Annotated in this window: 55 protein-coding genes, 3 riboswitches and 1 other annotated feature (1 of these 59 running past the window's edge); of the genes, 35 read left to right on the top strand and 20 right to left on the bottom strand. The window is 37.2% G+C overall.

The features are described 5' to 3' along the window. From FG383_RS09465 to FG383_RS09430, 8 genes are all read left to right on the top strand, one after another. Window positions 1-1,326 carry the 3' portion of an MFS transporter gene (locus FG383_RS09465; RefSeq protein WP_142607169.1) on the top strand. Its footprint begins 18 nt before the window's first position, so 1,326 of the gene's 1,344 nt are visible here — the last part of the coding sequence; the start codon falls outside the window, past its left edge; it ends in the stop codon at window positions 1,324-1,326. An 83-nt stretch (window positions 1,327-1,409) separates the two neighbouring features. Beyond that, complete coding sequence (locus FG383_RS09460) at window positions 1,410-2,393, top strand: ornithine cyclodeaminase family protein (RefSeq protein ID WP_142607168.1); 984 nt, start codon at window positions 1,410-1,412, stop codon at window positions 2,391-2,393. A 159-nt stretch (window positions 2,394-2,552) separates the two neighbouring features. After that, window positions 2,553-3,530 (top strand): ring-cleaving dioxygenase, encoded by a 978-nt coding sequence (locus FG383_RS09455; protein WP_142607167.1) that lies wholly within the window; start codon window positions 2,553-2,555, stop codon window positions 3,528-3,530. Window positions 3,531-3,728: 198 nt separating this feature from the next. Then, window positions 3,729-5,462, top strand: coding sequence for a methyl-accepting chemotaxis protein (locus FG383_RS09450; RefSeq protein ID WP_142607166.1), 1,734 nt, complete (start codon window positions 3,729-3,731; stop codon window positions 5,460-5,462). Between the two features lie 139 nt (window positions 5,463-5,601). After that, window positions 5,602-6,618, top strand: coding sequence for an LLM class flavin-dependent oxidoreductase (locus FG383_RS09445; RefSeq protein ID WP_185907895.1), 1,017 nt, complete (start codon window positions 5,602-5,604; stop codon window positions 6,616-6,618). A gap of 122 nt (window positions 6,619-6,740) precedes the next feature. Beyond that, window positions 6,741-7,703, top strand: a complete 963-nt coding sequence (locus tag FG383_RS09440) for an ABC transporter ATP-binding protein (protein WP_142607165.1) — start codon at window positions 6,741-6,743, stop codon at window positions 7,701-7,703. Next, window positions 7,704-8,348 (top strand): ABC transporter permease, encoded by a 645-nt coding sequence (locus FG383_RS09435; RefSeq protein ID WP_142607164.1) that lies wholly within the window; start codon window positions 7,704-7,706, stop codon window positions 8,346-8,348. 6 nt (window positions 8,349-8,354) lie between these two features. Further along, the gene (locus FG383_RS09430; RefSeq protein ID WP_142607163.1) at window positions 8,355-9,248 is read left to right on the top strand and encodes a glycine betaine ABC transporter substrate-binding protein; all 894 of its coding nucleotides are present in this window, start codon (window positions 8,355-8,357) and stop codon (window positions 9,246-9,248) included. Between the two features lie 39 nt (window positions 9,249-9,287). On the opposite strand, the gene FG383_RS09425 is transcribed toward FG383_RS09430, so the two are convergent. After that, on the bottom strand, window positions 9,288-9,770 hold the full coding sequence (locus FG383_RS09425) for a QueT transporter family protein (RefSeq protein ID WP_142607162.1): 483 nt from the start codon (window positions 9,768-9,770) through the stop codon (window positions 9,288-9,290). Window positions 9,771-9,777: 7 nt separating this feature from the next. Beyond that, window positions 9,778-9,822: riboswitch (PreQ1 riboswitch) on the bottom strand. A 176-nt stretch (window positions 9,823-9,998) separates the two neighbouring features. On the opposite strand from FG383_RS09425, the gene FG383_RS09420 reads away from it, so the two are divergent. Next, on the top strand, window positions 9,999-11,204 hold the full coding sequence (locus tag FG383_RS09420; protein ID WP_142607161.1) for an MBL fold metallo-hydrolase: 1,206 nt from the start codon (window positions 9,999-10,001) through the stop codon (window positions 11,202-11,204). Next, window positions 11,191-11,439, top strand: coding sequence for a DUF3006 domain-containing protein (locus FG383_RS09415; protein ID WP_142607160.1), 249 nt, complete (start codon window positions 11,191-11,193; stop codon window positions 11,437-11,439). Before FG383_RS09420 ends, FG383_RS09415 begins: the two co-directional genes overlap by 14 nt. A 65-nt stretch (window positions 11,440-11,504) precedes the next feature. Here the strand turns inward: FG383_RS09415 and FG383_RS09410 are convergent, their stop codons facing one another. Then, the gene (locus FG383_RS09410; RefSeq protein ID WP_142607159.1) at window positions 11,505-12,629 is read right to left on the bottom strand and encodes a polysaccharide deacetylase family protein; all 1,125 of its coding nucleotides are present in this window, start codon (window positions 12,627-12,629) and stop codon (window positions 11,505-11,507) included. Between the two features lie 167 nt (window positions 12,630-12,796). Between FG383_RS09410 and FG383_RS09405 the strand changes: the two genes are divergently transcribed. Then, on the top strand, window positions 12,797-13,414 hold the full coding sequence (locus tag FG383_RS09405) for an NUDIX hydrolase (protein WP_142607158.1): 618 nt from the start codon (window positions 12,797-12,799) through the stop codon (window positions 13,412-13,414). A 180-nt stretch (window positions 13,415-13,594) separates the two neighbouring features. Here FG383_RS09405 and FG383_RS09400 read toward each other — a convergent pair whose 3' ends face one another. The 3 genes from FG383_RS09400 to ypfJ all read right to left on the bottom strand — a co-directional run bounded on the left by FG383_RS09400 (window position 13,595) and on the right by ypfJ (window position 16,162). Next, window positions 13,595-14,158 carry a 3D domain-containing protein gene (locus tag FG383_RS09400; RefSeq protein ID WP_142607157.1) on the bottom strand — a complete coding sequence of 188 codons (564 nt, stop codon included), beginning with the start codon at window positions 14,156-14,158 and terminating at the stop codon, window positions 13,595-13,597. A gap of 203 nt (window positions 14,159-14,361) precedes the next feature. After that, window positions 14,362-15,210 (bottom strand): diaminopimelate epimerase, encoded by an 849-nt coding sequence (dapF, locus tag FG383_RS09395; RefSeq protein WP_221887519.1) that lies wholly within the window; start codon window positions 15,208-15,210, stop codon window positions 14,362-14,364. A gap of 103 nt (window positions 15,211-15,313) precedes the next feature. Then, window positions 15,314-16,162 carry a KPN_02809 family neutral zinc metallopeptidase gene (gene ypfJ, locus FG383_RS09390; RefSeq protein WP_142607156.1) on the bottom strand — a complete coding sequence of 283 codons (849 nt, stop codon included), beginning with the start codon at window positions 16,160-16,162 and terminating at the stop codon, window positions 15,314-15,316. A gap of 119 nt (window positions 16,163-16,281) precedes the next feature. On the opposite strand from ypfJ, the gene FG383_RS09385 reads away from it, so the two are divergent. From FG383_RS09385 to FG383_RS21635, 6 genes are all read left to right on the top strand, one after another. Beyond that, window positions 16,282-17,313, top strand: coding sequence for a S66 family peptidase (locus tag FG383_RS09385; RefSeq protein ID WP_142607155.1), 1,032 nt, complete (start codon window positions 16,282-16,284; stop codon window positions 17,311-17,313). Window positions 17,314-17,316: 3 nt separating this feature from the next. Continuing rightward, window positions 17,317-18,414, top strand: a complete 1,098-nt coding sequence (locus FG383_RS09380) for an NAD(P)/FAD-dependent oxidoreductase (RefSeq protein ID WP_142607154.1) — start codon at window positions 17,317-17,319, stop codon at window positions 18,412-18,414. A 24-nt stretch (window positions 18,415-18,438) separates the two neighbouring features. Beyond that, complete coding sequence (locus FG383_RS09375; RefSeq protein ID WP_142607153.1) at window positions 18,439-18,735, top strand: hypothetical protein; 297 nt, start codon at window positions 18,439-18,441, stop codon at window positions 18,733-18,735. Between the two features lie 83 nt (window positions 18,736-18,818). Then, window positions 18,819-18,920: riboswitch (purine riboswitch) on the top strand. A 147-nt stretch (window positions 18,921-19,067) separates the two neighbouring features. Beyond that, on the top strand, window positions 19,068-19,655 hold the full coding sequence (locus tag FG383_RS09370) for a xanthine phosphoribosyltransferase (RefSeq protein WP_142607239.1): 588 nt from the start codon (window positions 19,068-19,070) through the stop codon (window positions 19,653-19,655). A gap of 634 nt (window positions 19,656-20,289) precedes the next feature. Then, window positions 20,290-21,567, top strand: coding sequence for an MDR family MFS transporter (locus tag FG383_RS09365; protein WP_142607152.1), 1,278 nt, complete (start codon window positions 20,290-20,292; stop codon window positions 21,565-21,567). A gap of 394 nt (window positions 21,568-21,961) precedes the next feature. After that, the gene (locus tag FG383_RS21635; RefSeq protein WP_142607151.1) at window positions 21,962-22,939 is read left to right on the top strand and encodes a GNAT family N-acetyltransferase; all 978 of its coding nucleotides are present in this window, start codon (window positions 21,962-21,964) and stop codon (window positions 22,937-22,939) included. A gap of 100 nt (window positions 22,940-23,039) precedes the next feature. Here the strand turns inward: FG383_RS21635 and FG383_RS09355 are convergent, their stop codons facing one another. Further along, window positions 23,040-24,404, bottom strand: a complete 1,365-nt coding sequence (locus tag FG383_RS09355; protein WP_142607150.1) for an aspartate kinase — start codon at window positions 24,402-24,404, stop codon at window positions 23,040-23,042. A 380-nt stretch (window positions 24,405-24,784) separates the two neighbouring features. Continuing rightward, window positions 24,785-25,016: a binding site (T-box leader), on the top strand. Between the two features lie 60 nt (window positions 25,017-25,076). On the opposite strand from FG383_RS09355, the gene FG383_RS09350 reads away from it, so the two are divergent. Together FG383_RS09350 and serA are read left to right on the top strand one after the other, a co-directional pair. Further along, window positions 25,077-26,237 (top strand): pyridoxal-phosphate-dependent aminotransferase family protein, encoded by a 1,161-nt coding sequence (locus FG383_RS09350; protein ID WP_142607149.1) that lies wholly within the window; start codon window positions 25,077-25,079, stop codon window positions 26,235-26,237. Further along, a complete protein-coding gene (serA, locus tag FG383_RS09345) occupies window positions 26,237-27,823 on the top strand; it encodes a phosphoglycerate dehydrogenase (RefSeq protein ID WP_142607148.1) in 1,587 nt (528 codons plus the stop codon). The genes FG383_RS09350 and serA overlap by 1 nt, the downstream gene beginning before the upstream one ends. 108 nt (window positions 27,824-27,931) lie before the next feature. Here the strand turns inward: serA and FG383_RS09340 are convergent, their stop codons facing one another. From FG383_RS09340 to FG383_RS09330, 3 genes are all read right to left on the bottom strand, one after another. Next, window positions 27,932-28,714, bottom strand: coding sequence for an HAD family hydrolase (locus FG383_RS09340; protein ID WP_142607238.1), 783 nt, complete (start codon window positions 28,712-28,714; stop codon window positions 27,932-27,934). A gap of 78 nt (window positions 28,715-28,792) precedes the next feature. Continuing rightward, a complete protein-coding gene (locus tag FG383_RS09335; RefSeq protein ID WP_142607147.1) occupies window positions 28,793-29,620 on the bottom strand; it encodes a DUF2935 domain-containing protein in 828 nt (275 codons plus the stop codon). Window positions 29,621-29,659: 39 nt separating this feature from the next. Continuing rightward, on the bottom strand, window positions 29,660-30,268 hold the full coding sequence (locus tag FG383_RS09330; RefSeq protein ID WP_142607146.1) for a DUF3298 and DUF4163 domain-containing protein: 609 nt from the start codon (window positions 30,266-30,268) through the stop codon (window positions 29,660-29,662). A gap of 54 nt (window positions 30,269-30,322) precedes the next feature. Here FG383_RS09330 and FG383_RS09325 point away from each other — a divergent pair, with 54 nt between their 5' ends. The 6 genes from FG383_RS09325 to FG383_RS09300 all read left to right on the top strand — a co-directional run bounded on the left by FG383_RS09325 (window position 30,323) and on the right by FG383_RS09300 (window position 35,217). Beyond that, on the top strand, window positions 30,323-31,048 hold the full coding sequence (locus FG383_RS09325) for an AAA family ATPase (RefSeq protein ID WP_142607145.1): 726 nt from the start codon (window positions 30,323-30,325) through the stop codon (window positions 31,046-31,048). Next, window positions 31,049-31,618, top strand: a complete 570-nt coding sequence (locus FG383_RS09320) for a VanZ family protein (RefSeq protein WP_142607144.1) — start codon at window positions 31,049-31,051, stop codon at window positions 31,616-31,618. Window positions 31,619-31,672: 54 nt separating this feature from the next. After that, window positions 31,673-31,834, top strand: a complete 162-nt coding sequence (locus tag FG383_RS09315; protein ID WP_142607143.1) for a Fur-regulated basic protein FbpA — start codon at window positions 31,673-31,675, stop codon at window positions 31,832-31,834. Window positions 31,835-31,948: 114 nt separating this feature from the next. After that, the gene (locus tag FG383_RS09310) at window positions 31,949-33,100 is read left to right on the top strand and encodes a DEAD/DEAH box helicase (RefSeq protein ID WP_142607142.1); all 1,152 of its coding nucleotides are present in this window, start codon (window positions 31,949-31,951) and stop codon (window positions 33,098-33,100) included. 2 nt (window positions 33,101-33,102) lie between these two features. Continuing rightward, window positions 33,103-34,332, top strand: coding sequence for an aminopeptidase (locus tag FG383_RS09305; protein WP_142607141.1), 1,230 nt, complete (start codon window positions 33,103-33,105; stop codon window positions 34,330-34,332). Between the two features lie 15 nt (window positions 34,333-34,347). After that, window positions 34,348-35,217 carry an SGNH/GDSL hydrolase family protein gene (locus tag FG383_RS09300; protein WP_142607140.1) on the top strand — a complete coding sequence of 290 codons (870 nt, stop codon included), beginning with the start codon at window positions 34,348-34,350 and terminating at the stop codon, window positions 35,215-35,217. A 202-nt stretch (window positions 35,218-35,419) separates the two neighbouring features. Here the strand turns inward: FG383_RS09300 and FG383_RS09295 are convergent, their stop codons facing one another. Together FG383_RS09295 and FG383_RS09290 are read right to left on the bottom strand one after the other, a co-directional pair. Next, window positions 35,420-35,761: a magnetosome magnetite crystal formation protein family gene (locus FG383_RS09295; RefSeq protein WP_142607139.1), complete on the bottom strand. Its 342-nt coding sequence runs from the start codon at window positions 35,759-35,761 to the stop codon at window positions 35,420-35,422. Between the two features lie 27 nt (window positions 35,762-35,788). Then, window positions 35,789-36,856, bottom strand: coding sequence for a M20 family metallopeptidase (locus tag FG383_RS09290; protein WP_142607138.1), 1,068 nt, complete (start codon window positions 36,854-36,856; stop codon window positions 35,789-35,791). A 596-nt stretch (window positions 36,857-37,452) separates the two neighbouring features. Continuing rightward, window positions 37,453-37,544, top strand: a riboswitch (TPP riboswitch). Window positions 37,545-37,608: 64 nt separating this feature from the next. On the opposite strand from FG383_RS09290, the gene thiT reads away from it, so the two are divergent. Together thiT and map are read left to right on the top strand one after the other, a co-directional pair. After that, a complete protein-coding gene (gene thiT, locus FG383_RS09285; RefSeq protein ID WP_142607137.1) occupies window positions 37,609-38,190 on the top strand; it encodes an energy-coupled thiamine transporter ThiT in 582 nt (193 codons plus the stop codon). 47 nt (window positions 38,191-38,237) lie between these two features. Then, on the top strand, window positions 38,238-38,987 hold the full coding sequence (gene map / locus FG383_RS09280) for a type I methionyl aminopeptidase (protein ID WP_142607136.1): 750 nt from the start codon (window positions 38,238-38,240) through the stop codon (window positions 38,985-38,987). Between the two features lie 24 nt (window positions 38,988-39,011). Here the strand turns inward: map and FG383_RS09275 are convergent, their stop codons facing one another. Beyond that, window positions 39,012-39,740, bottom strand: a complete 729-nt coding sequence (locus tag FG383_RS09275; protein ID WP_142607135.1) for a tryptophan-rich sensory protein — start codon at window positions 39,738-39,740, stop codon at window positions 39,012-39,014. A gap of 157 nt (window positions 39,741-39,897) precedes the next feature. On the opposite strand from FG383_RS09275, the gene FG383_RS09270 reads away from it, so the two are divergent. Together FG383_RS09270 and FG383_RS09265 are read left to right on the top strand one after the other, a co-directional pair. Further along, entirely contained in the window at window positions 39,898-41,700 is a 1,803-nt protein-coding gene (locus FG383_RS09270) for a M3 family oligoendopeptidase (protein WP_142607134.1), read from the top strand. Window positions 41,701-41,706: 6 nt separating this feature from the next. Further along, a complete protein-coding gene (locus FG383_RS09265) occupies window positions 41,707-42,252 on the top strand; it encodes a GNAT family N-acetyltransferase (protein ID WP_142607133.1) in 546 nt (181 codons plus the stop codon). 91 nt (window positions 42,253-42,343) lie between these two features. Here FG383_RS09265 and FG383_RS09260 read toward each other — a convergent pair whose 3' ends face one another. From FG383_RS09260 to FG383_RS09250, 4 genes are all read right to left on the bottom strand, one after another. Further along, window positions 42,344-42,913 carry a beta-class carbonic anhydrase gene (locus FG383_RS09260; RefSeq protein WP_142607132.1) on the bottom strand — a complete coding sequence of 190 codons (570 nt, stop codon included), beginning with the start codon at window positions 42,911-42,913 and terminating at the stop codon, window positions 42,344-42,346. Between the two features lie 77 nt (window positions 42,914-42,990). Then, window positions 42,991-43,998, bottom strand: coding sequence for a rod-share determining protein MreBH (gene mreBH, locus FG383_RS09255; protein WP_142607131.1), 1,008 nt, complete (start codon window positions 43,996-43,998; stop codon window positions 42,991-42,993). Between the two features lie 916 nt (window positions 43,999-44,914). After that, a complete protein-coding gene (locus tag FG383_RS21470) occupies window positions 44,915-45,049 on the bottom strand; it encodes a hypothetical protein (RefSeq protein WP_281285300.1) in 135 nt (44 codons plus the stop codon). 99 nt (window positions 45,050-45,148) lie between these two features. After that, complete coding sequence (locus tag FG383_RS09250) at window positions 45,149-46,381, bottom strand: aminopeptidase (protein ID WP_142607130.1); 1,233 nt, start codon at window positions 46,379-46,381, stop codon at window positions 45,149-45,151. Window positions 46,382-46,572: 191 nt separating this feature from the next. Here FG383_RS09250 and motA point away from each other — a divergent pair, with 191 nt between their 5' ends. The 4 genes from motA (at window position 46,573) to FG383_RS09230 (ending at window position 50,372) form a co-directional block, all read left to right on the top strand. Then, window positions 46,573-47,376, top strand: a complete 804-nt coding sequence (motA, locus tag FG383_RS09245) for a flagellar motor stator protein MotA (protein WP_142607129.1) — start codon at window positions 46,573-46,575, stop codon at window positions 47,374-47,376. Next, a complete protein-coding gene (motB, locus tag FG383_RS09240; protein WP_142607128.1) occupies window positions 47,360-48,127 on the top strand; it encodes a flagellar motor protein MotB in 768 nt (255 codons plus the stop codon). The genes motA and motB overlap by 17 nt, the downstream gene beginning before the upstream one ends. 239 nt (window positions 48,128-48,366) lie before the next feature. Then, window positions 48,367-49,467, top strand: coding sequence for a PfkB family carbohydrate kinase (locus FG383_RS09235; RefSeq protein WP_142607127.1), 1,101 nt, complete (start codon window positions 48,367-48,369; stop codon window positions 49,465-49,467). Continuing rightward, window positions 49,464-50,372, top strand: a complete 909-nt coding sequence (locus tag FG383_RS09230; RefSeq protein ID WP_142607126.1) for a pseudouridine-5'-phosphate glycosidase — start codon at window positions 49,464-49,466, stop codon at window positions 50,370-50,372. Before FG383_RS09235 ends, FG383_RS09230 begins: the two co-directional genes overlap by 4 nt. Before the next feature lie 58 nt (window positions 50,373-50,430). Here FG383_RS09230 and FG383_RS09225 read toward each other — a convergent pair whose 3' ends face one another. Then, complete coding sequence (locus FG383_RS09225; RefSeq protein ID WP_142607125.1) at window positions 50,431-50,652, bottom strand: DUF1128 domain-containing protein; 222 nt, start codon at window positions 50,650-50,652, stop codon at window positions 50,431-50,433. A gap of 65 nt (window positions 50,653-50,717) precedes the next feature. Continuing rightward, on the bottom strand, window positions 50,718-52,085 hold the full coding sequence (locus FG383_RS09220; protein ID WP_142607124.1) for an alanine/glycine:cation symporter family protein: 1,368 nt from the start codon (window positions 52,083-52,085) through the stop codon (window positions 50,718-50,720). A gap of 198 nt (window positions 52,086-52,283) precedes the next feature. Here FG383_RS09220 and FG383_RS09215 point away from each other — a divergent pair, with 198 nt between their 5' ends. Beyond that, window positions 52,284-52,658, top strand: a complete 375-nt coding sequence (locus FG383_RS09215) for a YtxH domain-containing protein (RefSeq protein ID WP_142607123.1) — start codon at window positions 52,284-52,286, stop codon at window positions 52,656-52,658. A 23-nt stretch (window positions 52,659-52,681) separates the two neighbouring features. Continuing rightward, window positions 52,682-53,647 (top strand): YihY/virulence factor BrkB family protein, encoded by a 966-nt coding sequence (locus FG383_RS09210; protein ID WP_246096941.1) that lies wholly within the window; start codon window positions 52,682-52,684, stop codon window positions 53,645-53,647. A gap of 13 nt (window positions 53,648-53,660) precedes the next feature. On the opposite strand, the gene FG383_RS09205 is transcribed toward FG383_RS09210, so the two are convergent. Continuing rightward, window positions 53,661-55,562 carry a heavy metal translocating P-type ATPase gene (locus FG383_RS09205; RefSeq protein WP_142607121.1) on the bottom strand — a complete coding sequence of 634 codons (1,902 nt, stop codon included), beginning with the start codon at window positions 55,560-55,562 and terminating at the stop codon, window positions 53,661-53,663. 145 nt (window positions 55,563-55,707) lie between these two features. Beyond that, entirely contained in the window at window positions 55,708-57,237 is a 1,530-nt protein-coding gene (locus tag FG383_RS09200) for a fumarate hydratase (protein WP_142607120.1), read from the bottom strand. Window positions 57,238-57,671: the final 434 nt, after the last annotated feature.

The raw sequence follows: 57,671 nt of genomic DNA, 5'->3' as shown, positions 1-57,671 counted from the left end.
AGGAAAGTGTGGATTGCTAGTTTAGTAGGAAGTTCGATTGAATGGTTTGATTATTTCTTGTATGGAACAGTAGCAGCTCTTGTATTTAACCAATTATTCTTTGTTACAGAAGATCCATCGGTTGGAACTATTCTTGCGTATGCATCATTTGCATTAGCTTTCTTTATACGTCCATTCGGAGGAGTTATTTTCAGTCATATTGGCGATAGAATTGGTCGTAAAAAGACACTTGTTATTACGTTAAGCTTAATGGGAGTTGCAACATTTGGAATGGGGTTACTTCCAACTTATCAAGCAATAGGTGTATGGGCTCCGATTCTTTTAATTACACTTCGTCTTGTTCAAGGCTTAGGTATTGGAGGAGAATGGGGAGGGGCTTTACTTTTAGCGGTTGAGTATGCGCCGAAAGAAAAACGTGGATTATATGGATCTATTCCTCAAATGGGTGTAACAATAGGGATGGTTCTAGGAACAGTTGCGTTATCAATCATGACATTGCTACCTGAAGGTTCATTTATGACTTGGGGTTGGCGTATTCCCTTTATTTTTAGCGCATTATTAGTTGTTTTTGGGTTATGGATTCGTAAAGGGATTGAAGAAACACCATCATTTAAAAAGGTTAAAGAATCAGGTGAAATTCCAAAACTTCCGATAGTAGATACATTAAAGTATCATTGGCGCGAAGTACTTATTGCCATCGGTGCGAAAGTAGTGGAAACCGCACCATTTTATATTTTTAGTACGTTTGTCGTATCATACGCAACAACAAATTTAGGTTTCTCGAGAACAGCAGTGTTAAACTCGGTTATGATAGCGACAATAGTTACTACGATATTAATCCCAATTATGGGAAGCCTTTCGGATAAAGTGGGCCGCAAAAAATTATATGTGGCGGGAACTATTGGAATGATTCTTTTTGCTTTTCCATACTTCTGGATGTTGCATCAACAATCTGTTGCATTACTAGTTATTGCGACGATTATCGGATTAGGTGTTATTTGGTCACCGATTACCGCTGTACTTGGAACGATGTTCTCGGAAATTTTTGATGCTAAAGTTCGATATACAGGAATTACGCTTGGGTACCAAATTGGTGCTGCTGTCGCTGGTGGTACTGCTCCGCTCGTTGCGGCGAGTTTATTGCTAAAGTTTAATGATTCTTATATTCCAGTTGCATGCTATATTATTTTCACTGCAGTTATTTCATTGCTAGCGATTTGGGCTGTAAAAGACCGCAGTCAAGAGAATTTAGATGATATTAGCAAAGTGGATGCTGAAAACGCAAAAGAGAAATCTAACGTTTCAAATGCGTTGGGCAAAGCATAATAAATAAAGCGATAAAAGGAAATGCCTCGTCTTTGGCTAAGGTCAGTGAAAGACGAGGTTTCCTTATAAATGGAGGTTTTTGCATGTTAGTAGTAAATGAACAACAAATTATGCATACATATGATATGAAAGACGCGATTCAAGATATCACCGAAGTATTAAAAGCGAAAGAAGCAGAGAAGATTGCTAATCCGCATCGCACAGTTATCGAATTTCCGCAACATGAAGCATCTGCATTATATATGCCGAGTGCCTATTTAGTCGGAGAAGTAGCTGCAGTAAAAGTTGTTACGATTTTCCCACATAATCCAGCGAACGGAAAAGCGACAACACAAGGAGTAATCTTACTATCAGATGCTTCAAATGGGGAGCATATAGCAATGTTGAATGCTTCTTATTTAACAAGACTTCGTACTGGTGCTTTAAGTGGCATCGCAACAAATTACTTGGCTAAAAAAGATGCAAAAGTGCTAGCGGTAATCGGAACAGGTGCGATGGCATTTGAACAAGTGCTCGGAGTACTTGCCGTTCGCCCTATCGAACGCATACTACTAGTGAACCGAAATTTAGAAAAAGCGAAAGCATTTGGAGAGAAACTTCGAGCAGTTGGTGTAGAAGTTACTTATGAGGTTTTAGAAGAAGTAGAAGCTGCTGTTCGCCAAGCGGATATTATTAACTGTGCAACTCGCGCAACTGAACCTGTATTTAATGGAGACGATTTGAAACTTGGTGCGCATGTAAACGGTGTAGGATCTTATCTCCCACATATGCATGAAGTAGATGTTACGACTATTACTCGTGCATCTAAAATTGTGGTGGATGACTTAGCAGGAGTTAAAGACGAAGCAGGAGAACTTATAGACGCGGAAGAGCAGGGGAAATGGTCTTTTGAACAAGTATATGGTGAAATTGGTAAGCTTGTTGTTGGTGCAATAAATGGTAGGGAAAATGAAGAGGAAATCACCTTTTTCAAATCAGTAGGAGCTGCCTATTTCGATTTAGCGGTAGCAAAAGGTGTGTATGCAAAAGCAAAAGAACAAAAAATAGGAACTGAAATAGATGTGTAATTGTTTCTATCGAATATGCACATCATGACAATAGAAACTGTCTTCCATGTTAGGCATTGGAGACAGTTTCTACTCGTTTGACAAGCTTTTTTATTCATGTTAAAGTTACTTTGAATTAGAGATGTTTTAATTAAGGGTAAAACGATGGAGGAATATAATATGAATCATTTAAAAGGTATGCACCATGTAACTGCTATTACAAGTAGTGCGGAAGAGAATTATAAATTTTTCACATATACACTAGGAATGCGTTTAGTTAAAAAAACAGTAAACCAAGATGATATTCAAACGTATCACTTGTTTTTTGCTGATGATGTAGGTGGAGCGGGAACAGATATGACATTCTTCGATTTTCCTGGCATTCCAAAAGGGACACATGGAACAAACGAAATTTATAAAACAGGATTCCGTGTCCCAAGTGATGCAGCACTAGATTATTGGGAAAAACGTTTCGATCGTTTAGGAGTAAAACATACTGGAATACAAGATCAATTTGGTACAAAAGTTCTTTCTTTCGTAGACTTTGATGATCAACAATATCAATTAGTGTCAGATGAAAATAATGAAGGAATTGCATCAGGAACACCATGGCAAAAGGGACCAATTCCTTTAGAATATGCTATTTCGGGGCTTGGACCAATTCATATTCGAATTGCAGAGTTCGATTATATGAAAGAAGTATTAGAAAAAGTAATGCTTTTCAAAGAAATAGCGCAAGAAGGATCTTTTCATTTATTTGAGGTTGGAGAAGGCGGAAATGGTGCTCAAGTCATCGTAGAGAAAAATATTATGCTTCCTCCAGGACGACAAGGGTTTGGTACAGTCCATCATGCAGCTTTCCGTGTAGAAGATCGTTCTGTGTTGGATGAATGGACTACTCGCATGGAGAGTTTTGGATTCCAAACATCTGGTTTTGTGGATCGCTTCTTCTTCCAAAGTTTATACGCAAGAGTTGCAAATGGCATTTTGTTTGAGTTTGCGACAGATGGTCCGGGATTCATGGGAGATGAGCCTTATGAAACACTTGGAGAAAAGCTATCTTTACCACCGTTTTTAGAACCAAAACGTGAACAAATAGAAAGCTTAGTTCGTCCTATCGATACGGTAAGAAGTACAATTGACTTTGTAAAAGAATAAGTTAAACAGAGGGCTGTCTCTAAATCACTTTAGAGACAGCTTCTTTTTGTGTAAAAAGACTTTAATTACTAGTTTCAGAAATAGTTTTTATATCCTATTAAAATTAAATGTTAAAGATTCAAAAGTTTCAGTCGATACTTATTAGGTAGTTATAAATACATATGGTTGTTATGTTTATCCAAAGAAGGGGAATGGAAAATGAGAATACGTACAAAACTTTTTATTATTTCTATCTGTCTATTATTAGTTCCAAGTTTAATAATAGGTGTAAGTAGCTACTTTTCGGCTAAGAATAACTTAGATGAATTGGGAGAAAAAACACTTAAAAATGGTGTGGAGATGGCACTTCTAGTAATTGATGCAATGAATACTTCTGTTGAAAATGGTGAAATGACGCTGGAAGAAGCACAGGAACAAGTAAAGCAATACTTACTTGGTGATTTACAAAGTGACGGTAAACGTGCGTTAACAACGAAAGTAGATTTAGGAGCAAATGGATACTTCGTTATCTATGGTACGGACGGTGAACAAATTGCTCATCCTTCTATTGAAGGAACAAATGGATGGGAAAACAAAGATATTGATGGGAAATATGTTGTACAGGATATTATTAAAACTGCAGAAGCAGGAGGTGGTTATTCTTATTATAAATGGGATTTGCCAAATCAGCCTGGTACTGCGGCGACAAAAATCACTTATAATACAATAGATCCAAACTGGGGTTGGGTAGTAAGTGCAGGAACTTATATGCAGGCTTTTAATAAAGGAACTAATTCTATCCTTATGACTATTGCTATTACACTTGCCGTGAGTACATTAATAGGTATAGTTGTAATCATTCTTTTTTCTAGACATTTAGGAAACCCAATCCAGTTAATTGCTCAAAATCTGAAAAAGATTGCCGACCAAGACTTATCTATTAAAAATATTAAGATTAAAAATAAAGATGAATTGGGCGATTTAGCAAATGGGTTAAATACAATGACTACCAATTTAAAGGAAGTCCTCAATTCCGTTTCGGACTCAGCGCAACAAGTGGCAGCTACATCTGAAGAGCTTACGGCTAGTAGTGAGCAAACGAGTAGAGCATCAGAGGAAATTACGGAATCTATTCAACAAATTTCTTCTGGACAAGAAAGTCAGTTATTTGGCATGCAAGAAGCGAAAAATTCGGTATCGCAAATCTCCTCTAGCATCACGGAAATAACGACGAATATTAAAGAATTAAACGATCTTTCCATTGAAACTTCTAAAGTATCTCTTTCTGGTAATGAAGTTATTATGCAAACGGTGGAACAAATGAATCAAATCAATAATCAAAGTTCGGTGACAACAGAAGCAATGTTAGTGCTGGAACGTAAGTCACAAGAAATTGGCGAAATTATTAATGTGATTACAGGTATAGCAGAACAAACGAATTTACTTGCTCTAAACGCAGCAATAGAAGCAGCTCGAGCAGGTGAACATGGTAAAGGCTTTGCTGTTGTAGCGGATGAAGTGAGGAAGTTAGCGGAGGAATCCGGAAATGCTGCTAAAAATATTTCCTCGTTAATAAGTGAAATTCAAGATAATACAAAACATACCGTACAAACTGCAACTGAAGGAAAAATTGCAATAGAAAGCGGTATGAATTATGTTTCGAATGCAGGAAAAACGTTTGAAAGAATTGCGGACGATATAAACTTGATAAATAATAAGCTTTCGTTTATTTCCGAAGAAATTCAAGAAATTAATAGTAATACAGAAGTACTTGTAACAGAAGTAAACAAAACAAAAGATGTAACAGAAAGATCAACCGATTACACACAAAACGTAGTAGCGGCAGCAGAAGAACAGTATGCATCCATGGTTGAAATGACTGCTGCATCACGCTCTTTGGCAGAGATGTCCGAGAAACTTCAAGATGTCGTTTCGGATTTTAAATTAAATTAAGTAAATAGGAAAGTAGCAGATTTTATACAATGTTATGTTGTATAGGATCTGCTATTTTTAGGTTCAATTATTTTGTTTTTCGAGAAGAGTACGCTATCGTTTAAGGGAGACCATTATTAAATATAAGGGGACGAGATAATTGCACAATACAAAAACATTAGATCAAATAAAATATTCTGTATTAGATTTAGCACCAATTACTTTAGGTAGCTCTCCATCAGAAGCATTTCTAAATACAAAGGATTTAGCACAGCATGCAGAAAAGTGGGGGTATAATCGTGTGTGGCTTGCTGAGCATCACGGTATGCCCGGTATCGCAAGTTCTGCCACTTCTGTTGTGATTGGGTATGTTGCTGCAGCGACAGAAAAAATTCGGGTAGGTTCAGGTGGTATTATGTTGCCGAACCATGCACCACTTGTGATTGCAGAGCAATTTGGAACATTAGAAGCAATGTATCCTGGAAGAATTGATCTAGGACTTGGTAGAGCTCCAGGAACAGATCAGTTAACGGCGATGGCATTGCGACGTGATTCGAGGAGTAGTGGACATGATTTTCCACAACAATTAGAAGAGTTGCGCGGCTATTTAGACGCCAATTCTAAGCTTAATAAAGTACGAGCGATACCAGGTGAGGGGCAAGAGATTCCTATTTGGTTACTTGGATCCAGTGGATTTAGCGCTACGTTAGCTGCTCAACTCGGACTACCTTTTTCGTTTGCAAGTCATTTTTCACCGGAAAATACATTACCAGCACTTGAGCGATATCGTCAATATTTTGAGCCGTCAGCTGTATTAGATAAACCTTATGCCATGGTCGGTGTGAATATTATTGCAGCAGATACAACGGATGAAGCAAAAATACTTTCTACCACTCATCAACAGCAGTTTTTAAATTTGATCAGAAACACCCCTGGTCAAATTCAACCGCCAGTAGAATCGATGGAAGGAATTTGGAGTCCGTTGGAAAAGGAAAGCATTTTGAACCAACTGAAATCGACGATTATCGGAAATCCAGAGGAAGTGAAAGAGAAGCTTCAAGCGTTTGTAGAAGAAACTGGAGCGGATGAATTAATTATTAACTCAACGATTTATGACCATAAAGCGCGCCTCCGCTCGTATGAAATAGTTGCGGAAGTGACTGGGATAAAAGCTTAATAAATAAACCGGATTCTATATTATTTAGAATCTGGTTTTTTTCTTTTTTATACGCTTTAATAAAACTTTTTAGGGTATATAGAGTAACAGATAAATATAGTGTAGTAAGGGGGAAGGTTTAGATGATCCGATTTGATAAGATTACGAAAGTGTTTGAGGATGGTACAGAGGCATTAAAAGATGTGTCTTTAACTATTCCCGCTGAACAATTAGTTGTGATTATTGGTCCAAGTGGATGTGGCAAGACAACATTAATGAAAATGATCAATCGATTAGAAGTTCCAACCTCCGGAGAAGTGTATGTAGATGGCAAAACGGTCACTTCAGTGGACGCAGTGGAACTTCGTAAAACAATTGGCTACGTTATTCAACGAATAGGTTTGTTTCCACATATGTCGATTGAAAGGAATGCATCACTTGTACCGAATCTAAAGGGATGGCCAAAAGAAAAAACATATGGACGGATTTATGAACTAATGCAAATGGTTGGTCTGGATCCTACACAGTATCTTTCTAAATATCCTCTAGAGTTAAGTGGCGGGCAACAGCAAAGGATAGGCGTTGTAAGGGCATTAGCTGGAAATCCAGAGATTGTATTAATGGATGAGCCATTTAGTGCATTGGATCCTGTCAGTCGCGAGCAATTACAAATAGAAACGAAAAAAATACAAAAAAAACTGAAGAAAACAATTGTATTTGTCACCCATGATATGGATGAAGCTTTAAAAATAGCTGATCTTATTGTTGTGATGAGAAATGGTCAGATTGAGCAAATAGGTACACCTAGAGAATTAATAGAATCGCCCATTAATCATTTTGTTCAAAACTTCATAGGTGTAGAACGTATCAATCGAAAGCGATCAGTTGGAAAGCGTACGCTACAGGAGTATATACCTTTTTTTGAACAAGACGAACATTTTCCGTATTTAGTAGTAGATGCATCCATATTAATAGAAGAAGCGATTGCATTATTGGAAAACGAAGGAACCAAAAACTTACTCGTTAAAAAAGGAATGCAAAAGTTAGGATTTGTGAACCAATCTGTTATTCTTCATGCCATCCTTGCAAAGGAAGAGGTGTTGTAAATGCAAACTTTTTTAGACACGATTCTAAGTAGATCCGATTTAATACAAGAAGCATTTTTACAACATATTTATTTATCTTTTATCGCTTTAGCGATTGGTATTGGTATCGCCTTGCCGTTAGGTATTTTTGTGGCGAGGTATCGGAAATTTGCGGAACCGATTATTGGAGTAACTGCAGTTTTTCAAACGATTCCTAGTTTGGCGTTGTTTGGATTTCTAGTTCCACTCATCGGAATAGGCACCATAACCGCTTTGATTGCACTAATAATTTATGCACTCTTACCTATTTTACGGAATACATATACAGGCATTACAACAATTGATGATTCCGTTATTGAAGCAGGACGTGGGATGGGGATGACGACAAATCAATTGCTATGGCAGATTGAGTTTCCGCTTGCTTTGCCATTTATCATGGCAGGAATTCGAACTGCGACTGTTTTGACGGTTGGAATTGCGACACTTGCTACTTTTGTTGGGGCAGGGGGGTTAGGTGATGTTATTTACCGGGGATTGCAGTCTTACAATAATTCACTTGTTTTAGCAGGTGCATTACCCGTTGCTTTATTAGCCATATTGTTTGATCTCATTTTGAAGTGGATTGAGAAAAAAGCGACACCAAAAGGATTAAATACAAGGGGATGATGAGGAATGAAAAAGACATTCATAATTATTGGGATTGTAGTGACTGCATTACTAGGTGCTTGTTCGAACTCGGATGAGACACTAGTGATCAGTGGGAAACCTTGGACAGAACAATATATATTGCCTCAGATTTTAGGCCAATATATTGAAGGACGTACCGATTACAAAGTGGAGTATAAAGAAGGACTTGGAGAAGTGGCGATTATGACCCCGGCACTGGAGAAAGGCGATATCGACCTATATGTAGAATATACGGGTACAGGTTTAAAGGATGTTTTAAAAGAAGCATCTGAGGTAGGAGAAAGTTCAGAGAGTGTGTTGGAACGAGTAAAAAAAGGGTATGAAGAACAATTTCAAGCTACTTGGTTAAGCCCACTTGGGTTTGAAAATACGTATACATTAGCCTATGCAAAAGACAAAGATTATGATGCAGAGACTTATTCTGACCTTGTGGAAGTGTCTAGGTTCGGGGATATGGTGTTTGGAGCTCCTCATGCTTTTTATGAACGACAAGGAGACGGATTTGATGATTTGATTAACTCTTATCCTTTTACATTCACGGAAACGAAAAGCCTTGATCCAAATGTGATGTATGAGGCGGTAAAAAACGGGGACGTAGATGTGATTCCAGCATTTACAACAGATGGACGCATAGAACGTTTTGAATTACAGACAACACAAGATGATTTAGGATTTTTCCCTAAGTATGATGCAGCTCCAGTAGTGCGCTTAGAGGCATTAGAAAAGTTTCCGGAGCTAGAAAAAGTACTAAATGAATTAGCGGGAAAAATTTCGGAAGAGGATATGTTAAAGATGAATGCAAAAGTAGATATTGATGGAGAGAAAGCGGAAGATGTTGCGCATGATTTCTTAGTGGAGAAAGATTTAATTGAAAAATAAAAAATGCCCCGGTTCTAGTTAGAATCGGGGGCAAATTATTTAAATCAATGATTTAAAGTTTAATCGTTTATTCAAAGCAGTCATAACCGGAATCCCTACTGCTAATACAACGAATTCACCAGCTGCAACAGTTAACCATGTATAGAAAAATGGTAGATCAAATGCAAGTTGTAATTCGAATGCAATGATAAACATCGTAAACGTGAAGATTAACGTATTGAATATCATGCGTGCAATATGTCCTTTAATAAACTTAGATGCAAAAACAGTAAGTGATAAAGTAATGATCGAATGTGCTACCCCGAATGTTAAATCATATGCAGCCATAGGGGAAAACATATTCGTTACGATTACACCAAGTACAATGCCAAAGAAGTACTTTTTATTAAAGACAATCAGGTGATTGAACATTTCAGCAATACGAAATTGTACTGCACCAAATGCAAAAGGTGCAATTAGAAGCGAAACCGCAACATATAAAGCTGCAATAATACCACTTATTGCAAGAGTTTTTGTTTTCATTATTCATTTCTCCTTAGTTTTTTTCCGTGGGAGGTTCTCGAACCACGTAAATTGTAATCACAATGGATAATAATATGTCAAAAGTACAGTGTTTGTCAAGGAGATTGTTACGGTTATGTTACTGGTGCCAGGCACCAGTAACATAACTGTAACACTATTAACGAAATAATTAGCTCTGTAAATTACTATGTTAAAATAGGGTTGAGTAGTAAAAAAGGAAGGGTTTAAATGAAACAAGTATTATCGATCATTAGTGCGTTGTTGCTTCTCATCACGTTTGGCTGCACACTAGAGACGCAAAATGATAGTCAAGAAACTAAAGTAGAAACATCTTCAACTGAAACAAACGCTAAAAAAGAAATGAGCGTTCATTTTATAGATGTGGGACAAGGAGATTCTATACTTATTCAATCTCCAGAAGGAAAGAATATGCTCGTTGATGGAGGAAAAAGGGAAAAAGGAAAAGACGTAGTGACCTATTTACGGCAACATGGAGTGGACAAGCTAGATTATGTTGTAGCGACGCATCCAGATGCTGACCATATTGGTGGACTGCTCGCAGTGTTAAACTCCGTTTCCATTAAAAATTTCGTAGATTCTGGAAAAGAACATACTACACAGACGTATGAGCAAATGTTACAGCTTATATTAGACAAGCATATCCCGTTTATCGTGCCAAGTGTAGGCGATACGATTCCTTTAGATTCGGATATAGAAATAACTGTTTTAAATACAGGGGAGAATGTTGATGATAATAATGAGGCTTCTATTGTGTTGAAAGTGCAATATGAGGATGTGTCGTTTTTATTAACAGGCGATGCCGATGCGGGCGTGGAGAAAAGTATGATAAAAGAGTATAACTTGAAGTCGACAGTTTTAAAAGCGGGGCATCATGGTTCAGATACAAGCAGTTCGGATGCTTTTATTCGTGAGGTTCAACCGGAAGTGACGATTCTAAGTTATGGAGAAAATAATATGTATGGTCATCCTACTCCAGTAATAGTGACTAGATTGAAAAAAGCAAATTCGGACATTTATAGCACTGCAGAAATAGGAAATATTGTAGTGAGAACGGATGGGAAAGATTACACTGTTGCGACGGATTCTCTTCGGAATGATAAGGAAAGTGTAGCAGAAACACCACTTTATATTTCGGAAAAAGATGTGCGGGAAGAAATCGTTGGTATTACAAATCAAGGGGAGGAAGCAGTGAATCTAGAAGGATGGCAATTGGTTTCTGTTGCGGGCAATCAAGTATATAGTTTTCCGAATATGACTATCGATGCAGGAGAAACTATTTATATTACGAGTGGTCCTGAAGCGAGAGAAGACGAAACACATTTGAAATGGACGAGTCGACAAATGTGGAGAAACGGAGGAGATGCAGCGCAGTTACTAAACGAGAAAGGGGTAGTGTTAAGTGAAGTCAAATAAATACACACTCGATCGAGTAGAAGGCGAACTCGCAGTGTTTTTAAAATACCCTTCTGAAACAGAAACATTACATATCTCTACCTCTGAACTGGATGAAGGAGTGAAAGAAGGGGATATTGTCCTTATCTCTATTGAAAACGACATATATAAAGTGGAAAGATTAGTAGAAAATACAGCTAATCAAAGAGAAAAAGTACAGGGATTATTGGAAAAGTTGAAAAATCAACGAAAGTAAAATTTTTATTATTACAGTTATGTTACGGGTGCCTGGCACCAGTAACATAACTGTAATCTTTTTGGTTAAAGGGTGGTGTCTCGAAGGAAGTTTTGGATGATATGATGGTCTGGTTCGTATGTTTTGAGTGTATAGCCTTCTTTTTGAAGCCATTCAATAATGGTTGGTAGTGCTTTTGTTGTTTGACTACGGTCGTGGAGAAGGATGATGATGTCTCGATCACCTGATTTATAGGCTTTTTCTACTCCAACTTGGACATTTTGGACGATTTTGTTGGCTTCTTTATCGGTGTATTTCCAATCGTTCGAATCGACATCCCAATCCCATAGTTTGAAGCCATTTGTGACTAGCTCATCCTTCATAGCTGTTGTTATATGTGGTTTGCTGCCATAGGGTGTACGGACAAGTTTTGCGTCTTTCCCAGTCATTTTTTTGATGAGTTTCGTTCCTTCGATCATTTCATCTATGAAAGATTTGGAAGAAAGGTAAACTTTATTTTTATCATGCGTCATACTGTGTGTACCAATATAATGTCCATCTTTTACGACTGACTGGATAATAGTTGCATTCTTTTTCATGTGTTTTCCTAAAAAGAAGAAGGTTGCTTTGGCGTTATATTTTTTTAATATGGAATTATTGATTGCTGTAAATTTGTTGGGACCGTCGTCGAATGTTATATAGACATTTGCTTTCGATGTGGCCGGCGAAGGTTGTTTTTTATTCAAAAGTTGGTTTAAATAGATTTCAAAATTCGTGTGCGACATATGAGCCCAGTCTTCTTTGTATATTCGTTGTGTTTTCTGTTTCTCAAAACTTTTCACTTTGTACCCTATTTCACTTGCGATATAGTCGACACTAACAAAAAGTTTGCCGTCCACTTTAACAATTGGAGCCCTATCAATTGCTGCCCCGTCTTTGAATGTTGTATGAGAGGTATCGCTATAACTAATTTCTATTCCATTTTTTCGTATATAAGTGATGCCCTTTTCGATTTCAAAAGGAATATCCAGATGGGCTGCAATTTCTTCAAGTGGAACTTTTGTATCCTCATTTATCACTTTGATCTCACTAAAATCTAGCAATTGATCTTGGAATCCTATGTGATGAGTCACAGATGCTGCTTCTCCAATGGCTGTACTAAAAATAGTAGAAATAATAACAGCTACGAATAGTGTAAACAATTTTCTCATGACATGGACCACCCTTTATATAGTTTAGAAACTCTTTTCTACAACTATATGTATTTAGCAATCCATGTATACTTGTAATATAAGAAGGTAGGTATTATGGGTGCCAGGCACCTGTAACACCAGGCACCTGTAACAATTTTGTAATATAAGAAGGTAGGGATATAGCCATGGAAGAGGAGATGCTTAGGATATTTGATAGTAATAGAACTGCTGTAGGAACAGCTCCACGCCATGAAGTGCATAGGCTAGGATATTGGCATGAAACGTTTCACTGTTGGTTTATTAGTAGGGAAGAGGAAATAGATTATATCTATTTGCAAATTCGAAGTGAATCCAAAAAGGAATATCCTGGGCTGTTAGATATTACTGCTGCAGGTCATTTATTAGCCACGGAGACGGTGCATGATGGTGTTAGAGAAGTGAAGGAAGAACTCGGAATCGACGTTACGTTTGAGGAGTTAGCTTCGCTTGGGATAATAGATTATTCGGTTACGACAGGGGATCTTATTGATCAAGAGTTAGCAAATGTTTATGTATATAACGGTGCTTTAAGTTTGGATGATTTTGCCCTTCAGACAGAAGAAGTTTCAGGAGTTGTTCGAGCAAATTTCAAACAATTCTCAGCGCTTTGGTTGGGAGAATTAGAAGAAATTCAAGTAGCAGGTTTTGAAATAAATAAAACAGGAAATAGAGTTTCTGTAGATAAAATAGTAACTAAAATTAATTTCGTAGCGCATGAACAGTCGTACTATGAAGCTATAATTCGTGGTATTAATAAATTATAAGAACCAGTTACTAATTAAATAAACTGGAACTTAAGTATTTTAAACTTGGAATAAACGGAGTTTTATGCCATATGGATCTGCAATCATTATACTCTTGTCTGAGTATTCTTATGTAATAGTACAAATCTGGTGTAATAATGAAAAATGACTCCAAAACAAATACTGGAGTCATTTTTATACCTATTCTAATATTTTAATTGTTACGTTTTTGCGCCCCCATTTAAAGGCATCGTTTTTAGAAGAGAAAAATACATCAATTTTGTTTCCTTTAATATTTCCTCCCGTATCACCAGCGATTGCATAACCGTATCCTTCCACATGGACTTTTGTCCCAAGTTTAATGACGTCTGGATCTACCGCTATTACTTTAATATCCGGATTCTTTTTCAAGTTAATCCCTGTACTTGTAATCCCAGTACAACCATTGCAGTTTGCAGTAAACGCACTTGCGGATACAACGAATTCTTTCACTACCTTATCCTCTGTACTAGAGCGAGAAGGGTTTTTCGCTTTTGAAGCTTGTTTTGTAGTAGTGATCTTTAGTTCTTGTTTCGGTTGAATAGTATCTGATTTTAAGTTATTCCATGATTTTAAATTGGAGATCGATACATTATACGTTTTCGCAATTTTATATAATGTGTCCCCTTTTTGTACAGTGTGCGATGAAGATGCGGCCACGCCTGTTGTTGTTCCGCTAACCAATAGTGCAAATGCGATGATGAGTGTCCCAAGAATTTTTCTCAAATACTCTACTCCTTACTATTTAGTCTACTTTATATATTAGCAGTGTTTCATTACAGGAATATTACGAAAATTTGCCAATAACATTACAAAGTGGATGTGTAATATTACAAATCATTAAACAAGTGTGTCCCCTGGATGTTTTGAAAATGTAAAAAAACCTTTCAAATAAATAGTTGAAAGGTTTTGCAGAGCATATTATAATTTTATTTTTTCCACTGAAACTTACCCTCGAAAACTTTTTCGGCAGGACCTGTCATAAAAACGCTATTGTCTGTATAACGAATAATCAGTTCTCCACCTAAAAGCTTAACGGTAATATCTGTATCTTTGTCGCAATAGCCATTCAAGACAGATGCTACTACCGCGGCACAAGCACCTGTACCACAAGCAAGCGTTTCCCCACTTCCACGTTCCCAAACTCGCATATGAATCATAGTTCGGTTTTCGATTTGAATAAATTCCGTATTCACACTTTCCGGAAATATAGGATGATGTTCAAATTTAGGTCCTATTACAGATAGATCAATAGACGAGATATCTTCATAAAATAACACGCAATGGGGGTTCCCCATGGAAACTGTCGTAATATTATAGGTCGTATCCTCTATTTGCAAAGAATAATCGATTAATGCTTCCTTTTCCTCTAATAATACTGGAACAGCGGAAGGCTTTAAAATAGCTTCGCCCATATCAACAGTTGCAGCATACATTTGATCGTCTTTTACTTGTAGATTAATCGTTTTAACTCCACTAAGAGTGTCGATTTTAATCATTTCTTTTTTGGCAATATTATTGTCATATACATATTTGGCTACACAGCGAATCGCATTCCCACACATTTTTCCTTCACTGCCATCTATATTAAACATCCGCATTTTCGCATCCCCATTTTCAGACGGGCATATAAGGACAATTCCGTCTCCACCGACGCCAAAATGGCGATCAGAAATGGCTTTACTTAGCAATTCAGGATGTTCGATATTTTGTTCGAAACAATTAATGTATATATAATCATTTCCGCAACCATGCATTTTTGTAAAAGGGATATTCATTCTACACACTCTCTTTTCCATTAAAAGGAACAATTTATTTTCATTATAATCAGTTTCTTTCGCTCCGGTCAATGAAAAAAAGCAGATCCCATAAAAATTTGCTTTAAGGAGATGTAGTTTTAAATGTGTCTCCCCCTTGTATCGTTCCATTTTCATAGCCTTTGTAAAACCAACTCTTACGTTGTTCAGAAGTTCCATGTGTAAAACTTTCTGGAACAACATAACCCATTGCTTGTTTTTGCAGCGTGTCATCTCCAACTGCACTAGCAGCAGTCAGTGCTTCGTCTAAATCTCCTTCTTCTAACAGGTTCATTGCCTGTGCATGTTTTGCCCATACACCTGAGAAGTAATCTGCTTGAAGCTCGAATCTGACAAGATACTTATTAAACTCTTCTTCGCTTAATTTTTGACGCAGTGGCATTACTTGTTCGGTTGTTCCAAGGAGTGTTTGTACATGATGACCTACTTCATGTGCAATTACATACGCCATCGCAAAGTCACCAGGGGCGTGAAATTTTTCTTGTAATTCCTGATAAAAGCTCAAATCGATATACAATTTTTGATCTCCTGGACAATAAAAAGGACCGACAGATGCACCAGCAGCGCCACATGCCGAGTTTACACTATTCGTATAAAGCACAAGAGTTGGTTCTGTATATTTTAACCCATTTTCTTGAAATATTTTGGTCCACACTGTTTCCGTATCTGCGAGCACAACAGATACAAATTCTGCTAATTCTTTTTCTTGTTCCGTTTCTTCATATGGGGTAGAGCTAGATTGCTCCGTAACGCTTAGATTACCGATTAAATCTTCTGGATTTCCACCAAGCAAGGTGATGATAAGCACAATAATTAATCCTAGTCCTCCGCCAACACCAGCAATAGCTTTTCCACTGCCTTTTCCGCGTCTATCTTCTACATTGGAACTCCGCTTTCTACCTTGCCATTTCATCTCGTTCACTTCCATTCACAACTAATATAATTATCTTATACCCAATTTCATTAACTTTAGACAATAATAAATGGAATGCTTAAGCTATAATTAGATAAAAAGAATGGGAAGTGTTTATAATGCTTATTAAACCAAAAATGCTTCAAGCGGGTGATAAAGTTGCTACGATTAGTTTATCTTGGGGTGGAGCAGGGGAACCTGATTTAAAATGGAGATATGAACAAGGAGTGGAACGTCTAGAAAAAGTGTTTGGTCTAGAAGTTGTTTCTATGCCAAATAGCTTAAAGGGTGCCGATTACTTATACGAAAATCCGCAGGCTCGGGCGGAGGATTTAATGAACGCTTTTAAAGATCCGACGATAAAAGGGATCATTTCGAATATTGGCGGGAGTGAAAGCATTCGTTTACTACCATATATTAATTTTGACATTATACGTTCAAATCCGAAAGTATTTATTGGTTATTCAGATGCTACTGTAACACATCTATTTTGTCACAAAGCAGGAATTTCTTCTTTTTATGGTCCTGCAATATTAACGGACTTCGCCGAAAACGTAGAAGTGCATGATTACACAGTGAAAGCCGTAAAAAAAACATTGTTCTCTAATGAAGTAATCGGTGAAATAAAACCAGCACAAGAATGGACTAGTGAACGTCTGCTATGGATTGTTGAGAATAAAAATACACAACGTAAAATGAATCCAAATAAAGGATACGAAGTGCTTCAAGGCAATGGAGTGGTGCAAGGTAGACTAATTGGAGGATGTATAGAAGTATTAGAATTTGCAAAAGGAACGTCCCTTTGGCCAGACCAATCTTATTGGAAGGATAGTATTTTATTTTTTGAAACATCGGAAGATACTCCTGAACCGGCTCTTGTCGAATATTGGCTAAGAAACTATGGTTCGCAAGGCATTTTACAAAATGTAAAAGGAATTGTATTCGGAAAACCACAGCATGAGAAATATTATGTGGAATACAAAGCGTCCATTTTGAAAATTATGAAGGAACTGGATTTAACTAATTTACCGATTCTTTATAATTTGAACTTTGGTCATACAGAACCGAAATTCGTACTTCCATATGGGGCAATGGCAGAAATTAATTGTGAGAAAGGTATATTTTCAATTTTAGAAAGCGGAGTGGAGTAATAAATGATTTCTTATGTTGTTATAGGTGGGGGGATTTTAGGTGCCTCCACCGCTTACCATCTTGCAAAAAATAATGTGAGCGTAACGTTAATAGATAGAAAAGATCTTGGACAAGCATCGGATGCAGCAGCGGGGATTATATGTCCATGGATTTCACAAAGAAGAAATAAAAAATGGTATGCACTCGTGCGAAACGGTGCGAAATACTATAAACAACTAGTAAAAGAGCTTGAGGATTTAGGAGAAACCTCGACTGGATACAAACAAGTAGGGGCAATTGCATTACAAAATGATGCGAAAAAACTTCAAAAAATGTTCGAGCGTGCAATAGAAAAAAGAGAAGAAGCCCCAGAAATTGGTGACTTGAAAATTCTTTCTCCAGATGAAACGAAATCATTTTTTCCACTTCTTTCAGAAGACTTTACTTCTTTATACGTCGAGGGAGCTGCCAGGGTGGACGGTCGTGCAATGCGAGATGCCTTAATTAGTGCAGCAAAAAAGCTTGGAGCAGAAGTAATTTATAGTGATGCACAGCTTCTGGGTGGTGATGTTTTCGTGAATGGTAAACCATTAACAGCGGATAAAATTATCTTGACTGCAGGTGCTTGGGGCAATGAGATTCCAGCTGCATTAGGGAAAGATATGAAAGTAAGCTTTCAAAAAGCGCAAATAATGCACTTTCTTATAGAAAATGAAGGAACCGAGGACTGGCCGGTAGTATTGCCCCCAACCAATCAGTATTTGTTAGCATTTGACAAAGGAAAAATAGTAGCGGGATCTACGTATGAAGAAAATACAGGTTATGATCCGCTTGTTACAGAAGCAGGAAAACAAGTTTTGCTAGAGCATGCAACAAGTATTGCTAAATCATTAGAAACGGCTCACATGGAAGAAGTTCGAGTAGGATTTAGACCGTATACGCCAGAGTTCTTACCAGTAATAGGAAACGTCCCTAATTTTGATTCTATTTATTTCGCGAATGGACTAGGTGCTTCTGGTTTAACAGCAGGTCCATTTGTTGGTGCAGAGCTTGCTAGACTAGCGCTAGGGCAAGAAACCGTACTTGATTTGTCTTTATATGCGCCAACTGGAAAGACATGATATGTGATGAAGGAGATGAAGGAGATGAAGGCGTTGAGCGAGCATTCTATTATTTATATAGAAATTGAACGCAAAATAGATTTTTATTATCAAATGCAACAAATTGAAATGCAGTATGAACTCCTACTAAATTCGGACAAAATTATTTCGGCCAGCCATCAGTTTGAGCTTCGCAACGTCCACGATATTTCTCATAAAACCTTTTCGTTCGGTGGAGGGATTCTATATTTACATACAAATCAAGGAGTATTTTCTTATAAAATACAAGCTAATCCAGCATCATTCATCCATGCATTCAAGTCATTAAAAGCGCAAAGGTAATCATTACGATTCAACTGAATTTTATGAATCGCACGACTTATTTACCACTCATTGTAATCGAAGATGGTCGTGCTATAATGAAAACTATTCAAATAGTATCAACTCGTATAATCGCAGGGATATGGCCTGCAAGTTTCTACCAGCTTACCTTAAATAAGCTGACTATGGGCGGCAATGAAATGATCGGATTATGGCATCTTTGTCATGATTTCTTTTATTTTAATTCGAATTGACAAGCTCGAATGTCATTGTTCCACTCCTAGTATGGTTGGATGCAATGGTTTCGGGCTTTTTTGTTTGAAAAAATTGAATACGAAGGGAATCAAATAATGATGAAATTATTAAAAGAAAAGATTATGCAAGAGGGTAAAGTTTTATCTGAAGATGTGTTGAAAGTAGATGCATTTTTAAATCATCAAATTGATCCTGTGCTAATGAAGGCAATTGGAGAAGAATTTGCTACACGCTTTAAAGAAGCGGGAATTACGAAAATTTTAACTATCGAATCTTCTGGTATTGCACCGAGTATGTTTGCAGGTTTAACGCTAGGGGTTCCGGTTGTTTTCGCTCGCAAACGTAAATCACTCACTTTATCTGGCAACTTATATACGTCGAAAGTACATTCATTTACGAAAAATGAAACAAATGAGATTTCCGTATCAAAAGATTTTATCAATAGCGATGATGTTGTGTTAGTCATTGACGATTTTCTAGCAAATGGACAAGCTGCTCTTGGACTGTTAGAAATTTTAGAGCAGGCAAACGCAAAAAATGCGGGAGTTGGCATCGTTATTGAAAAAGGGTTCCAAACAGGCGGTAGCTTAATTCGTGAAAAAGGAATTCGAGTAGAGTCCCTTGCGAATATTAAATCTTTAGCAGATGGAAAAGTAGAGTTTTTTGAGGAAGACCCAACTGTATGAATAACAATATTATCTTTAACATGATTCCTTCTAAAAAATAATAAATGATACAGCGCGGAGGTTCCTATACCTTCGTGCTTTTTTTGTAGGCGAATAAAATAAAAAAAGTTTTGGAAAATAATTTAGATGCTTATGCATTTATACAAATTTTAAAGTCCGTAAAATTATTAGATGAATAAACCGGTCTAATAGATGCTAGCTGACGAGTTAGGCTGGCTTTAAAGAATATTGTTCCAATAATATGTCGTAATCATAGTTGTTTCACATGATGTAAGCTTGCTATTTTAAGTATTGGTTGCTTTCATCGGAATTTTGGTTGCTCTCGCGTTGATTTGATTGCTTTCCGAATAGAATTGGTTGCTTTCAATGAACAATCTGTTTCCCTTAGCCATTTATTGGATTCATACAGTCGAAAAACGGAGGAAATTTTGTTTTTAGCGGTCGCTAGTCGACTTACTACCACGCATTATCGCTAAAATGAGCAATAAAAAAGTGCAAATTTATGCTATCCTGAAGGGTAATTTTGCCTTAGGATATTTTTTTTCTTAAACCTATGTAAAAGCCCAACTTTCTGTTTCGAAATCCGAAATATTATGATAGGATTGTATCATCTATTAGATATGAGGAAAAAACGATGAGAATTAGAGATTGGGATAGGCCTTTAAAAGTTCGATTATTCGGTGAGTTTTTTAGTAATTTAAGTTTTTGGATGGTGTTTCCGTTTCTTGCTATTTATTTTGCAAGTGAATTCGGAACTAGCATGGCAGGAATACTACTTGTGATTTCGCAAGTCTTTTCTGTCGCTGCAAATTTGATCGGAGGTTATTGTGCGGATCGGTTTGGTAGAAGAACGATGTTGTTCTTTTCCGCGACGGTAGAGGGTGCGGCGTTTATCCTTTTCGCGTTTGCCAACTCTCCTTGGTTAGATTCCCCCATGCTCAGTTTCGTAGCTTTCACAATAGCTGGAATAGCTGGATCGTTTTATCATCCCGCGAGTCAAGCGATTGTTGCGGACGTTGTACCGGAGCATGAGAGAAGCACTGTCTTTTCGGTGTTCTATACATCTATCAATATTTCGGTTGTGATCGGACCAATCGTAGGAGCAGTGCTGTTTTTCCAACATCGCTTTGTTTTACTGCTAGTTGCCGGTATTATATTTTGTTTAGTTGGTCTGGCTCTTCGAATGTTAACAGAAGAGACATTACCAGAAGAGATGAAAAAGCAGCTAGTTGCTAAAGGCGGAAATGGTTGGAAGCAAGTAGTGATCGATCAAGTGAAAGCTTATGGATTAATCGTGAAGGACAGAGTGTTTCTCCTTTATGTCATTGCAGGGATTTTGCTTGCACAAACGTTTATGCAGTTAGAGATGTTGATACCTATTTATATGAAAGAAGTAATTGATAAACAAGTATTAGGGAATTTCTTTGGGCGAGAATGGTCTATAACTGGCGAAGGTTCTTTCGGTATTTTATTATCCGAGAATGGGTTATTAGTTGTGTTACTGACGGTTTTGGTATCAAGATGGATGAGTAAGTATCCAGAAAAATGGGTGTTTTTTCTCTCCTCATTTTTATATATGATTGCGATGCTGATTTTCCCGATGACTGCAAACTTTTGGGTGTTCCTAATTGCAATGGCGATATTTACGTTTGGGGAGCTAGCGACAGTTGGATTGCAAGAAAGCTTTGTGTCTAAATTAGCGCCTGCGGATATGCGTGGACAATATTTTGCTGCGGCAAGTTTGCGGTACACGATTGGACGAACGATTGCACCATTAGTGTTTCCGCTTGTAGCGTGGATCGGCTTTACATGGACATTTGTTATACTAGCGGTTTTAGCGATAGTTAGTGGATTTATTTATTTGGTGATGTTCAAGGAATATGAGAAGAGGCAAAAAGAAATAGTTGCGTAAATTGGACAAGGGGCACTCTTAGAAAAGAGTACCCCTTGGTTTGTATAGGTATAACATAACTTTTGAATTTTAAATTTATTTCATCCCGAAAAAATTCGGGGAATAATCTACATGAAAGAGTTCCCTTTCAATGCCGCGGTAAATTGTTCCACTGGTTGCTTTCTAACCTAAGCAACGTAAACCCTACCTTCTTTTACGTCCTTGCGACCCTATAGCCGCGCCAGTGTGAATAAGTATTATCAAAAACACATAAAGCAGAATGCCAAATTTCTAAAATTTATGTCGTACCAAAAATGTCAACATATCGTATTATCACACAAAAAAATCATGATGTCAATCGAAATGGTTGACCATGATATACTAATTCAATTAATAAAGCTAAGTAGGTGGGAAAATGGAAGTTTGGGACATTTTTAATGAAAATCGCGAGAAAACAGGGGAAACGCATATTCGCGGGGAAGATTTGCAAGAAGGAGATTTTCATCAAGTCGTGCATGTTTGGATAATGAATGAAGATGGGCAACTATTAATCCAAAGACGCCAGCCATGGAAAATAGGTTGGGCCAATATGTGGGACTGTTCTGCCGCTGGATCAGCACTTATGGGTGAAACAAGTGAAATGGCGGCAATCCGTGAAGTTAAGGAAGAGCTTGGGATAGATCTAGAGATGTCTAGTTCAGAGATTTTATTTACGATCAAATTTCCAAGGGGATTTGACGATCATTTTCTTGTTGTACAAGACATAGATATCGAGGATATAATCCTTCAATACGAAGAGGTGGCGGATGCGAAATGGGTAACGATGGAGGAAGTTAGAGAGTTAGCCCGAAATGGAATATTTATTCCATATCATATTCTGGATACTTTATTTACAATGATTCAATCAAAGATTTCGCTAAGAAAAGCAACTGCAGAAGATGCAGAAGAGTTGTTTGAATTACAAAGAAAAGTATTTGAACCGCTATATGAAAAATACGAGGATCATGAAACAACTCCAGTAAAGCAGACATTAGAGCGTTTTGAAGAGCGTTTAAAAACTGGAGACTTCTTTAAAATAACGCTAGAAAATTCGCTTGTCGGAAGTGTACATGTCTATCCAAAATTGCCTGGTGTCATGCGACTTCATATGATCAACATTTTAGATGAATTTCAAGGGAAAGGTATTGCACAACAAGTAATAATTCGGATTGAAAGTTTGTACCCAGAAGCGAAACGCTGGGAATTGGATACGATACTTGAAGAAAGAAGAAATTGCTATTTGTATGAAAAAATGGGTTATGTGCAAACGGGAGATAAGTGGAAAGTAAATGATAAAATGACGCTCGTTCATTATGTAAAAAAAAACCAGTTGAATCATTTACTATGTCTTTAACAAGTATGTTACGGGTGCCTGGCACCTGTAACATACTTGTAACATATGCATCACAAATAAACCTCCAAGAAGATTGATGCTTCTTGGAGGTTATGATTATTTATCCAACTGTTACAGGTGCAAAAAATTCGCTATATAGTTCGCGTAATATTTTGTCCTCGTTGCTTCTATGGACGCCGAATGCAAGACTGACTTCGGATGATCCTTGGTTAATCATTTCGATATTGGCACCAGTTCTAGAAATAGCGGTTGCTGCACGTGCCGCAAGTCCAGTGCTGTTGTTCATCCCTTCGCCGACTACTACAATCATCGAAAATTCATGACGGAAATGCACATCTTCTGCATGAAGCTCGTTTAAAACTCGGTCTATTATACGCACTTCTTTTTCAGGTGTCAGTTGATGGCTACGCATAATAACTGAAATATCATCTAGTCCTGATGGAGTATGCTCATAGGAAATATGTTCTTCTTCTAAAATTTGAAGTAGTTTACGACCGAAGCCTATTTCTCTGTTCATCAAATATTTGCTCACATACAAAATTGAAAATCCATTATCTGCGCTAATTCCAGTTACGGGACGGCGGTTAGCTTTTCGCTCGGCCACGATTTTTGTTCCTGGAGCAGAAGGGTTATTTGTATTTTTTATACAAACGGGAATCCCACTTTTATATACAGGCATTAAAGCTTCATCATGGAAAACGGAGAAACCTGCATAAGAAAGCTCACGCATCTCACGGTATGTTATTTCTTCGATCTCTGCAGGACTATTAACAACTCTTGGATTTGCACAAAAAACAGAGTCGACATCCGTAAAGTTCTCGTATAATTCCGCTTGTACTGCCGCAGCTACGATTGATCCAGTTATATCGGAACCGCCACGTTCGAATGTGCGAAGAACCCCATCTTTTGTGTATCCAAAAAATCCAGGGAAAACGATGATTTCTGAACTGTTTCGTAGTGTGCTTAAGTTGTCGTAAGCTTCAGGTAAAGCCTGTGCACGTTCTGGCAAATCGTTTACGACTAATCCAGCTGTTTTCGGATTGACGTATTGCGCTGGCATACCAATGCTAGTGAAGTACGTCGAAATAAGTTTCGCGTTATTATCTTCCCCACTCGCTTTTATATTATCTACAAATAATTCGACATTGGATTTGTTTTCAAGAGTACGAGTGCGTAAGTCCTTTTCAATCACATCACAAATGGTTTGATCCAATCCAAGCCCTTCTGCAATTTCTCTATAACGATTAACTACATTTTGCAATTTTTCCTCGACGTTTTCCGTATGTAATGCTGCATTTGCTAATTCGATTAATAAATCAGTTACTTTTTTGTCGGCATCGAATCTTTTTCCAGGTGCTGACACGACGACGAATTTCCGAGTTGGATCTGCTTTCACGATTGCCGCTACTTTTTTTATCTGTTCTGCATTTGCAACGGATGTTCCGCCAAATTTGCTTACTTTCATTTTATCAAATCCTTACTTTTAATATGTGAGTGTATTTCTAGAAAAAACAAATGATTTTATACAGTGTACAAATTATAATGGATTCAGTCAATATATTTGTTGAAATTAATGATTGACGAATTCTATTAATACGAACGAAATTTTTATTTTTATTATTTAAGTTCGTGTATTGATTGTTATTCATTATTATCGGTTGCTATGTTAGTATATGCAACACTTAAATACGAATTATAATTTATTTGAAAAATATTTTTTATTTGAAAAAAGGCGTTAAATCAACGTTTTAAAAAGTGATTTTTAAATGATAACGCTTTCAAAAATTTTTACTATATTGACAATAAAAATTACTCTGATAATATGGATTTAAATTCAATAACACGTAAACAATTTGGATAGAGACAAGTTTTATAGTTTGAAATCTAAAGAGAGCTGATGGGTGGTGCAAATCAGTGATTTCGATTATAGAGTTCCACTCTTGAATTGGTGAGCTGAACGATTTAGTAGGTTCATCCGTGCAATGCGCGTTAAGCATAGTTATTTTGAGGCTGCAGACTTTTTGCAGTAAATTTGGGTGGTACCGCGTGAGTTTTTTACAAGCTCTTCGCCCCTTACATGTATATATGTAGGGAGTGAAGGGCTTTTTTGTTTTTCAAAATAGGGAGGAGCATGTAAATGTTACAAGATCAAACCATTTTACGAATTCCAGGGCCGAGTCCAATTCCACCAAGTGTGCAAAGAGCAATGAACCACACAATGATTGGGCATAGAGGAAAAGAAACATCTCAAATGTTGAAGAATATTGCTCCAGGACTGAAACGCGTTTTTGGAACAGAACAAGAAGTGGCGATTATTGCTGGAAGTGGGACAGCAGGGCTAGAAACTGCAGTAGTCAATGTAGTCAAACCAGGTGATGAAGTACTTGTTGTAGTGACAGGAGCATTTGGTGATCGTTTCACTAAAATTTGCGAGGCGTACAATATCAAAACACATGTGTTAAATGTGGAATGGGGGAAAGCATTAGACCCAGAAGAAATAAAAGCTTATGTGGCAGGGCATCCAGAAGTGAAAGCTGTTTTCTCTACATATTGCGAAACATCTACTGGTGTACTTAATCCGATTGACCTGCTTGCGAAAGCAATTCGGGAAGTGTCAGAAGCATTAGTCGTTGTAGACGGTGTTTCATGTGTGGGTGGGGTTGAAACGAAAATGGATGAGTGGGGAATCGATATAATGGTAACCGGTTCTCAAAAAGCATTCATGTTGCCAGCTGGCTTAACATTTGTTGCCGCTAGTGAACGTGCATGGAAAGTTATCGAGGAAAATGAGCAACCAAGATTTTACTTAAACTTAAAGAAGTACAGAGACAACTTATTGAAAGATACAACACCTTTCACTCCTGCACTTTCCTTACTATTTGGTCTAAAACAAGTGCTTACCTTAATAGAGGCAGAAGGATTAGACAATGTATACAGTCGTCATGATTTGTTAAAAAGAATGACTCGAGCTGCATTTAAAGCAATCGATATTCCATTATTAACAACGGATGAAGATGCTTCACCAACGGTAACTGCCGTTCAGCCGGAAGATTTTGATGCAGAGGAATTCCGAAAAATATTAAAGCAAGAATTTGCTATTTCCATTGCAGGCGGTCAACAACATCTAACAGGCAAGATTTTCCGCATTGGCCATATGGGATACTGCTCTCCTGCAGATGTGCTTCAAATTATAAGTGCAGTCGAAATAGTATTAAAGAAAATCGGAAAAGATATTGAACTTGGAAAAGCAACAGCAGCAGCACAACTAATCTATTTAAATGAAGGGGAGAATAAATAATGACATACAATATACTAATCAGTGATCCACTAAGTGAAGATGGTATTTATCCTTTAAGACAAGCGGAAGGTTTTAATATTGTTATAGAAACGAATTTAACACCGGAGGAACTCGGAGAACGAATTGGAGAGTTTGATGCATTACTCGTTCGTAGCCAGACCCAAGTAACCCGTGAAATTATTGAAAAAGGTACGAATTTGAAGATCATCGGTCGTGCTGGCGTTGGGGTAGACAATATCGATTTACCTGCAGCAACAGAACGTGGAATTATCGTTGTCAATGCACCAGATGGTAATACCAACTCAGCTGCTGAGCATACAGTTGCTATGCTTATGTCACTAGCTCGCAATATTCCACAAGCGTTCCATGCATTGAAAAACCAAAAATGGGATCGCAAATCTTTTATTGGTGTAGAACTTAAAAACAAAACATTAGGTGTAGTTGGGCTAGGAAGAATAGGTGCTGAAGTAGCAGCACGTGCAAAAGGTCAACGAATGAATGTAATTGCTTATGATCCATTTTTAACACCAGAAAAAGCAGAAAAACTAGGCGTTCAATTTGGGACGATTGATGATGTAATCAGAGCTGCTGATTTTATCACGGTGCATACACCACTTCTCAAGGAAACACGTCATCTGATTAATAAAGAAGCATTTGAAAAAATGAAAGACGGTGTGCAAATTGTCAACTGTGCACGCGGCGGCATTATCGACGAAGATGCGTTGTACAATGCGATTGTAGAAGGAAAAGTAGCGGGAGCGGCTTTAGATGTGTTTGAAGAAGAGCCGTTTTTAGATCATAAGCTACTTACGCTTCCACAAGTAATCGCAACACCACACTTAGGTGCAAGCACAGTAGAAGCACAAGAAATCGTTGCAGTGGATGTTTCTCATGATGTCGTGAGCTTTTTACAAGGTGGAGTAGTAAAGAACCCAGTAAACCTCCCATCTGTACCAAAAGATGTTATGGCAAAAATTGAACCATACTTTAACCTAATAGAAAAACTTGGAGCATTTTTAAGTGACTTAGCAGAAGGAGTGGCGGAAGAATTAAATATTTACTACTCTGGTGAACTAGCTAATATGACAGTAGGCCCTCTGACAAGAAATGCTGTGAAAGGTCTATTGAAGAGTAAATTAGGTGAGTCTGTCAATGATGTAAATGCTAAATTCCTTGCTGATCGAATTGGAATTGTTGTAAATGAACATAAAACGACGAAGTCTAAAGGGTTTACTAGCTTAATCACAGTGGAAGTTAAAACAGCTACAGAAACTCGTAAAGTATCCGGTACACTTTTAAACGGTCTAGGTGCTCGAATTGTGCGTGTAGATGATTTTGTTGTAGATGTTGTGCCAGAAGGTTATTTATTGTTTATTCGCCATAAAGACCAACCAGGTGCTATCGGTCGCGTAGGAACACTTTTAGCAACGGAAGGTATTAACATTGCGGGGATGCAAGTTGGACGTTCTGAAGTTGGTGGAGATGCGATCATGATGCTTTCTATCGATAAACATGTCGAAGAGACTGGTGTGGAACAATTGAAGGGCTTAGCAGATATTTATGATGCTACACCAATTGATTTGTAATTAAACACACCGTTACGGACATAAATGGTGCTTATCGGCACATATCCAAACGAAACCCATTAAAAAAGCTAGTCCCGGTCTAAACAAAACCTGGACTAGCTTTTCACTTTATTCAATAATCGCTAAAAGCTCTCGTAAGTTCTCAATCGTATAAGTAGGTATTACTTCCGCACTTGCTTGTTTTTTTTCTCGATTGATCCAAACGGAATGCATGCCGACTTTGGAAGAACCAAGTATATCGGTCATTAAATTATCCCCAACCATAAGTGCTTCATCCGCTGTAATTCCAACTAAATCTAGCGCGTGTTCAAATATCGATGGATCTGGTTTCCCTTTCCCAAATGCCCCGGAGATGAGTATATGGTCGAAGTATGGCGCAATTTCTGGTGATATTTCTAACTTAGTGTTTTGTAAGCTTGGCGAACCATTTGTCATTAAAAGAAGTGTATATTTTCCTTTTAACTGATCAAGCACTTCAAAAGTTTCTTCATATATAAAAGGACTTTCTTTTCGCATGTTTGGAAAATAAGCAGCGAGCTCCATGCCAAGAGCTTCATCTTCAATGCCTAACTTTTTTAATCCTCTTGTCCATGCTTGTGTTTGATATTCGGGAATGATTGCTTTCATTTTTTGAAAATCTTCGCTTGGGTCGTCGAAAGTTCCCCATAGTCCTTCAAACGGATTAATGCCAATCATTTGTGTGAAAGGACGTGTTTCGTATGTATCGTACAGTGCGCTTGCTTCTTCTCGAACGGCCAGTTCTAGTGACGCTGCATCGACATTTACTTTTGTGGTTGCATACGCGCAAGTTTTTTGAAATGCTGTTTCCACGCTTTTTTTATCCCATAATAATGTATCGTCTAAGTCGAAAAATATTGCTTTCAATTTAATATCCCCCTTCACTATCCTACCTAATACTTTACCGTAGTGAAGGGAGACTGTCACTAGAGCCAATCAATTTTAATCATATTAATTGTTTGATAGGAGAGTATTCTCATACATATCAATAATATGAAGAAATCTTTCTGCTTCTCGGAATACATGATCTGCAAGAAGTGGGTGAATATTGCTCTTAATACGACAAGCCTCTATTAAATCCCTTGCAGCTTTTTTAAAGTCCCTAAGTGATACAACAGATACACGGTTTTGATCGAGAAATTGATCCAAAATAGGGACAGTTTCTGATTGAGGACGCATGGAATCTAAATCGATTGCTTGAAAAACAAGCTGGTCAAAATCATGACTGAAATCACGTGCCTGATCTACTAACTTTCTTTCGGAAGGATCTAACAGGTGGCCTATAAATTTAGAATGGTCTGCCATAATTTTTAGGAAGAAAACATTTTCTCTAATAATATCGGTTGCTTGTGGTTCCACAATTCCTGCATTTAACTCTTTTAAGCGGTTTACAAAATACGCCGCTTCTCTACTTGTATGATCAACTAAGAGAGCATAGTTATTAGAAGTAATTTCACAGCGCAAAATGAGCCCTAGAACTTTTCGTTTATATGCCCATATGGCTGTAGCTGCTTGGTATACTTGAATATTAAATCTTCTAATTTCCTCTGGGTCTGACTGTGGAGAATACGTATTCAGCTTTTCTTCAATTCTTTCAAATAAAGACACGAAATCTTGCGCTTCTTGAATAAGTTTTTTATCATCGAAACTAAAACCAAGACTTAAAAACAGTGCATGTTCTTTCATAATCCTTGACCAAAAGCGAACTTCATCTAATGATCTCGTAACAAATAAACTGACAGTTATCACTCCTTTTTTAAATTCTATTCTTACAAGCATATCTTAATGAGCGAATAAAATAATAAAAAGTCGAACGAGCTAAAATGGTAGCATTTTATCGAGTGGACTGTCCGGTCGAATGATATCCTCTATATCTTTAATCGCGATTGGGAAATAAGGAAAACCAAATACATAAGGCGTCAGTTCATACACTTGAAAATAAATGACAAGACTATGATCGGCAATATAATAGTCTTGGTCGGGTCGTATATCTTTAAATTCTTCTAATAATGGGACATCCCATGAGACCATTTTTTGTTTAATTATTTCAGATAATGTTTTAATATAATCGCTTTCATGTTTAAATAAATCTTTTAGAGCGTACTGCTTACCAGTCGTGACGTCAAAAGTTAGAGACTTGCAAATAGTTAGTCCGTGGGCACCACCGGTAAAAGCGTATACGATCAATGATAAGCTTAAAATATTTCGTTGATTATTTTTTATTTCAAAGTAGCCGATCATCTCTACTAAATTTTCATTATAAAATCCTTGTTCAATTAAAAGCTTGTTCAAAAGTGTAATAATATCGGCATTAATCTTTTTTTCTATATGCGGATGGGATAAGTTAGTTACAATAGGATAGTACACATTTACACTTGGCGAATGTTTAAAGATATGTTTTGTTTCAATGCGAGTGGGTAGATTCAAGGTTCACAGCCTTTCGAAGTTATTAATAGATAGTATGAGTAGGAGGGGATACATATGTTTTTGAATAAAGTTTCGATATTGAAGAGTGGCTTAGAGAATCAGTATCCATTTACGATTCCAACGATCAAAAATTTAACTGAACTTGAACTGACAAGTAGTGTAACTTTCTTAGTAGGCGAAAATGGCACAGGAAAATCGACCTTATTGGAAGGTATTGCGGATAATTGTGAGTTTAATATGGCGGGTGGAAGCAGAAATAATTTGTATGAAGTAGATGCTGCCGAAAGCGCACTAGGAGAACATATTCGACTGTCGTGGATGCCGAAAGTAACGAATGGTTTCTTCCTGCGCGCAGAATCATTTTATCAATTTGCTTCTCATATTGATGAACTGGAAAGGGAGCGTTCGGGGATTTTAGATAGCTACGGAGGGAAATCTTTGCACGAACAATCACATGGCGAATCATTTCTTTCTTTATTTTTAAATCGCTTTAATGGACGTGCTATTTACTTATTGGATGAGCCGGAAGCTGCATTGTCACCACAAAGGCAACTATCTTTTTTACGCATTATGCATGATCTTGTGGAGGAAGAAGATTGTCAATTTATCATCGCCACGCATTCACCGATTATTTTAGGATACCCTAATGCTACTATTCTTAGTTTTGATCATGGGAAAATTGAAGAAGTGGAATATGAAATGACAGGTCATTACCAAATAACAAAGTACTTTTTAGATCATCGTGAAAAATTTTTAGCGGATTTGTTAGCAGGTGAATAAATGAATGTTATTATTGCTTACTTGGACGATATGTTCTTTTTTATTTGGATAGCTCTTCCATTAGTAATTATTTGGCGTATTGCTCGTTGGAAGAAAAGGGGATTTAAATTAAAGGAAAGTTTGCATGAAATCGGTTTTCTTCTGCTCATATGTGTGCTCATCGGATTGTTTTCACAAACAATTATTCCAAAGCCAGGAGCAGGACAGGTTTATGGAACAGGCGTAAACTTACAGCTGTTTCGTGTTGTAAAAGAGACGTATAATGCTATTGTGTATTTAGGATTTTGGCAACCTTTTTATATTAATTTTCTCGGAAACATTATTTTGTTTATGCCGATTGGTTTCTTATTGCCTTTACTTTATAGAAGGATGGTGTATTTTCCGAATACAGTACTCATCGGATTATGTATATCGCTTTTTATTGAAATTACGCAAATTCCTCAAAATAGGAGCAGCGATGTGGACGATCTTTGGCTGAATACGTTAGGTGCGTTTTTAGGGTATGTATGTTATTTGTTCATCCATAGGAGTTTTCCAACTTTCACAAAAGCATTTAAAAAAGTAGTTTAAAACTTTCTTGAATGGGGTAAGTATACAATGTACTAACTATACAAGGAGACAACTATGAACATGCAAATGAAAGAAACAAAAATGGAAGAAAAACGAGATAATATGATAGAGGATCTTGTGAATAAAGGTGTATTTAAAATTGATGGAAGACAATTGTACCAACTAAATTATTATGAACTAATGAAAGAATATATAGCAGAAGAAGAAGAAAGCTAAAAAGTGCCGATATAAAGGCACTTTTTTTATGAATTCTAACAATTATGAAACACTAATTGCCGATAATAAAAGTGTGGTACACTTGAATCAAACATAGATAAGGTGGAATAAAACTTGACTTTTTTACAAAATTTAAATAAACCATTGCAAGAGAAATGGGCGAAAGCAAATTTCTCATTTGAGATGCCAATACAAACAAAACTAATCCCGCATATGCTTGATGGATCAGATATAGTAGCAGAATCTCCAACTGGAACAGGAAAGACGTTAGCATATGTTATTCCGATCTTACAAAAGGTAGATCCTACGAAGAAACAAGTACAAGCATTAGTCGTTGTTCCTTCTCAAGAACTCGGCATGCAAATTATTGAAGTTTTTCGCGAGTGGATTGCAGGTACTGACATTACCGTTGCACAATTAATTGGTGGAGCCAATATTCAAAGACAAATTGACACGCTGAAAAAAAAGCCAACGATTGTTGTAGGAACACCGGGGCGACTGCAAGAACTTGTAAAGACGAAAAAACTTAAAATGCATGAAATTAAAACAATCGTATTAGATGAAGGGGACCAACTATTAAGTAGGGAACACCGTACGACTGTTAAAGGCTTAATTGATGCAACTGTAGAAAGACAGCTTGTTGTTACTTCTGCTACGATTACCGATGAAATTGAACTAGTAGCAGAAAGAATGATGAATAGTCCTATTCGAATTCAAGTATCGGCAGAGGAAATTCCTTCAAAAGGTGAGGTAATCCATAGTTTCGTTAAAGCAGAGCCTAGGGATAAAACAGATCTTTTAAGAAGACTCTCGCATATAAAAGGCATGAAGGGACTTGCATTTGTAAATAGTTTAGACCAGTTACTAATGAAAGATTCCAAATTGTCGTATAGAGATGCACCGATCGTCTCACTTCATTCAGAAATGAAAAAAGATGAGCGTAAAAAAGCATTGGACGATTTTAAAAATGGAAAAGTAAGCATTTTAATAGCGACGGATGTTGCCGCACGTGGTCTTGATATTTCTGGGTTAACACATGTTATCCATGTGGATGTACCACATTCCATCGAACAATATTTACATCGTTCTGGCCGCACTGGTCGTGCAGGAAAAGATGGGGAAGTATTGACTTTATTAACTTATTCGGATGAAAAAACGTATAAAAAATGGACAAAAGAACTTCCAAGCAAACCGGTTCAAAAAATCTGGCACCGCGGTGCATTAATAGAAGGAAACTCTAAAACAGTAGAGAAAAAGGGGAAATAAAGATGAATTTCCAACAAAAACTAGAAGAATACGCAGAGCTAGTTGTAAAAGTTGGCTTAAACATTCAAAAGGATCAGCCTTTATTAATTGGGACAACAACAGATACAATCGAGTTTACTAGGCTTATCGTAAAAAAAGCGTATGAAGCAGGAGCAAAACGAGTAGACGTAAACTATACAGACGAAGTAAATGCACGTGCATTTTACGATTTAGCTCCAGAGGAAGCATTTCATGAATATCCAAAATGGCTAGCAATGCAAAGAGACGAGTTAATCGAAAACAAAGGTGCATTATTATGGATTGACGCAGACAACCCAGATTTATTGGAAGGCGTTTCCGTTGACAGAATTTCTAATTTTCAAAAGGCAGCTGGAAAAGCTTTAGAAAATTATCGTAAAGCAGTGATGAATGATGTCATTACTTGGTCTATCGTCGCCATCCCTTCTGAAAAATGGGCAGCTAAAGTTTTCCCAAAGTTAGATGCGGAACGTCAAATGGAAGCTCTATGGGAGCTTATTTTCAAAGTAGTGAGAGTCGGGGAAGGTACAGCAGTACAAAAGTGGAAAGAACATATTGATAACTTGGAAAGTCGTGCAGCACTTTTAAATGCAAAGCGTTTTAAAAAGCTCCATTATAAAGCAGAAGGTACTGACATCCAAGTAGAGCTCCCTAAAGACCATATATGGTTAACAGGGGCTAGTAAAAATGAGCAAAGTGTTGCTTATATAGCAAATATGCCAACAGAAGAAGTGTATACAGCTCCGCTAAAAACTGGTGTGAATGGCTATGTGAAAAATAAGAAACCACTCGTCTATCAAGGAAATATCGTGGATGATTTCACGTTAACTTTTGAAAATGGTGCCATTACTAAAATAGAGGCATCAATTGGTAAAGAGCTTTTACAAGAACTAACACAAACTGATAATGGTGCTAAGTATTTAGGAGAAATTGCATTAGTTCCGCATGAATCACCTATATCTGCATCGAATGTATTGTTCTTCAACACATTATTTGATGAAAATGCTTCCAATCATTTTGCAATCGGTGAAGCTTATCCAACTTGTGTGGAGGGAGCCCGCGGGTTATCTCATGAAGACCTAGAACAAATCGGTCTTAATACGTCTATTGTCCATGAAGATTTTATGATTGGTAGCGCAGATATGGATATTATGGGTGAACTAGAAGATGGCACAATGGAGCCTATTTTCCGAAAAGGTACATGGGCATTTTAAGGAGTGAAACATTGCATGAAGAAATGGGTTATTACAATCGTTTTTTTACTGCTTCCTTTTTCGGTTTTATCTGTCGAAGCAAAAAGCCCGGAAGTATATATTGCGATAGGTGATTCATTGGCGGCGGGACAAACCCCAAATCGTGCAATTGATGCTGGATATGCAGATTTAATCGCTGGGGAATTGAAACGTTCGCGTCAGCTTGCTTTTTATTCGAAAGAATTGGCTTTTCCTGGGTTTACTACTGCTGATGTATTATCCACCGTACAGTCGGAAGAAGCAAAAGCATTATTACAAAATGCGACGCTCGTTACAATTTCTGCAGGTGCAAATGATTTACTAAGACTGGTGCAAGCAAACCCATCGAACGGCTCGCTTTCATATCAACAGATTTCGGCGGATTTTGCACTAAATAATGTGCGAAAAAACATCACCGAAATTATAAAAGAAGTGAAAGAAGCTGCTCCGAAAGCAAAAATCTATGTAATGGGTTATTATTTTGCTTACCCACATGTCCATGAATCGCAAAAACAAGGTGTTCAAAAAGAATTGAATACATTGCATGCGATATTAAAAACGCAAGCAGAAGATAATGGGGCTACATTTGTATCTGTAGAAGAAGCATTTGCATCCCAAGCAAAAGAACTTATTCCGAACCCAGCGGATGTGCATCCTTCCATGGAAGGATATCGTATAATGGCAAACGCATTTTTCGAGCAATATAATAAACGCTTACAAGTGCGTCCAAATGAGCTACCACTTCCTAATCCGTTAACATTTGAAGAAATTTTAAACAGCCAAAAAGAAGCGGTAACATCGCCAGTTTCCAGAATAGACGGTTTCGATAATTATTTGTCGCTAACAGAATTAACACCATATATTTAAAAAGCTGTCTCCTAAAAAAACGGAGACAGCTTTTGATTATTTATTTCGTCGTTTTTTTAGCTTGTATTGCTTTTTTTACAATCGGAAGGACGATTGGAGCTAATTTGATTGCAGTTTTTACGATCGCTTTTACTTTCATCATGATCTCTCCCTAGCTTTTCTCTATGTTGTCTATATTCCCACTATGAGTGTATCATAAACATTATCTTAACACGCGAATACCCTGTATGATATTCCATACTAAAACAATAATATAAACGATTGCATATAAAAGAATAAATATTAAAGGGCCGGATGCCATCCAAAAAGAAGGTTGTTCAAAGGTCATGCTCATAGAATACGAAGCTGGAACGACCGTTGCAAAAATGATAATAAACAAAACAATCATGAGAATGACTGGAATAATATGTGAGATTAATGACTTTTTTGCATGATACTTAACTTCTTTGTCTTGCGAAACAAAAAAGACGATAATCGGTACAATGAATGGTGCAAATAATACGCTAAAATAGGATAGTGCACTTAACATTTTACTATTATCCATGAATTGTATCTCCTTTCTATTTTAGTTTCATTTCAAAATAAATGAAACTAAAATTTGTTTAAATCTCTCTACAGATGAGATGGAAACATATTCTTTTTCCCCATGCCAATCCCCACCACTCGGTCCAAACTCAATTGCACCAGCACCTTTTTCTGCATAAAAACGAGTATCGGCGGAGCCATGTTGACCAAATAAATTAATTGTCCGTTTCGTTAAATGTGACGTTATTTGTTGTAGTTTTTTTACATGTATATCGTTTTCTTCTGTCGTTACAGCAGGGGCTGTAGAATGGATTAGTACCTCACTATATGGAAAGAGACTGCTAGCTGTATATTTTATTTCCTTTATAATATCTACTGCATGTTGTCCAGGAACAAAGCGAATATCGTAAGACATAATACATTCGTCAGGTACAACATTGAATCTTTCCCCTGCATGTATTTTCGCCAAGTTTAAAGATGGATAATCATAAAATGCATTACTTGCTGTTAAAAAAGAACTTTTGCGTATTTCCTGATCGAATAGGAATGCCTGCTCAATCGCATTGACCCCTTCCCAAGGGCGACTTCCATGGCTAGACTTCCCTCTTAGTATGACATCTAATTGAACTATCCCTTTTGCTTGTAGCCCAATATGTAAATGTGTCGGTTCACCGCAAATGACGAAATCACCGTGAAAGCCTTGATCGACGAGAAATTTCGATGTATCTCCAGACGTTTCTTCATCTGTCACAATATGCAATTGTACTTTTTTCGTAAGTCTTTGAGGACTTAATGAAAGCTCGTAGAAAGCTTGCATCATAGCTGCTAACCCTGCTTTCATATCGGCAGATCCTCTTCCAAATAACTGATCGCCTTCTACAAAAGGTATGAATTGTTCAGGATTACCGGGGACAACATCCACATGCCCATTCCATATAATACATTCTTCCCCACTACCTATTTCTGCAACGAGCATAAGTTTATCGTCATATTCATATATTGTTGGAGTAATACCACGTTTTTCGAGCCAAAATTTACAGAATAACAATGCTTCATTCGCACCTTCCATATCATCACTTTTAATACGAATTAAATCTTTCAATAACTCTATCATTTGAGTAACCCCTCCACTATCTATTATTTCTCCATTCTGTTGCTATCTATCTTCTTTCTTTTGATAAAAAAGAAGATGGCTTAGATTTTTATATTTCGGTTCGCTATATAAGGAAAATGCATCTTAGACATTGTCGTCTCAATCTAAGTAAACTAGCTATTTTAAGAATTGGTTGCTCCCATGCTGTTCTGATTGCTTTCGGAATAGAAATGGTTGCTTTTAATGACCGATTGGTTACCCTAAGCCATTTACTGGATTCACATATTCGAAAAACCTGTATAAGATTTTGTTTTTAGCGAGTCGATGCTAAATAAGCAAGCAATTTTTATTGATTTTCGCTACAAGCGGCGACTCCTGCCGGATGAGTGGGCAAAATGAGACTTCACAACGTACGCCAAAGCGGCGGTGAAGGCTCATCGCTCACCCGGCGGAAAGCGTACGACTGCAGCGAAAATCATAGCGGTCACTAGTCAACTCACTACGACACATTTTCCTTATAATCAACAGCTGTGATTGTTTCTATAAGTATACCAATGAAGAAAGAGAGGTTGCATTCTTAATTTTATTGGGCTACAATGAATTCGAACTAAATAATTCATAACCACAAGGGGCGTCGCTTACGCGGCTGAGATTGTACCCTTCGAACCTGTAAGTTCAAGCTTGCGTAGGGATGTGGATGGAAACTGACAATCGCGCGATGTCTGGGTCTATCCCGGGCGTCGTTTTTTTGTGGGCAAAAAAAGGGGATTACAATGAGAAATCAACGTGTATTATTATTAGTGGAAATAGCTATTTTTGCAGCTTTAGGATATGTATTAGACCTGATTGGGTTTGGTATGCCACAAGGTGGATCTGTTACGTTCGTACTTGTACCAGTCATTTTAATTGCTTTCAGGCGTGGAGTTGTTGCAGGACTAGTCACCGGATTTTTGATTGGTTTATTGCAAGTAGCAACAGGCAATGCCTATTTTGCGCCATTATCTTTTATATTTGTTGTTTTACAAGTAGGAATCGATTATTTTATCGCATTTATGGTGGCAGGATTTGCTGGTTTCTTTAGACCTGCGTTTATGAAAGCTTTGGAAAACAAAGATACAAAGAAAATGATTACAGCAGTTATTGCTGGTACATTTGTTGCAGCATTCCTTCGTTATTTGGCACATGTAACTTCAGGTATTCTATTTTTTAGTGAATATGCTGGAGATCAAAATCCTATTTTATATTCAGTCATTTATAACTCTACTTATATGATCCCAGTATTTTTAGTTGCGGCATTTATTTGTACTGTGTTATTCGTAAAAGCACCACGCCTTTTACTGCCGAATAGAGTATAAATATGATATGATTATTGTACAGTTAATGGAGAAGGGATCTTATATAAATGATTGTACAAACAAATGAAGAGTTAGAAGCGTTAAAAAAAATTGGTCGAATTGTGGCAGAAGTACGCGATACGATGCAGGCTGCAACAAAACCTGGTGTTACAACGAAAGAGCTAGATGAAATTGCAGGCAAAATGTTCGCTGAGACAGGTGCAATTTCAGGACCAAAAGGAGAATATGATTTCCCGGGATACACTTGTATAAGTGTAAACGAAGAAGTTGCCCATGGTATTCCTGGTTCACGTGTCATAAAAGAAGGCGATATAGTCAATATTGACGTATCAGGTTCGTATGATGGGTACTTTGCGGATACAGGGATCTCTTTTGTAGTTGGCAATGGTTATCCAGAAAAAGAAAAACTATGTACAGTAGCCGAAAGTGCTTTTAACCGTGCGATGCTAAAAGTGAAAACAGGTGCTCGCTTAAACCAAATCGGAAAAGCAGTGGCAAGAGAAGCAAAAGACAATGGTTTACACGTTATTATGAACTTAACGGGACATGGTATTGGCAAGTCACTTCATGAAGAGCCGCAACATGTATTAAATTATTATGACGCATGGGACCCTACCATTTTAAAAGAAGGTATGGTGCTTGCAGTGGAGCCATTTATCTCCGAAAAAGCAGAACATATTGTAGAATCTGGGGATGGCTGGACGTTCGTCACACCCGATAAATCACTAGTTGCTCAAATCGAGCATACAATTGTTGTAACAAAAGAAGGACCTATTCTATTAACAAAATTAGATTAACAAATAAGTAAAACGCCATCGAAGTCATTCTTTCGATGGCGTTTTTTTGATGAAAAATATGCCTGCAACAAGCACGCTGCTTAAAAATAAGGAAGCAGTTGATATGAGTAACTCGTTAAACAGGTGACGAACAGCTAGTCCTAAAAACGTCCAAATAAAAACTACTACAATCGCACGGTCTTCGTAATGATATCGGAAATGAAGGGCGATAGCTGTGGCGATAGTTAAGAAAATAACCGTCCACAGTGACTTTGTAATTCCTAAGCCACTGAATTCATAGTAAGTTGAAAGATAATCAAGATTGATAAACATTTCAATGATAATCCATCCAAAATAAATAGAAATAGGTAATCTGCTCATCCAATTTTGTTCTTTTACTGGATAAGTCATATAAAGTAAAAATAAGGTTCCAAGTAATACAAACATGGAAATTAGAGAGTAATTAAACAGCTCAAAATGCCAAAAAAGAATCCATGTGATATGAAAAATAGAAGTAATGGCGAAGAGTAAAACTCGTTTTAAAGGGAGTTGTCGAGTAGCCTGATACTCTTTTATGCTATTCCAAATCCAACTTGCCGATAATAGATAAATAATTATCCAAATAAAAAATACATAATGGGCAGGTGTGAAAAATAGAGGAAGTCTATTTAAAATACTTTCAGTTGTTTGTCCATTTATAGGAAGTGTGTTTGCAAGTATATGTACAGTGATTGTAGAGATTAAGCTTAAAATCAAAAGGATTATTTTGACCATTCGATCTCCTCCTTCTATATAGTAAGTATACCTTTGAAATAAACGTACGACAAATTACAATTATGAATATTGTGTGACGAAAACCGCATAATCGGATAACTAAAAACATGGTATACTAGATTTCTAACTAAATTATCTTTATAGGGGGAAGATTTGAATGATTGAACAAACTTATTCAATGGTATGGGATCTAGATTCCTTTTTTGTGGGGGGGAGTAGTTCTACTGCACTTCGAAAGCACTTGGATGAAGTAAAAAACAAATTGGTAACCTTTGAAGAGGAACTAAAAAGCTTTTGTACACCATCGTCTATTCAAGAGGTAGATCAAATAGTGCATACTATTAACAAGTTGAAGGATATTGCAGTGAATTTATCCGAAGGTGGGGCAGTAATCGGCTGTTTCTTAGCACAAGACATAACGGATAAACAAGCTGCATTACTAGAAGGAGAAGTAGGTTCTCTATATGCAAAGTTATCTTCCTCCATGCTTACTATCCAACAAGTACTTGGCCAGACAGAAGAGTCAGTGTGGCGGGATTTGCTTCAAACAAAAGAACTGTCTAACTTTGCATTTGTATTAAATGAATGGAGAGAAGAAGCGAAGAAAATGCTCTCTGAAAAGGAAGAAGATATGATAACAACACTTAGTGTTGATGGATATCATGCTTGGGGCCAGCTATACGATTTATTAGTAGGGGACATTCGTATCAAGCTAACTGTGGACGGAGTGGAAAAAGAGTTATCTGTGGGACAAGCGAATAACTTAAGCTCACATGAGGACGCTGCCATTAGGAAAGCTTCTTTTGATGCACTGGAGGCTGCTTGGACAGAGAAAGAGGACTTTTTCGCTAAAACACTTAACCACCTTGCTGGATTCCGTCTAGCTGTATATGAAAAAAGAGGTTGGGATTCGGTATTACAAGAACCTTTGCAAATCAACCGCATGAAACAAGAAACACTAGATGCAATGTGGGGAGCTATTTCCAAAAATAAAGCGCCATTCGTCGAATATTTACATAGAAAATCGGCAATGCTAGGCGAAAAAAGAATCCATTGGTATGATCTGGATGCACCGATTAGTGCTTCAACTGAAAAGATGGATTTTCAACAAGGTGCAGCGTTTATTTTGAAGCATTTCAAAGAGTTCGGTCCTAAACTTGCAGCCTTTTCAAGGCATGCTTTTGAAAATGGTTGGATTGAAGCGGAAGATCGTCCAAACAAACGTCCAGGAGGCTTTTGCACGGGAATGCCAGTATCAGAAGAATCTCGTATATTCATGACATATAGTGGATCTATGTCTAATGTTTCGACGCTTGCTCATGAATTGGGACATGCTTTTCATTCATATGCTTTAAGACCAGTACATTGGATGAATCGTCAATACGCAATGGGAGTAGCAGAGACGGCTTCAACATTTGCTGAAATGATTGTTGCGGATGCAGCAGTAAAAGAAGCGAAAACAGATGAAGAGAAAATTGCTCTACTTGAAGACAAAATCCAACGTAGTGTTGCATTCTTTATGAATATTCACGCACGCTTCTTATTTGAAACTAGATTATATGAAGAACGCAAAAATGGAATAGTTTCTGCAACAAGATTAAATGAATTAATGGAAGCTGCTCAAAAAGAAGCGTATGGAGATGCACTGGAAACAACTCATCCACATTTCTGGGCTTCTAAATTACATTTTTATATTACTGACGTACCGTTCTATAACTTCCCATATACGTTTGGCTATTTATTTTCTTTAAGCATTTATGCGAAAGCCATTACAGAAGGTGCAAACTTTGAGGAAAAATACATTGCTTTACTTCAAGACACAGCAGTGATGACGGTGGAAGATCTAGCAATGAAGCATTTAGGGGAAGATATTACGAATGAAGCGTTTTGGATAAAAGGGATCAACCTTTGCATTCAAGATGTGAACGAATTTATTCAATTTACTAATGCAAAAGGGTGAAAAAGTTTGATTTACTTAGAAGGAGATACTTGTTATTTACGGACATTAAGTATAAAAGATGCACCAAGCCTCGCAGATCTTGTCTATCGAAACAAATTCTATTGGTCCATCTATGAACCATTGCATCGAGATGACTATTATACTACTACCGTTCAAAGAGAAAAAATTAGAGAATCACTTCTTTTGATGGAAGAAAAAAGAGAATTTGGCTTTGGCATATTCGAGCATACGACAGATAAAATGATTGGTCATATTTCGTTATATAGTTTAAAGAGAATGCCGTTTTCAAGTGGACTAATTGGATATTCTATTGATGAACAGTTTGTTGGAAAAGGGATAGCGTCCGAGGCGGCACATATGGTAAAAAATTTTGGGTTTGAGCATGTTCATTTAAATCGCATCGAGGCATATGTATCTCCACGTAATCTTGGGTCTATTAAAGTGTTAGAAAAAAATGAATTTCTACGAGAAGGATTACTCCGTAAACTTTTATTTATTAATGGTAAGTGGGAAGACCATTATATGTATGCTTCACTAAGTGAAGAATATTGAAAAGGTAAGAGTCTTTATAAAAAAATAAAAAGCCGGTTGTTCCATTACTGAACAACCGGCTTTTTAACATGTCGATTTCCCGGGAAATAATTTAATCCTTGTCGATAGAACCGTTTGCAACTAAGTCTAAGCGTCCCGTTGTGGGGTCAATAATTAGACCATGCACAGGAATACTTGGAAGAATAAGGGGATGGTTTCTGATCATATCCACACTATGTAAGACACTTTCTTGCACGTCTGAAAAGCCTTCTAACCATTTATCCATATTCACACCAGAGTATTTTAAAACATCGAAAGTATGAGGATCGACACCTCTGTCAATCATTTTTCCTATGATTTTATCTGGTTGGATTGCACTCATGCCGCAATCATAATGTCCAACGACAAAAATTTCGTCTGCTTGAAGTTCATAAACCGCTACGATTAAACTTCTCATAATTCCACCAAATGGGTGATTAATAACGGCGCCAGCACTTTTTACCATTTTTACATCACCATTTTTAAAGTTCATGGATTTGTGAAGCATTTCCGTAAGTCTAGTATCCATACATGTTAAAATCACAATTCGTTTATCTGGAAATTTCGTGGTTAAATAAGGTGTGTAAAGCTCGTTTTCAACAAAGGATTTATTAAACGATAAAATTTCATCTAACTTAGACATAGTATTACCCCTTCGAATTTAATTTACTTTTTATTTTATATCAAATGAAGGGAGATTGCTTGTAATTTGTTTCGAAACTATTTTGCTAATTTTTGTTTGCGTGTAGACATAAAATAAGCTTTTCCAGTTCCAATTGCTACTGATTGCAGTGGTTCAGGGGCAATATGGACAGGTACTTCAATAACAGTTGCAAGCCATTCTTTTATGTCTTTTAATAGAGCTCCGCCACCTGTCAGCACTACTCCGTGATCAACGATATCTCCAGAAAGTTCAGGAGGACATATTTCAAGCGTTGCACGGACTACTTCTAATATAATTTCAAGAGATTCTTTCAAAACTCCTTGTATTTGTGTAGAAGAAAGATGAATAGTTTTAGGCAAACCCGTTACTACATCTCTTCCCCGCACATCCATTTGTTCCACCGTATGTGGCACTAATGCATGACCGATTGTTTTCTTTATATTTTCAGCAGTCGGTTCACCAATAATGACATTATATTCTTTTCGAACAAAATGGATAATTGCTTCATCCATTCGGTCTCCTGCTGATTTAACTGTATTAGAAGCAACTACGCCTCCAAAAGATATAATGCCAACTTCTGTCGTACCTCCACCAATATCAACAATCATACTTGCGACTGGTTCATTTACAGGAAGACCGGCTCCAATTGCTGCAGCGACAGGTTCTTCCATTAATTGCACTTCTTTTGCTCCACTTTGTCGAACGGCATCTTGAATAGCTCTGCGCTCAACTGAAGTTGCACCAGAAGGGGTACAAACGATGACAGTTGGTTTTCTAAGTGCTGTACCTAATTTTTTACTAGCTTTTTGCATAATTAGTTTTAATAATTGAGTTGTAATATCAAAATCCGCAATAACTCCATCTTTAAGTGGGCGTATTACCTCAATCGATATAGGTGTTTTTCCTATCATTTTCTTTGCTTCTTCACCGAAAGCTACTATTTCTCTTGTTTTTGTATTAACTGCCACAACAGTAGGTTCATCTATAAGTAAGCCTTTGCTTTTTGTATAAACTAATGTATTTGCTGTTCCTAAATCTATTCCAATATGTGCGTTTGAAAACATTTTTGTTCCTCCAATCCAATCGTACAATAAAAGTATAAGCAAGTATCGACAGGCACATTTGACCCCAAGGCGCTAGGCACTGAAGTCTAGATACTTAGTAAGTATAATAGATAAATAGAGGTTTGCCATATGTTATATGTTGGAAGTTTACTTATATTTCAATAGGAAATGGTTATTTATGATTAGAGTGAGTCGATAAAGTAATTGAATAGTACTATTCTGTCATAAATTTGAAATACTATTGTTACCGAAATGAAAGGAAAAAGAGACGTAATGACATCTTTATTATCTGAAGCCCACTTAATCATATTGTACGTATTATAGGGATAATGCGTCTTAGCGCGTTGACTAGTGACCGCTATGATTTTCGCTGCAGTCGTACGTTGTGAAGTCTCATTATGCCCACTCATCCGGCAGGAGTCGACGCCTGCAGCGAAAATCAAAGAAAATTGCTTACTTATTCAGTATCAACTCGCTAAAAACAAAATTTTATACAGGTTTTTCGAATATGTGAATCCAGTAAATGGCTTAGGGCAACCAATCGGTCATTGAAAGCAACCAATTCTTAAAATAACTAGTTTACTTAGATTGGGACGACAATGTCTAAGATGCATTATCTCTATTATGTGCGTCTTTCCATTCATCGTTCTCATTTGCTATAATGAGGCAGAGACAGGCGTTAGTGCTTTTTCTTAGTATCATAAATGCAAATTTTGGGGAGCGAAGGACAAAATACCGCCATATGATTTCCCCAGAAGGATTGTAGGGGTGTGACGAAGTCACACCCCTACAATCTGAAGTTAAGGTAATGGTGTAGCAATTATTTTGTCTTAAGCAGCCCGAAATGTAAAAGTGTAAAGTAATAAATCAACAATTGGAAACAAAAAAACAACCGCATAAAATGCGGTTGTTTGGATTATTTAGAAGGTTTAGGATCTACTGAAATCGAATCATGAGAGTTCATACCCTTAGCGAAGTAATGTAGGATAGTAAAACCAGAAATTCCTATACATACTGCAAAACCAAGAACTGTAACTGTGAATAAGCCCATTATTAAACACCTCACTAGTTATGATACTATTATTATAGCTTATCTTTCTTGAAAAAGTAAGAAGAAATATTTAGAAACAAAGCCTTCCGCTAAATAGTCTTAAAATGCCCAGTTTCCATCGCGGAAGATAGGTTCTAAAGATCCATCTTCTTTAATGCCATCTATATTCATTTTGTCTGAACCAATCATAAAATCTACATGCGTGATACTCTCGTTTAAGCCATTTTCTGCAAGCTCTTCACGACTCATCTTCTTGCCACCTTCTAGACAGAAGGCATATGCACTTCCGATTGCCAAGTGATTGGAAGCATTCTCATCGAACAATGTGTTGTAAAATAATAGATTAGAATTAGAAATTGGTGAATCATGAGGTACAAGCGCAACTTCTCCTAAATAGTGAGAACCTTCGTCTGTAGCAACAAGGTTTTCCAGTACGTCTTGACCTTGTTCTGCTTCTACTTTTATGATGCGACCTTTCTCAAAAGTGACTGTGAAATTGTCAATAATATTTCCACCATAGCTTAATGGTTTGCTACTCGCTACATATCCTTCCACACCTGTTTTCAAAGGAACAGTAAATACTTCTTCTGTGGGCATATTTGCCATGAAATCTTCGCCTTTTTCGTTTACACTACTAGCGCCACACCATACATGTCCTTTTGGAAGCTCAATTGTTAGATCTGTTCCAGGAGCTGTATAATGTAGTTTTTGATAGTTTTTATCGTTTAAATAATCTACTTTCGTGTGTAAAAGGGTATCATGCTCTTTCCAAGCAGCGACTGGATCTTCTAAATCTGCGCGAACTGCTTTGAAAATAGCTTCCCATAGTGCCGGTACTTGCTCTTCTTCTGCAAGTTCAGGGAATACTTTGCTTGCCCAATCTTTAGATGGGGATGCGATTACTGTCCAACTGATTTTATCCGATTGTACATATTGACGATACTTACTTAAAGCTTGCCCGGAAGCTTTTTGGAATGCAGCAATTCTAGCTGTATCTACCCCTTTTAAAAGATCAGGGCTTTGACTCATGATGCTCATAAATGCGGCACCTTCTTCAGCTAAAAGCTCTCGCTCTTGTACTTTCCAAGAAGGGAAATAGTCAAAAGAATCATTTGGAGCTAAATCATAGCGTAAACGGGTAATCTCATCATCAGCAAAGTCTACAAATACTTGCGCTGCCCCAACTTCATAAGCTTTTTTCGTGATTAAGCGGACAATTTCCACACTATCAATCGAAGCCGCGACGTATAATTTTTGGCCAGGTTGAATATTTACCCCAACTTCAACGGCTAATGCAGCATATTTTTCTAATTTAGTTTTAAACGATGACATATACATACTCCCTTTCTATACTTACTTTTATAGTATCAGTTTTACGAATGAGATGACAATATTCGTTGGCAGTAAAAGTAGAAAATTGTTCAATATTAATAAACTTATCTTATTGAAAAGAAAGTTTGATATTCAAATTTTATTAATAATGCCGAAATAAAGTACAGAAATAGAAAGTGGAGGTTACGAATTTGGATATATCTACGGTTGTTGGTCTTATTGTTGCTATAGCTTCCTTATTAATAGGAATGTTTTTTAAAGGAGTTACACCCGACGCACTATTAAATCCAGCTGCTATTTTTATCATTATTTTTGGTACTGTAGCTGCAGTTGTTATCGCATTTCCGATGAGTGAGTTAAAACGAGTTCCTAAACTTTTTGGGGTACTCTTTAAAGATAATAAACTAGAATCAGATGCAGAAATTATTAAGATGTTCTCTAGTTGGGCAGATTTAGCTCGTAGAGAAGGGTTACTTGCTTTAGAAAGTAAGTCTACCGAGGTAACGGATTCCTTTTTGAAAAATGGACTAACATTAGCTATTGATGGTCAAAATGCGGATTATATTCGAGATGTATTAACCGAAGAAATTGACGCTTTAGAAGATCGTCATGCGGGAGGGGCTTCTATTTTCTCTCAAGCAGGGACGTATGCACCGACACTTGGAGTACTTGGAGCAGTTATCGGCCTAATCGCAGCCTTAAAGGATATGAATGATATTGATAAGTTAGGCGCTGCAATTTCAGCAGCATTCGTTGCGACGCTAATGGGGATTTTCACAGGGTATGTAATTTGGCATCCATTTGCTAATAAATTAAGACGTAAATCCAAACAAGAAGTTCGTCAAAAAACGATGATGCTAGAAGGAATTCTTTCTGTATTGGAAGGAGATTCCCCTCGTGTTATTGAACAAAAATTAGCTTCTTATTTGTCGATGTCAGACCGCAGGAAAATTTTAGGTGGAAGCGGAGAGGATGGCCTTGGCAAGGAAGCGTAAAAAGCATAGAGAGGAAGAACATATGGACGAGTCTTGGCTTATCCCATATGCAGATATTCTCACATTATTATTAGCGTTGTTCATCGTACTTTTTTCAACAAGCACGATAGATCAACAGAAATTGGATAAGATGTCGCAAGTATTTAACCAAATTTTCGATGGTGGAACGGGTTTTATGGATAATCCGTCTCCATTAGATGTACCAGTATTACCAAATAAGACGAATGAGTCAGACGAAAGCTCTGCATATATAGAAGACCAACGAGCATTAGCAGGTATTCAAGATAGTGTGGATGAATATATTGCAGTGAATGCGTTAGAAAAGCAATTTGCTACTAAATTAACAGATGAAGGTTTGTTAGTGACAATTCGGGATAATATATTGTTTGAGATGGGACAAGCGGAAGTGAAGACGGAGTATCGACAAATCGCAGAAGATATAGCGGATCTTCTCGTATTTGATCCGCCTAGAAACGTTGTTATTACTGGACATACAGATGATATTCCTATATCAAGTATTGAATTTTCATCTAACTGGGAACTAAGTGTTATGCGTTCCGTTAATTTTTTGAAAATTTTAGTAGAAAATAATACGATTGATCCCCTTTATTTTAGTGCGAAAGGATATGGGGAATTTAGACCTGTAGCTTCCAATGATACTGCGGAAGGTCGTGCTCAAAACAGAAGAGTCGAAGTACTTATTCAACCACGTGTTTTAGAAGACGGTACATTAAATGACTCACCACAGTAATACTACTAACTGACAACTAATTTTTGTTGTCAGTTTTTCTTTTGACTTTTCGTAACAAAAGTTTATAATTAAAACAAAAGTTCAACTTATTCAGCTGGAGAAAACTCCAACTGAATAAAATTGAAGCCTCCGGCGGATGTCACAGACTTTTAAAGGTATTTTATCGAGCGTGGTCGATAAAAGTCTGGACGCAAATACGCCAAGGTGAATTTGATTCTTGAAAGAAAGGAGGAAATTAGTTGGACTCAAAAGAAGTTAAGATTTTGAACTATCTTAAAAAGAATCCATACGCTTCTCAGTTAGAAATTGCAAATGAATTACAAATGTCTAGACCTGCTGTTGCTAATATTATTTCCGGGCTTATAAAAAGTGGAAAGATAACTGGAAGAGCCTATATTTTACCTGAAAACAAAGAAATTATTTGTATTGGCGGAGCAAATGTAGACAGGAAATATATAGTAAAAAGCAACTTGCAAATGGGTACGTCCAATCCAACGACTAGCTTACAAAGCATTGGTGGAGTTGCAAGGAATATTGCTGAAAACTTGGGAAGATTAGGTCATAGTGTACGCATGCTTACTGTAGTAGGCAATGACATGGAATATGAATCCATCGAAAAAGCTTCGAGCCCTTGGATGAATTTATTTTCTGTTGAAAAATTATCAAATTATCACACAGGGACATACTCCGCGATATTAGATACACATGGAGAAATGTTGTTCGCATTAGCAAACATGGACATTTACGATCAATTTACAGTGGAATATTTGAAGAAGCAAGAAACACATTTAACGAATGCTCAACTGCTAATCATTGATATGAATTGTCCAAAAGACGTAATTGAATATGTACAAGCTATTTCAATAGGTTATAAAATACCACTCGCAATTATTCCGGTTTCTTCGCCTAAGATGAATAGAATGCCTGAGTCTTTAGAAGGGATCGAGTGGTTAATAACGAATAAAGATGAGGCGGAAACTTATTTCCAAATGACCATAGAAGACGACTCTTCATGGAAAAAAGCAGCAGAATTATTTGTAGAAAAAGGAATAAAACAAGTAGTTGTAACAGGTGGTAGCAAAGGTGTCGTAGTTGCTGGACCGCAGATTGATACAACTATAGCACCAGCAATACATGCAGATGACATAGTAGATGTAACGGGAGCAGGAGACGCATTTGTTTCTGGAACATTACATGCATGGCTAGAAGGCGCCCTGATAAACGAAGCGGTACAAACAGGGATGGTCAATGCCAATAAAACACTTCAGTCCCCTGAAACAGTTCGTACGGAACTTACAAAAATCGGTTTAAAAAATGAAATGGAGGAATATAGATTATGAAACAATATTTATCATACTCACAAGAAGTAGAACAAGGAATGGCGGCTGGGAAACCAATCGTAGCTTTAGAATCAACAATTATTTCACATGGTATGCCTTATCCACAAAACGTAGAAATGGCTAAAAAAGTGGAACAAATTATTCGTGAAAATGGAGCAGTACCGGCAACAATTGCGATCATGGATGGCGAGATTAAAATCGGTCTTTCAAACGAAGATCTTGAAACGCTTGCTACAAGTAAAAATGTAAGAAAAACATCTAGAAGAGATCTTGCATATGTAGTTGCTTCTAAAGAAATTGGCGCTACTACAGTTGCAACAACGATGATTTGTGCGGAGCTTGCAGGCATTAAAATGTTCGTAACAGGTGGTATTGGTGGTGTGCATAGAGGTGCTGAAACGACAATGGATATTTCAGCTGATCTAGAAGAACTAGCTTCTACAAATGTAGCAGTAGTATGCGCTGGAGCAAAATCTATTTTGGATATCGGATTAACATTAGAATATTTAGAAACAAAAGGTGTGCCAGTAGTAGGTTTCGGAACAGATGCATTCCCAGCTTTCTACACAGCAACGAGTCAATTTGCTGCTAACTTCCGTTTAGACGAGCCTAAAGAAGTGGCTGATATGCTTAAAGTGAAATGGGAGCTAGGATTAAACGGAGGAGCAATTATTGCAAACCCAATTCCAGCAGAATTCTCATTAGACGAAGCTTATATCAATGACATCATCCATACAGCTTTAAAAGAAGCAGATGAAAACGGTATTAAAGGGAAAGACGTGACACCTTTCTTACTTGGAAAAGTAAAAGAATTAACTGAAGGTAAATCATTAGAATCGAACATCGAACTTGTGTATAACAATGCAAGAGTTGGAGCTCAAATCGCAGTTGAATTGAATAAATAATTTTGTCCGGTCAAAAAATAAAAAATTCCTTCCCAACGTTACATTGGGAAGGAATTTTTTATTTGCGTAAACTTCCAAGTTCAGCGGCAATAGCTTGCATTTCACTTGGGCTAAAAGAATCTCTTTTTTTCACCATTTCATATAGATAGACTAAATCTTCATATTGAGATGCATTAAAATGTTCGGATTTCATTGCATCGACATTTACCATACGAAGCTTTTCTTTTATAGTCTCAATCATAAACGCAACATTTTCAACAGATGGTTCTGATAAATTCATTTTGTATTCCTACCTTTCATACATTAGAACTTTATCATTTCACGCCTAAGTTCGATTGTCAAATACTAAATTGACTTTGCAGCTTTAGCAGCAGCCTTTTCTTCTTTTAACTTTTCTTGAATCCGTTTTGTTTCATATATTACAATACCAGAAAGTCCAAGTAAACCTATTAAGTTCGGAATCGCCATCAAGCCGTTTGCGATATCGGAGAAAGTCCAGATAAGATCAAGCGAAACGACAGCTCCGATAGGTACCATAATAACAAATGCGATACGATAAATGATCAATAAAGAAGGATTTTTAAATAAGTACTGGAAACATTTTTCACCGTAATAAGCCCATCCAAAAATAGTAGAAGTAGCAAAAAAGATTAATCCAATCGCTACAACATATGGTCCAAAGTCACCTAAGAAATGTCCGAAAGATGCAGATGTTAACTCGTTTGCAGCAAGACTAGTATCTTTGTACATACCAGACATGACGATTGTAACGCCAGTAATTGAACAAATAAGGAATGTGTCCAAAAATACCTGTGTCATCGAAACAAGTGCTTGTCGTCCAGGTAAATCCGTTTTTGCAGCAGCTGCAGCAATAGGAGCAGACCCGAGTCCGGCTTCATTGGAGAACACGCCACGAGCAATACCATATCGAATAGCGGCACCAATTGCCCCACCAACAGCAGCCTCACCGGAAAATGCCATTCTAAAAATAGTAGCAAATGCGTCAGGAATTGCAGTAATATTCATAATCATAACCAATAGACCTGCTATTAAATAGAATACCGCCATGATAGGTACAAAAATTGCTGTTACATTACCGATTGACTTAATACCTCCAAGAATAACAAGTGCGGTAAATAACATAAGAACCGCTCCAGTAATCCAAGTTTCTAAACCAAATGTCGATTTTACAACTCCAGCAACAGAGTTAGATTGTGTTCCGTTACCAATACCGAATGCTGCAAGCGCACCAAAAATTGCAAACAATACAGCTAGCCATTTTTGCTTAAGCCCATGCTCTAAATAGTACATCGGACCACCGGCCATTTGACCTTTAGCGTCTTTCACGCGAAATCTTACCGCTAATATAGCTTCACTATATTTTGTTGCCATCCCAAAGAATGCAGAAACCCACATCCAAAATATGGCACCTGGACCACCAAGAACAACTGCAGTTGCGACCCCAACGATATTACCGGTACCAACCGTTGCAGCTAGAGCAGTGGTAAGTGCTTGGAATTGAGAAATATCCCCTTCAGCCGACTTGTCATGATTTCTAGAGAATACTAGTTTTAAAGCTGCAGGCAATAACCTTATTTGTAGTACACCTACTCGTACTGTTAAATAAATACCCGTCCCAACGATTAAAATGAGGAGCGGTATTCCCCATATGACAGAAGAAATGCTGCCTAAAATCTCATTCAACTTCTCCATTTTAAAAAAACTCCTTTTCTAGTTTTTATTCGATAAACCTTTCTTCCCTTTCTATTAGATTTTCCCCTATTGCTAATATTCAATAAATTAGAGGCGTAGTCAAGAGAATTTTAAAATTTAAATAAGAAATACGTTGTTTTATTCCTCCGAGTCAGGGGTATAATTAATACATATCAAGTTACATACGGAGGTTATGAGATGGGTGAAAGCAAATTTATTAAAGGCGTAGTATGTGGTGCTCTTATTGGTGGTGCATTAACTATGTTAGATAATAAGACAAGAAATGCAGTTCTCTATAAATCGAAAAGTATCGGACGTCAAATAAAATACTACAGTACAAATAGACAGGAACTAATAACAACTATTGAAGATCAATTTACAAAATGGAAATCATTCTACGAACAAATTAATTCTGATGCGACGTACATATCGCAAAAAGTAAATGAAGTAAAAGAAATGACACCTCAAGTCAAAACACTTTTAACTGATACGAAAGAAGCATTTGAGCAATCCAAAGAGGAATACAAATCGATTGTCGTTCCTGAAACGGATGAGCATATCGTTAAACAATAATGAACATAGAAGGAGAGGATGAAGTGAAACATAAACAGGATCAAAATCATGTTGATGAAGAGCGTTCTTCATCCTCGACTAATTGGTTTAGTAAGTTAAAATTTCTTCATATAAAAAAGAAAGAAAAAAAGATAGAAGAGCCCCAAGATCTAACGACATGGGAAGGGTATTTTAAACATTTAATCGTACATATTCAAAAAACAGATTTAACAGGATTAGCAGCTCAACTTGCGTACTTCTTTTTATTATCATTATTTCCTTTACTTATTTTTATTGTTACGTTATTACCATATTTAAATTTGGAAGAGGCGCAAGTATTTCGCTTTCTAGAAAATTATGCTCCACAGGATGTTTATATTCTTATAGAAGATACTATTTCAGATATATTAATAACTAGAAATGGTGGTTTGTTATCATTCGGGATTATCGGCACTATTTGGTCAGCTTCTAATGGAATGAATGCAATAGTAAAATCATTAAATAGATCGTATAATCTCGACGAAACTCGACCTTTTTTTATCGTACGAGGTTTATCCGTTATCTTCACATTACTAATGATTGTTTTGTTTGTCATAGCACTTGTCTTGCCAGTGTTCGGCCAACAGATTGGTACTATCTTATTTTCTTATTTTGGTTTTGAAGAAGGATTTATAAAACTATGGAATAACTTGAGATGGACGATTACTCCGCTAATTATGCTAATTGTGTTAATTGCATTGTTTTGGATTGTACCAAACCAAAAACTTTTTTTACGTAGTGTATTACCGGGAGCATTGTTTGCAACAGTAGGATGGATTATCGTATCTCTAGGTTTTTCTTACTATGTTAGTAATTTTGGAAATTACTCTTCCACTTATGGTAGTATAGGAGGGATCATTGTACTTATGTTATGGCTGTACATCTCCGGAATTTTACTATTAATAGGTGGTCAAATAAATGCTGTTGCGCAAGAACGTAAAATAGCAATAGAAAAAGCAGAGGGGAAATAACCCTTCTGCTTTTTTACGCATTTCTATTTAGCATCCTTAAACCATTTAAAATTACTAAAATTGTACTTCCTTCATGACCAATAACTCCTAAAGGTAAGTCTACCGCTTGTAAGAAATTAGAAATGATTAACACGGTTATGACAGCGATAGAAAAAATAATATTTTGTTTCACAATTCGTTGCATTTTACGGGACATTTTTACGGCATAAGCAATTTTCGATAAATCATTTTTCATAAGGACAACATCGGCAGTTTCGAGTGCTACATATGTTCCTTCGCCCATCGCAAATCCTGTCGTCGCTGTTGCAAGTGCAGGAGCATCATTAATACCATCTCCAACCATTCCTACAAATTTATACTCTTTCAAAAGCACCTTCATATGTTCTACTTTTGTTTCCGGAAGACATTCAGCGATATAATGATCGATTCCCGCTTCTTTCGCAATTACTTTTGCGGTTGTTTCATTGTCTCCAGTGAGCATAACTGTTTTAATACCTAATGAGTGGAGAAGTTTTATCGCTTCTTTCGCTTCCTCACGTACGGTGTCTTTTAATGCGGCCGCTGCAGCAATTCCTTTTTCATCTCGCATAAAGATAACCGTTTTTCCTTCTGCTGCTAATGTTTCTGCAATACCATGATGGAATGCGAGTGCATCTTCTTTATTTACAAAGTCAGGTTTACCAACGAGTACTGTTTGCCCATTGATGTTCGCTTGTATACCATAGCCAGCTCTATCCTCAATAGGAAGATGAGGGAGCTTTCCAATTCCTTTTGACTTGGCATAGGCTGTAATTGCTTGTGCTAAAGGATGATTGGACTGCGCTTCTATCGTTGCCAATGTAGTTAGTGTAGCGTGCAATTCTAAATCTTCCCGAACGAAGAAGTCTGTAACAACTGGCTTGCCTTGTGTTAGCGTTCCAGTTTTGTCGAGTGCAATTGCTTTCATCTCACTGACGTTTTCTAAGTGAACGCCACCTTTAAACAAAATACCACTTTTTGCTCCATTTGAAATGGCCGCAAGTGTTGCTGGCATGATAGAAGCAACAGGTGCACAAGGCGATGCCACTACTAATAAAACCATCGCACGATAGAAAGTAGTGTTCCAATCCCATCCGAGTAAAAAGTGTGGAAGGAATAGCATGAAACCAACTGCAATAAGTACAACCTTAACGTAAGTGCCTTCAAATCTTTCGATAAATTGCTGTGCAGGTGATTTCTCATCTTGAGCAGACTGAACTAATTGAATAATTTTTTGAAAAAGAGAATCTTCGTTTGCTTTTGTCATTTCCATTGTAATAGCGCCACTAATATTAACTGTACCGGCAAATAATTCATCATTTACTTGCTTTGATACGGGGAGTGATTCACCACTAATTGCCGCTTCATCAATGGATGTTGCTCCAAGCATAACGATTCCGTCAGTAGGAATCCGTTCTCCCGGTTTTACAACTAAATGATCTCCTAACGTAAGTTCACTAATAGAAACGCGAGTCGTCAGCCCGTCACTGTTTAGTTTCCAAGCTTCTTCTGGTTGAAGCTCCATTAATGAAGAGATTTCTTTATTGCTTTTATTCATCGTATATGTCTCTAACGCACCACTAACGGCGAAGATGAATATTAATATAGCTCCCTCGGTCCAATATCCGATGATAGAGGAGCCAATAGCTGCTAAAATCATTAGCATTTCCACATTTAGCTCTTTGTCACGTATCGTAGCTTCGATACCTTCTTTTGCTTTGGCAAATCCACCGATTACAAATGCTAGCATATAAAGAATAATAGAAAATGTTTCGCTCCCAGCTAACCAGGCAATTAAAATAAGTATCCCTGAAAATAGTGCAGCTACCAATTCTGCATGATGTATTATTATTTGAGTGATCGGTTTTCTTGGTATAAATTCTTGTACTGTTGACATATAGTACCCTCCCTGATAATGAATTTCACTCTTATTTGAGTGTATAAAATAGCAAAAATGGATTTCTGGGTAGAAATCCATTTTATATTCGTTACTAATTTATAATCATTATAATGTAGTGGAGGTGAAACGTCAACAGATTAGATTAATTATAAACTGGCTCTTTATAGTTCGCTAATTTTTCTAAGGAAGATTTATCTACATCTGCATGTAAGCTGTTTCCATGAGAGTCCATCGTTACAACAGCGGTGAAGTTCTCAACACGCAAATGCCACATTGCTTCTGGAATACCGAACTCCATTAAATCAACGCCTTCAACATCTTTAATACAGTCAGCGTAATACTGTGCTGCTCCGCCAATCGCATTCAAGTAAACGCCACCATGTTCTGCTAATGCCGCAAGTGTTTTCGGACCCATACCGCCCTTACCGATTACTGCGCGGATACCAAATTTTTTCATAATATCGCCTTGATAAGGCTCTTCCCGAATAGACGTTGTTGGACCAGCAGCACGCACATGCCATTGACCTTCATCATCTTTTTGCATAACTGGACCGCAGTGATAAATAATATGCCCATCTAAATCAACTGGCGCATCATTACTCATTAAATGATGGTGAATTGCATCGCGCCCTGTATACATGCGACCAGTAATAGACACGACGTCTCCAACTTGAAGGGAACGAATTTGTTCTTCTGTAATAGGAGCTTGAAGTTCCACTACTTTTTTAGGTGCTTCTTCCGTAGTTTCATCTTTGAATTCAATTTTTTCTCCGTCTTGGTAATGCCATTCGATAATTTCACCAGTCGTTGGATTAATATTAATTGCCATACGACGGTATGCCCAACAGTTGTATGCAACAGATACGTAGAAACTTGCTGGAATACGGTGCATGACACCAACTTTACAACCAAGTAAAGTTGCTTCTCCGCCGAAGCCCATTGTTCCAATACCTAATGTATTTGCTTTTTCTACAATATACGCTTCTAAACTAGCAAGATCTGGATTTGGATTTGTATCTTCGACATGACGGAATAATTGTTCTTTTGCAAGATCATATCCAGAAGATCGATCACCACCAATACCTACTCCGATAAAGCCTGCAGAACAACCTTGTCCTTGAGCTTGGTAAACAGAATGTAAAATACATTTACGAATGCCATCTAAATCACGTCCAGCACGACCTAAACCTTCTAACTCAGTTGGTAAGCTATATTGAATATTTTTGTTTTCACAGCCGCCACCTTTTAAGATGAGCTTCATTTCAATATAATCTTCTTCCCATTGTTCAAATTTGATAACAGGAATACCTTCACCGAGGTTGTCACCACTATTTGCTCCCGTTAGGGAATCTACAGAGTTAGGGCGAAGCTTTGCATCCTTTGTAGCGCTTACAATCGCACGTTTAATCGCTGCCTTTATTTCTAATTGGTTAACGCCAATTGGTGTTTTAATCTTGAATGTTGGTAAACCAGTATCTTGGCAAATAGGAGAAACATTGTTATCTGCCATTTGAATATTATTCGTGATGGTATCTAAACTCATGGCTGCTCGTGTACCTGCATTTTCTGCTGCTTTTGCTTTTTTTATAGCGCGTCGTACGTCTTTTGGAAGATTCGTAGATGTTTCGGTAATTAAGTCATAAATACTTTTTTCTAATTTCTCCAATTGCATGTTGTTAACGCTCCTTTTATGTATGAAAGTTCTAAACACTTTTCAGTATACTATTATATTTCTATTTAAAAAAGGGTAGTTCCATTGAGAGTCAATCAAAAAAATGGCGTGTCGGAGCATACTCATTCGTTTCCGTAACAAAAGTGCTAAAGCGCCTGTCCCTCCCCGATATAGCAAAAATGGATTGATGCACATAATAAGGATAATGCGTCGTAACAGAACTATTAGGTGACCACTAGGATTTTCGCTGCAGTCGTACGCTTTCCCACGGGTAAGCGATGAGCCTTCACCGCCGCTTAGGCGGACGTGCACTGCACCCCATTTATTAGACACATGAATGGGATGTCATAATATGAGAAAACGATTTAGCTTAGAAGAAAAATATCAAGCTGTTCTGCTCTATTTATCCGGTCGTTATTCTTACCGCGAAGTTG

The organism is Psychrobacillus soli (genome assembly GCF_006861775.1).
GTDB lineage: Bacteria > Bacillota > Bacilli > Bacillales_A > Planococcaceae > Psychrobacillus > Psychrobacillus soli.
This window is presented reverse-complemented; position numbering and strand designations above follow the sequence as displayed.

Bases quoted from the DNA above. Each gene is read 5' to 3' on its own strand.
- FG383_RS09420 (WP_142607161.1), top strand. From the start codon at position 9,999: ATGAAACAAGTATTATCGATCATTAGTGCGTTGTTGCTTCTCATCACG.
- FG383_RS09355 (WP_142607150.1), bottom strand. From the start codon at position 24,404: ATGAAAGTAAGCAAATTTGGCGGAACATCCGTTGCAAATGCAGAACAG.
- FG383_RS09460 (WP_142607168.1), top strand. From the start codon at position 1,410: ATGTTAGTAGTAAATGAACAACAAATTATGCATACATATGATATGAAA.
- FG383_RS09295 (WP_142607139.1), bottom strand. From the start codon at position 35,761: ATGGATAATAGTAAAATGTTAAGTGCACTATCCTATTTTAGCGTATTA.
- FG383_RS09335 (WP_142607147.1), bottom strand. From the start codon at position 29,620: ATGCTTGTAAGAATAGAATTTAAAAAAGGAGTGATAACTGTCAGTTTA.
- FG383_RS09380 (WP_142607154.1), top strand. From the start codon at position 17,317: ATGATTTCTTATGTTGTTATAGGTGGGGGGATTTTAGGTGCCTCCACC.
- FG383_RS09325 (WP_142607145.1), top strand. From the start codon at position 30,323: ATGTTTTTGAATAAAGTTTCGATATTGAAGAGTGGCTTAGAGAATCAG.
- FG383_RS09440 (WP_142607165.1), top strand. From the start codon at position 6,741: ATGATCCGATTTGATAAGATTACGAAAGTGTTTGAGGATGGTACAGAG.
- FG383_RS09220 (WP_142607124.1), bottom strand. From the start codon at position 52,085: ATGGAGAAGTTGAATGAGATTTTAGGCAGCATTTCTTCTGTCATATGG.
- FG383_RS09230 (WP_142607126.1), top strand. From the start codon at position 49,464: ATGAAACAATATTTATCATACTCACAAGAAGTAGAACAAGGAATGGCG.
- FG383_RS09315 (WP_142607143.1), top strand. From the start codon at position 31,673: ATGAACATGCAAATGAAAGAAACAAAAATGGAAGAAAAACGAGATAAT.
- mreBH (WP_142607131.1), bottom strand. From the start codon at position 43,998: ATGTTTTCAAACGCACATATTGGAATAGATTTAGGAACAGCAAATACA.
- FG383_RS09300 (WP_142607140.1), top strand. From the start codon at position 34,348: ATGAAGAAATGGGTTATTACAATCGTTTTTTTACTGCTTCCTTTTTCG.
- FG383_RS09350 (WP_142607149.1), top strand. From the start codon at position 25,077: ATGTTACAAGATCAAACCATTTTACGAATTCCAGGGCCGAGTCCAATT.
- dapF (WP_221887519.1), bottom strand. From the start codon at position 15,210: ATGAATATCCCTTTTACAAAAATGCATGGTTGCGGAAATGATTATATA.
- ypfJ (WP_142607156.1), bottom strand. From the start codon at position 16,162: ATGAAATGGCAAGGTAGAAAGCGGAGTTCCAATGTAGAAGATAGACGC.
- FG383_RS09225 (WP_142607125.1), bottom strand. From the start codon at position 50,652: ATGAATTTATCAGAACCATCTGTTGAAAATGTTGCGTTTATGATTGAG.
- FG383_RS09250 (WP_142607130.1), bottom strand. From the start codon at position 46,381: ATGTCATCGTTTAAAACTAAATTAGAAAAATATGCTGCATTAGCCGTT.
- FG383_RS09365 (WP_142607152.1), top strand. From the start codon at position 20,290: ATGAGAATTAGAGATTGGGATAGGCCTTTAAAAGTTCGATTATTCGGT.
- FG383_RS09405 (WP_142607158.1), top strand. From the start codon at position 12,797: ATGGAAGAGGAGATGCTTAGGATATTTGATAGTAATAGAACTGCTGTA.
- FG383_RS09450 (WP_142607166.1), top strand. From the start codon at position 3,729: ATGAGAATACGTACAAAACTTTTTATTATTTCTATCTGTCTATTATTA.
- FG383_RS09270 (WP_142607134.1), top strand. From the start codon at position 39,898: ATGATTGAACAAACTTATTCAATGGTATGGGATCTAGATTCCTTTTTT.
- FG383_RS09305 (WP_142607141.1), top strand. From the start codon at position 33,103: ATGAATTTCCAACAAAAACTAGAAGAATACGCAGAGCTAGTTGTAAAA.
- FG383_RS21635 (WP_142607151.1), top strand. From the start codon at position 21,962: ATGGAAGTTTGGGACATTTTTAATGAAAATCGCGAGAAAACAGGGGAA.
- FG383_RS09370 (WP_142607239.1), top strand. From the start codon at position 19,068: ATGAAATTATTAAAAGAAAAGATTATGCAAGAGGGTAAAGTTTTATCT.
- FG383_RS09410 (WP_142607159.1), bottom strand. From the start codon at position 12,629: ATGAGAAAATTGTTTACACTATTCGTAGCTGTTATTATTTCTACTATT.
- FG383_RS09200 (WP_142607120.1), bottom strand. From the start codon at position 57,237: ATGCAATTGGAGAAATTAGAAAAAAGTATTTATGACTTAATTACCGAA.
- map (WP_142607136.1), top strand. From the start codon at position 38,238: ATGATTGTACAAACAAATGAAGAGTTAGAAGCGTTAAAAAAAATTGGT.
- FG383_RS09375 (WP_142607153.1), top strand. From the start codon at position 18,439: ATGAAGGCGTTGAGCGAGCATTCTATTATTTATATAGAAATTGAACGC.
- FG383_RS09275 (WP_142607135.1), bottom strand. From the start codon at position 39,740: ATGGTCAAAATAATCCTTTTGATTTTAAGCTTAATCTCTACAATCACT.
- FG383_RS09290 (WP_142607138.1), bottom strand. From the start codon at position 36,856: ATGATAGAGTTATTGAAAGATTTAATTCGTATTAAAAGTGATGATATG.
- FG383_RS09260 (WP_142607132.1), bottom strand. From the start codon at position 42,913: ATGTCTAAGTTAGATGAAATTTTATCGTTTAATAAATCCTTTGTTGAA.
- thiT (WP_142607137.1), top strand. From the start codon at position 37,609: ATGAGAAATCAACGTGTATTATTATTAGTGGAAATAGCTATTTTTGCA.
- serA (WP_142607148.1), top strand. From the start codon at position 26,237: ATGACATACAATATACTAATCAGTGATCCACTAAGTGAAGATGGTATT.
- FG383_RS09430 (WP_142607163.1), top strand. From the start codon at position 8,355: ATGAAAAAGACATTCATAATTATTGGGATTGTAGTGACTGCATTACTA.
- FG383_RS09205 (WP_142607121.1), bottom strand. From the start codon at position 55,562: ATGTCAACAGTACAAGAATTTATACCAAGAAAACCGATCACTCAAATA.
- FG383_RS09455 (WP_142607167.1), top strand. From the start codon at position 2,553: ATGAATCATTTAAAAGGTATGCACCATGTAACTGCTATTACAAGTAGT.
- FG383_RS09435 (WP_142607164.1), top strand. From the start codon at position 7,704: ATGCAAACTTTTTTAGACACGATTCTAAGTAGATCCGATTTAATACAA.
- FG383_RS09425 (WP_142607162.1), bottom strand. From the start codon at position 9,770: ATGAAAACAAAAACTCTTGCAATAAGTGGTATTATTGCAGCTTTATAT.
- FG383_RS21470 (WP_281285300.1), bottom strand. From the start codon at position 45,049: ATGGGCTTATTCACAGTTACAGTTCTTGGTTTTGCAGTATGTATAGGA.
- FG383_RS09385 (WP_142607155.1), top strand. From the start codon at position 16,282: ATGCTTATTAAACCAAAAATGCTTCAAGCGGGTGATAAAGTTGCTACG.
- FG383_RS09320 (WP_142607144.1), top strand. From the start codon at position 31,049: ATGAATGTTATTATTGCTTACTTGGACGATATGTTCTTTTTTATTTGG.
- FG383_RS09215 (WP_142607123.1), top strand. From the start codon at position 52,284: ATGGGTGAAAGCAAATTTATTAAAGGCGTAGTATGTGGTGCTCTTATT.